This window comes from Bacillus sp. NPDC057893 (assembly GCF_042796455.1).
Taxonomy (GTDB): domain Bacteria; phylum Bacillota; class Bacilli; order Bacillales; family Bacillaceae_G; genus Bacillus_A.
Map to the genome: position 1 here is coordinate 262,229 of NZ_JBHVNG010000001.1, position 46,521 is coordinate 308,749.

Genomic DNA, 46,521 nt, shown 5'->3' on the forward strand with positions numbered 1-46,521 from the left:
ATATTAGATGAAAGTACTTTTGGCTCCATGATTTGTCTTTGGACAATCACGACGATGTATAGGATGAGAAGACCGATGGCGAATGCAGTATCGCCTGTGAAAAATACGTATATAACCCAAGGAACGAAGACGGCTCCAGTTCCTAAATACGGGAGTAAATCTACAACTCCTGTAATAATCGCGATAGTAATTGCGTATGGCACGCGTAATATTAAAAGGCCGATTAGTACAATGATAGTTGTCATAGATACGAGTGTAAGTTGCGCTTTAACAAAACCAAACAAAGCTTTTCTTAAATCGACAAAAATAGTTTTTCCGTATCCGTGTACACGATTAGGTAGAAGTTTTCTTACTTTATGAGCAAGACGGTGCCAATCGTAACTAATGAAGAAGGTGGCTAATAAGACGAATACAAGGACAGTTAAAGTTGTTGGTAATGCACTAATGAAATTTGTTAATCCGCTTATAATGGCGGTTAAAAGTTCTTTCATTTGTGTCGTTGCTTCGGTGCCTAAGTTTTGAATGTTTTGTGTAATAGTGTATCGCTGTGGTTCTCCAAGATGATTAAATTTAGAAATTAAATCATCATAGAGAGGCATAATATGATTAAGTGCAAATTCTTGGGCGAATGCAACGATATCTGGAAACTTCACTGTGACAATTTGTAGTAAGTATGTTGTGGCAGATATTGCTTCAGTTACAAGGTATGTAACAAGTCCGACGATAGCTCCGAATACGAGAATTAAGCTAACGAGTACCGCTAATGCGCGAGGGAATTGTAGTTTTTGATTAAGGAAATTGACGACAGGATTAATCAAATAAGCGAATGCAAAAGCGATAATAAAAGGGTAGATAAGGCCTGATATGTGCAGCAATGCATAGAACCCAACTACCGTTGCTACAATGACAAATATGAGTCGTAATATCATATATAGTAAGTTTCGGTTCAAAGGTGTATACCTCCCATTCCAATTTGGATTATCCTAATTCGTTCAACTTATAACTAGTGAGATTCACTAATCAAAGTTTCACTTTATGTTATAGTGGAATGATGGATTTAGCCTGCTTTTGCAGCGGATTAATGACTACAGAAGCTTGTTGGTGACGCTTCTACTATATGGTAAAAACTTCATTTTCTCTCTTTTTTATTTTACCTGTTTCTTATTATAAAAGAAAGGAGAGACATCCGCTTTTAAATGTATATGCATGTTTTATTTTTTTCTGGTTAAAGTCTTGTTTGTAATTTTGAAATGTATATGAAAATCAATTCGTTTCTTTATTATAATTGTTAAATATGCATCGGTATAGCATGTATAACGATAGGTTTAAGGGTATTTTTGTTTGGAAACAAGTTCATTATTTTCAGAAAGGAAGTGCAATCATGATTAGTCAGTCAACGTTATTTTTATTCATACTACTTATTATAGGACTTATTGCTAAAAACCAATCGCTTACTGTAGCTGTTGGAGTGTTATTTTTATTGAAGTTTACGTTTTTAGGCGATAAAGTCTTTCCTTATTTACAAACGAAAGGAATTAACCTCGGTGTGACGGTTATTACAATTGCGGTGCTTGTACCAATTGCGACGGGGGAAATAGGGTTTAAACAGCTTGGAGAAGCGGCGAAATCATACTATGCATGGATTGCTTTAGCTTCAGGAGTAGCGGTTGCTTTATTGGCGAAAGGTGGGGTGCAATTATTAACGACTGATCCTCATATTACAACCGCACTTGTTTTTGGGACAATTATAGCTGTTGCTTTATTTAATGGAGTTGCTGTGGGTCCGTTAATTGGGGCTGGAATTGCCTATGCAGTTATGAGTATTATACAAATGTTTAAATAAGGAATTTTATAGTAATATAAAATTTTTGAATTCTTTCTGTTCACAAAAGTCAGATAATTGTTTATAATAGGATTAGAAACTTTGAAAAGTTACATAACAGCAGAGACTTTACACCAGATAAAATAAAAACAACATAAAACAATTTTATAATGATATTGTTTTATGTTGTTTTTATCATAAAACTCTTCGGAATTTATTTTCCTCACTAACTTGTTGTTCTGAGCGTGAGGATTCGGGGAGATATTCACGCTCATGCTTTCCATGTAAGTAATGGACAATTAGAGGGGAACATCGCAATAAATTTGCATGAACGTGCATTTTGCTTGCCTAAAGAGTGAACGAGCGTTCATAATTTATAAGGGGAGCAAATAGATATAAGGAGCAAGGTTGGGAGAATTTTCAGGAAAAGGAGAGAATGTCATGACTGTTATTCGAGGTTTAGAAGGGGTAGTAGCAACAACATCATCTGTGAGCTCTATTATTGATGATACATTAACTTATGTTGGGTATAATATTGATGATTTAGCTGAGAATGCTACGTTTGAAGAAGTAGTGTACTTATTATGGCACCGCAAGCTTCCTAACGAACAAGAACTAGCGGAATTTAAAGAGACTGTATCAGAATACTATAAAGTTCCAGGTGAGATTTTAACATATTTGAAACAAGTAGATTTAAAAATCGCGCACCCGATGTCGGTTTTACGAACTGCGATTTCCATGCTATCATTATATGATGAGAGCGCTGAAATAATGGATGGAAAGTCTAATTATTTGAAAGCGGTTAAATTACAGGCTCAAGTCGGAACTTTAATTGCGGCTTATGCAAGAATTCGCAAAGGTTTAGATGTTGTTGAGCCAAGAAAAGATCTATCATTAGCTGCAAACTTCTTGTACATGTTAAATGATCGTGAGCCAAATGAAGTTGAAATTGAGGCTTTTGATAAGGCACTTGTACTTCATGCAGATCATGAGTTAAACGCTTCTACATTTACTGCACGTGTTTGCGTAGCTACACTTTCAGATGTGTATTCTGGTATTACAGCAGCAATCGGTGCATTAAAAGGTCCTCTTCACGGCGGGGCAAATGAAAATGTAATGAAGATGTTAACTGAAATTGGCGAAGAAGAAAATGTAGAATCATATATTCATAATGCTCTTCAAAATAAAGTAAAAATTATGGGATTTGGTCATCGCGTATATGAGCATGGTGATCCACGCGCGAAACACTTACGCGAAATGTCTAAGAGATTATGCGTGCTTTTAGGAGAAGACAAATGGTATAATATGTCTATCAAAATTGAAGACATTGTAACAAAAGAAAAAGGTCTTCCACCAAATGTTGATTTCTATTCAGCTTCTGTATACCATTGTTTAGGAGTTGACCATGACCTATTTACACCTATCTTTGCGATTAGCCGTATGTCAGGCTGGTTAGCTCATATTCTAGAGCAATATGAAAATAACCGTTTAATCCGTCCGCGTGCTGATTATGATGGACCTACGCATCAAGTGTATGTTCCAATTGCGCAACGATAAGTGAAAAACACTATTTTGATAGTGAAAATACGCTTTCAAAAGTCTGATTTTTTCGGAAAGATATAATGATTAGAATATTTTAATTTGACTAACGGTTTGAACTGAGGGGTTATTCCCTCAGTTTCATACATATGAAATTTCAAACATGGGGGTTATCACATTGACGACAGGTGAAAAAATTACTGTAACTAATGGTGTTATGAATGTACCAAACAATCCGATTATTCCATTTATCGAAGGAGATGGAATTGGTCCTGATATTTGGGCTGCAGCATCTCGCGTACTAGAAGCAGCAGTTGAGAAAGCATATGATGGTGAGAAGAAAATTGTTTGGAAAGAAGTGCTTGCAGGGGAAAAGGCATTTAACCAAACAGGCGAGTGGTTACCAGAAGAGACTTTAAATTTAATTCGTGAATATTTAATCGCAATTAAAGGTCCACTTACAACTCCAGTTGGCGGTGGTATTCGTTCTCTAAACGTTGCGCTTCGTCAAGAATTAGATTTATATGTATGTCTACGTCCAGTTCGTTACTTTGAAGGTGTTCCTTCACCTGTAAAACGTCCGGAAGATACTGATATGGTTATTTTCCGTGAAAATACAGAAGATATTTACGCTGGTATTGAATATGCACAAGGTTCTCCAGAAGCGGAAAAAGTTCTTGCATTCTTAAAAGAAGCAATGGGCGTTAATAAAATTCGTTTCCCAGAAACATCAGGGATTGGTATTAAACCAATTTCAGAGGAAGGGACAAAGCGTCTTGTTCGTGCTGCGATTCAATATGCAATTAACGAAAAACGCTCTTCTGTTACATTAGTTCATAAAGGAAACATTATGAAATTTACAGAAGGTGCTTTCAAAAACTGGGGTTACGAAGTAGCTGAACAAGAATTTGGCGACAAAGTATTTACTTGGGCTGAATATGATCGTATCGTTGAAAAAGATGGTAAAGATGCAGCGAATAAAGCGATGGCAGAAGCAGAATCTGCTGGAAAAATCATCGTAAAAGATTCTATTGCAGACATCTTCTTACAACAAATTTTAACTCGTCCACGTGAGTTCGATGTTGTTGCAACAATGAACTTAAACGGAGACTACATCTCGGATGCACTTGCTGCACAAGTAGGTGGAATTGGTATTGCACCTGGTGCAAACATTAACTATGTGACTGGACATGCTATCTTTGAAGCTACACATGGTACAGCTCCAAAATATGCAGGTTTAGATAAAGTAAATCCATCTTCTGTTCTTCTTTCTGGTGTATTATTATTAGAGCACTTAGGATGGAATGAAGCTGCGAATTTAGTAACTGATTCAGTTGAGAAAACAATTGAATCAAAAGTAGTAACTTATGATTTCGCACGCTTAATGGAAGGTGCAACAGAAGTGAAATGTTCTGAGTTCGCTAATGAACTTATTAAAAACATGGATGTAGCGATAATCAAAAACGCATAATTAAAGCGGGGGGTAAATTATGACAATCAAACGCAAGAAAGTTTCAGTCATCGGTGCAGGATTTACAGGAGCAACAACAGCATTCTTATTAGCACAAAAAGAGCTTGCAGATGTTGTATTAGTGGACATTCCACAGCTGGAAAATCCAACAAAAGGGAAAGCGTTAGATATGTTAGAAGCGAGCCCAGTACAAGGTTTTGATGCTAACATTATTGGTACATCTGATTACGCAGATACTGCTGATTCTGACGTTGTCGTTATTACAGCAGGTATTGCGCGTAAGCCTGGTATGAGCCGTGATGATTTAGTAGCAACAAACTCTAAAATTATGAAAAGTATTACGCGCGACATTGCAAAACATTCACCAAATGCGATTATTGTTGTATTAACAAATCCAGTTGATGCAATGACATATTCTGTATTTAAAGAAGCAGGATTCCCGAAAGAGCGTGTTATCGGTCAATCGGGCGTATTAGATACAGCTCGTTTCCGTACATTCATTTCACAAGAATTAAATCTTTCTGTGAAAGACATTACAGGATTTGTTCTTGGTGGACATGGTGACGATATGGTACCTCTTGTACGCTATTCCTATGCAGGTGGCATTCCGTTAGAAACATTAATTCCAAAAGAGCGTTTAGAAGCAATCGTAGAACGTACACGTAAAGGTGGCGGTGAGATTGTAGGCTTATTAGGAAACGGTAGTGCATATTATGCGCCAGCAGCTTCTTTAGTTGAAATGACAGAAGCAATCTTGAAAGATCAACGCCGTGTATTACCTGCTATTGCATACCTTGAAGGTGAGTATGGTTATAGTGACATTTACTTAGGGGTACCAGTAATTCTAGGTGGTAACGGAATTGAAAAAATTATTGAATTAGAACTTCTTGCAGATGAAAAAGAAGCGTTAGATCGCTCTGTAGAATCTGTACGTAACGTTATGAAAGTTCTTGTTTAATAATTAAATATAAGCGGAAAAAGATTCGGGGCCCCGAATCTTTTTCTACTATTTACTAAATTGTTTTTTTGAAATAATATGAAAACGCTATCATTCGGTGTATCCTATAATGAAACTATAGACTTATACTATACATTGCCCTCGTCATAGTAATTCTCGGATAAGGTATCACTTTTAATAGGATAATAAGGTGAAAAAATCGGAGGGGGTTGTAACATGTTAAAGAAAAAAGTTCAAATTGGTCGTAGAATGGATGAAATTACAGTAGGAGAGAAATTATCTATCACTGAAAAAATTGAGGATAAAGATTTGTTATTGTATTTAGGGTTAACGAATGATGCCAATCCATTATATATTCAGCATGATTACGCATCCCAAACTCCGTATGAAAAGCCGATTGTCCCAAGCATTATGCTAACGGGGCTGATTACAACGGCGGTTACGAAATATTTACCAGGTCCAGGTAGTCATATTACTAGGAAGGACCTTACGTTCGTGAAACATGTTCACCATTATGAAACGTTACAAATCCACTTTGAAGTTGTGGCTGTTTCAGAGGAGGAACATACAATTGATATGCTTGTATTTGCTCATGATGAAAAAGGAGAAACTGTTGTAAAAGGTTCATTAACAGTAACGCCACCTTTTAAATCTGTTTCCATTATGGAAAAGGCATTAGATAATTTTTAAAAAATGAAAGTTAGAATGATATAAAAGTAGCGCTAGTCATATTCTTATTAAGGGTATGCTAGCGCTACTTTTTGTTTGGAAAGGGTGATATAACTGTGAAATGGGAAAGGGAAGACATTATTTTTGAAACGATAAGAGAAGCTGAAGTGTGGGCCGATTCAATTGCGAATGAAATGTACGGGAAAGTATTTGATGGATATGAAACACCAGATTATAAAATAGCGTATGCTCTTTCGTTTTTCCTAGCGCAAAATCGAGATTGTATAGTTCATACGGAAGTGAGTTTTAAAAAAGAGAGAGCGATCTATAAAGTTTGGGAAAATCCTGTGTAGCTGAAGGTGAGTCGTAATTACTTCTATTTTCTCAATTTTACACAAACGAGCTCCATGAATAGACAATTATATTGAGGGAGACCTTGTTTTCTAGTATGATGAGAATAACGGGGAAAATACTAGGATGAAGAAGGTTTCAAGTCTATAACTTGGAGGAAAAGAATGAACAATCGTATTTTAGTAGTTGATGATGAGGAATTTATCTTAACTTTAATTGAATTTAATTTACAACAAGCTGGGTTTGAAGTTATAACAGCGATGGATGGAGAAATGGCGCTTCAAAAAGCGACAACAGAACGCCCAGATTTAATTATATTAGATTTAATGCTTCCAAAAATGGATGGTATGGAAGTTTGTAAAGAATTACGATTGCAGCGTGTTATGACGCCGATTTTAATGCTAACAGCAAAAGATGATGAATTTGATAAGGTGCTAGGTCTTGAGCTTGGGGCTGATGATTATATGACGAAGCCGTTTAGCCCAAGGGAAGTTGTTGCTCGTGTGAAAGCGATTTTGCGCCGCACGAAATTACAGCAAGAAGAAAAAGTTTCGGAAACGCCAGATGAAGATAGTATCATAATTGCAGAGCTTAAAATTTTACCGGAGTTTTATGAAGCGTACTTCCAAGGCAGGAAACTGGAACTAACACCGAAAGAATTTGAGTTACTTGTTTATCTTGCAAAAAATAAAAGTCGTGTATTAACTCGTGACCAATTATTGAGTGCTGTATGGAATTATGATTTTGCCGGTGATACAAGAATTGTTGATGTCCATATTAGCCATTTGCGCGATAAAATTGAACAAAATACGAAAAAACCGACGTACATTAAAACGATACGTGGTTTAGGTTATAAATTAGAGGAGCCAAAAGGGGATGAATAAATTTCGTTCCAGGCTTCTTTTTACATTTGTTTCTCTTATCGTTTTTATCTTAGTTGGACTAGGTGTATTATTAGAAACCGTATTTGAAAATTACTATATAGATCATGCTAAAGAAAGAATGGTAAAAGAGACAAGGTATGTTGCTGTATTAGCAGAGGAGCAAGGGTTTGATTCTGTTTTAAAAAAGCCGTATGTATTTGAAAAGTTAGAAGAACAAATACCAGCTTCTATTATATTTGTGGATGAAAAAAAGAAAGTTCAATATAGCGGAGGGAAACAATCTGCATTTAATCAAGAGATGATTAAAGAACTTTCTTCTGAAGCAGGAAAACAAAAAAATAAAGTCATTACGAAAGAAACAGATCAAAAAAATGAATTTTATCATGCTGTGTTCGTCCAGGATGTAGAAGGGAAACAAGGATATATTTTGGTGAAAAGTACAATTGATACTTTGAGGGACGTTCACCAAAAAACGTGGGGATTATTAATTATCGGATTTGTCATTGCTTGTCTCGTAGTTGTATTCCTAGGTGTCAAAATTACAGGACAATATATTAGGCCGATCGAATCAGTTACGAAAGTTGCGATTGAATTAGCGAAGGGTAATTATAAAGCGCGTGCATATGAAAGTCATTCGGATGAAACAGGAATGCTGAGTAAAGCAATTAATATTTTAGCTCGTAATTTACAAGAGATGACACTCGAACAAGAAATGCAACAAGATCGTTTGCACACATTAATTGAAAATATGGGAAGCGGAATGATTTTAATTGATAGCCGTGGTTATATAAACCTTGTAAACCGTTCTTATAAGGAGACTTTCCACGTAACAGATGAAGAATATTTAGACCGTTTATATTATGAATCGTTTCACCATACGGAAATTATTGAGCTTGTGGAAGAAATTTTTATGACAGAAGTGAAAGTGCGTAAACAAATGCTATTGCCGCTAGGTATTGAGCGCAAGCATTTCGAAGTATACGGAGCGCCAATTATTGGGACAAACCATGAGTGGAAAGGGATTGTTCTCGTATTCCATGACATTACAGAGTTAAAGAAATTAGAACAAATGAGAAAAGACTTTTTAGCGAATGTTTCTCATGAATTGAAGACACCGATTACTTCTATTAAAGGTTTTTCAGAAACACTCTTGGACGGAGCGATGGATAATAAAAAATTCTGCGAACATTTCTTGCATATCATTTTAAAAGAAAGTGAGCGTATGCAAGGATTAATTGAAGATTTATTAGATTTGTCAAAAATCGAGCAGCAAGGGTTTAGATTAAATATGGGCACGGTTGATATGAAGGGGCTTCTTGAAGACATTCACATGGTGCTTGATAATAAAGCGGGTGAAAAAGAAATCTCTTTACAAGTGAATGTATTGAAACGAGTTTCCGTTATTGGAGATCCGAGCCGCTTAAAACAAATCTTTATTAATTTAATTAATAATGCAATCGTATATACGCCGGCTGGAGGCGTTGTTTCAGTTGAATTATTAGAGGATAAATATAATGCGTATATAAAGGTGTCGGATACTGGAATTGGTATTAGTAAAGAAGAAATCCCTCGTATATTTGAACGTTTTTATCGAGTTGATAAAGCGAGAAGTAGAAATACGGGTGGAACGGGTCTTGGTTTATCAATTGTAAAGCATTTAGTTGAAGCACATCAAGGTACGATTACAGTGGATAGTGAGGTTGGAGAAGGTACAACATTTACAGTTGTTTTACCAAAATCAGCTACTGAAAAATAGGATGAAGGATATTTACAATATATTAACAATGGCTTAATTAAATATTAATAAAGCTCTGTTAATATAATATATGAAAACCCCTTCATCCAAGGAGTAATTTTGGACGAGAGTAGTTATGCTATTCTCGTCACTTCCCTTTTATGCCAATGTAAGTCTGTTTATATATGATAGAAAAAAACCGTTATTTTTCTTCTCTCTATTAGTCATGTTAATATAGAGAGAGGATAGGAACGGTTTTTTTTCTGTGGAAAAATCGTTTCAAATTTGTATGGGGAGGTTTGTAGTTTGGAAAAAAAAGTCGTATTAGTAGATGGTAATAATATCGCGTATCGTGCTTTCTTTGCACTACCGCTTTTAAATAACGACAAAGGTATACATACGAACGCAATTTATGGTTTTACGATGATGTTAATGAGAATATTAGAGGAAGAAAAACCGACGCACATGCTTGTGGCGTTTGATGCGGGGAAAACAACGTTCCGTCATAAAACGTATAGTGATTATAAGGGAGGACGTCAAAAGACTCCACCCGAACTATCAGAGCAATTCCCGTTTATTCGCGAAGTACTTGATGCATTTAATGTTCCGCGCTATGAATTAGAAAACTATGAAGCGGATGACATTATGGGGACTTTAGCGAAAGAAGCGAGTGAGCAAGGGTTTCATGTGAAAGTTATTTCAGGAGATAAAGACTTACTGCAACTTGTTTCAGATAATACACTCGTATGTATTCCTCGCAAAGGGATTACAGAAGTAGATGAATATACGAAAGAAGCTTTATTTGAGAAATATAGCTTATCACCAAAGCAAATTATCGACATGAAAGGTTTAATGGGAGACCAATCAGATAACATTCCAGGTGTACCGGGTGTTGGTGAGAAGACAGCCATTAAATTATTAACGCAATTTGAAACGGTAGAAGCGGTGTATGAAAATTTAGATCAAGTGAGTGGGAAGAAATTAAAAGAAAAGTTAGAAGCGAATAAAGAACAAGCTCTTATGAGTAAAGAGCTTGCGACTATTATTACAGACGCGCCAATTACTGTGCATGTAGATGATATGGCATATAAAGGGTATGAACCAAGCGATGTTATTCCGATGTTTGAGAATTTAGGATTTACATCTCTTTTAAATAAGTTAGGTGTTACACCAGAAGAAACAGCTCCTGCTGAATTAGATGATATTACATTTGATATCGCTGAGGCAGTTACAGAAGAAATACTTCAGCAAGATAGTGCGCTTATTGTAGAAGTGCAAGAAGATAATTACCATAAAGCTGATATTCAAGGTTTTGGTATTCAAAATGAAAATGGTTGTTACTTCATTCCAGCCGATGTTGCTCTTAAATCAGATGCTTTTAAAGAGTGGCTTGCAAATGGAGAAATGAGAAAACATACATTTGATGCGAAGCGTGCTATCGTTGCCCTAAAGTGGAAAGGTGTAGATATTCAAGGGATTGACTTTGATTTATTAATTGCCGCTTATTTACTTGATCCAGCTGATACCGATAAAGATTTCCGTGCTGTTGCGAAAATGAAAGAAACACATGCGGTAAAATCTGACGAAGAAGTTTACGGGAAAGGTGCGAAGCGTGCTGTTCCTGAGCAAGAGGTAGTAGCTGAGCATGTCGCTCGTAAAGTGCATGTATTATTCGATGTGAAGCAAACATTCGTAGAAGAGTTAGAAAAGAATGAGCAATATGAACTATTTACAGAGTTAGAATTACCGCTTGCTCGTGTATTAGCTGACATGGAAGTGAAAGGTGTTACAGTTGATACGGAGCGTCTTCGTAATATGGGAGAAGAGCTTGCGGGTAGATTAAAGGAAATGGAACAAGAGATTTATGAGCTTGCAGGAACGGAATTTAATATTAATTCACCGAAGCAGCTTGGGGTTATTCTGTTTGAAAACTTAAATTTACCTGTTATTAAAAAGACGAAAACAGGTTATTCTACGTCTGCTGATGTACTAGACAAGCTTATGGATCATCATGCAATCATTCCGAAGATTTTACACTACCGTCAATTAGGGAAACTAAACTCTACATATATTGAAGGGTTATTAAAAGTTGTACATGACGATTCATCTAAAATTCATACTCGCTTTAACCAAGTGTTAACGCAGACGGGACGACTAAGTTCAACGGAACCAAACTTGCAAAATATCCCGATTCGCTTAGAAGAGGGAAGGAAGATTCGTCAGGCGTTTATTCCTTCAGAAGAAGGATGGATTATGTACGCAGCCGATTATTCACAAATTGAACTTCGTGTGCTTGCTCACATTGCAAAAGATGAAGGTTTAGTTGAAGCGTTCCAACATGACATGGATATTCATACGAAAACAGCTATGGATGTATTCGGTGTTGGAAAAGATGAAGTGACATCTAATATGAGACGACAAGCAAAAGCTGTAAACTTCGGCATTGTATACGGTATTAGTGATTACGGTCTTTCGCAAAACTTAGGAATCACGAGAAAAGCGGCAGGGGAATTTATTGAAAGGTATTTAGAAAGCTTCCCTGGAGTACAAGAATATATGGCTGACATTGTAAAAGATGCGAAGCAAAAAGGATATGTTTCAACGTTATTAAATCGCCGTCGTTACATTCCAGAAATTACGAGCCGTAACTTTAATTTACGTAGCTTTGCAGAGCGTACAGCAATGAATACACCAATTCAAGGTAGTGCGGCGGATATTATTAAAAAGGCTATGATTATTATGGCGGATCGCTTAGAAGAAGAAGGCCTACAAGCTCGCCTACTTCTGCAAGTACACGATGAATTGATCTTTGAAGCGCCAAAAGAAGAAGTGGAAAAATTAGAGAAGCTTGTACCTGAAGTAATGGAGCATGCAATTGAACTAGCAGTTCCATTAAAAGTTGATTATTCTTACGGTCCAACTTGGTACGACGCGAAATAAGGAAGTGATAAAATGCCAGAATTACCAGAGGTTGAAAATGTTAGACGGACACTTGAAAATCTTGTAACGGGAAAAGTGATTGAAGATGTAATTGTCACCTATCCAAAAATAGTGAAACGACCAGACGATGCAGAAATCTTTAAAGACATGCTAAGAGGCGAGATGATCGAGAATATAAAGCGAAGAGGTAAGTTTTTGCTTTTGTATGTAACGAACTATGTAATTGTTTCACATTTGCGTATGGAAGGTAAGTTTTTACTTCATCAAGAGGATGAGCCAATTGATAAACATACACACGTACGTTTCTTATTTACAGATGGAACTGAATTACATTATAAAGATGTGAGAAAGTTTGGTACGATGCATCTCTTTAAGAAAGGTGAAGAGTTTGCTCAAATGCCTCTTGCTGATTTAGGACCAGAGCCATTTGATGCTGAATTGACACCGCAGTACTTACAAGAAAGATTGCAAAAGACAAATCGCAAAATAAAAGTCGTATTATTAGATCAGCGTCTTTTAGTAGGGCTTGGAAATATATATGTAGATGAAGTATTATTCCGTTCGCAAATTCATCCAGAACGAGAAGCTGCATCTTTAACAGAAGAAGAAGTAGAAAGAATTTATGAGGCGATTGTTACAACGCTAGGCGAAGCTGTTAAGCGAGGCGGAAGTACAATTAGAACGTATATTAATTCGCAAGGACAAATTGGTTCGTTCCAGGAACTTCTAAATGTATATGGGAAAAAAGGAGAACCGTGTGTGACTTGCGGTACGCTATTAGAAAAAACAGTTGTTGGCGGAAGGGGAACACATTACTGCCCAATTTGCCAACCTAGAATATAGAAAAGGGATAACATCGGATAGGCATTTGTCATATACATAGAGCAGAGCTATGTATAAGGGAGGAGCTTACCGATGTACCTTTATTTATCTCTTATTTTATTAGCTTTTACATTAAGCTTAGATAGCTGTAGTGTGGGGCTAACATATGGGTTAAGGAGCGTAAGAATTCCACTAAGATCAATTATAATTATCGGGATCTGTTCAGCAGCTGTCATGCTCGTTTCCATGGGAATTGGACATATGATCGCGAAAATATTTTCACCTGTTATCGCAACGCGTATCGGTGGGCTTGTTCTTATTGGAATAGGTATTTGGGTATTATATCAATTTTTTCGAAGTGATAAAAAAGAAGAACCGAAGCAAGAGGAGAAGGTTTGGAAATTAGAAATTGCTTCACTAGGGTTAGTGATTCAAATTTTGCGGAAGCCGACTGTTGCGGATTTTGATAAATCAGGAACCATCTCTGCAGGAGAAGCACTACTTCTCGGTATCGCTCTTTCTATAGATTCGTTTGGTGCTGGAATTGGTGCATCTTTATTAGGTTATGCACCTGCTATGATGGCGCTGTTAGTTGCGGTTATGAGTTCTTTGTTTTTATTTATTGGAATGAAACTTGGAACGGTTTTATCCAATATGAAATGGTTACAAAAATTTACATTCCTGCCTGGGGTTTTACTCATTATTATTGGAATTTGGAAAATGTAAGTATGGGCGTGGAACATTAGTTTCGCGCCTTTTATTATGAGGAGGATTGTTATGACGGTAGTAATTGGATTAACGGGAGGCATTGCAAGCGGAAAAAGTACAGTGTCTCAAATGTTTCATGAACTTGGTATACCGGTTATTGATGCAGATATTATTGCGAGAGAAGTTGTAGAACGAGGAAAACCAGCATATAACAAAATTGTAGAAGTCTTTGGAACGGAAGTACTACAAAAAGATGGAGAACTTGATCGTCCGAAGCTTGGAAGTGTTGTTTTCTATAATGAAGAAAAGCGATTGCACTTAAACAAAATTGTTCATCCTGCGGTACGAGAAGAAATGAATGCACAAAAAGAGTTATACATAAAAGAAGGTATGCAATCGGTTGTGTTAGATATCCCTCTTTTGTTTGAAAGTAAATTAACAAATCTCGTTGATCGAGTATTAGTTGTAGCGGTTACGCCGAATACGCAATTAGAACGTTTAATGAAACGGAATAGTTTTTCAGAAGAAGAAGCAACGGCGCGTATTCAATCTCAAATGCCACTAGAAGAAAAAATAAAGATGGCGGATGAAGTGATTTATAATGATGGCACAATTATGGGAACGAAAACACAATTAGCTGCTATTTTGAAGGAATGGAACATTATTGATTAAAAAATTGTGAAATTAATGAAAATGCTTAGTGACATATCTCCTTTTTGTGTTATACTATTATTGGGATTGGAGATAAATAGTATAACGCATTCAAGGGGGATAACATATTATGACTCGTGTGGCAATCAATGGATTTGGACGTATTGGGAGAATGGTGTTTCGTCAAGCAATAAAAGAAAGCGCATTCGAAATTGTAGCAATCAATGCAAGCTATCCATCAGAAACGTTAGCACATTTAATTAAATATGATACAGTTCATGGAAAGTTTGACGGAACAGTGGAAGCATTTGAAGATCACTTACTAGTAGATGGGAAAATGATTCGCCTTTTAAACAACCGCGATCCAAAGGAATTGCCTTGGAAAGAATTAGGTGTTGAAGTTGTAATTGAAGCAACTGGTAAATTTAACTCGAAAGAAAAAGCAATTCTTCATGTTGAAGCTGGAGCGAAAAAAGTCATTTTAACAGCACCTGGTAAAAATGAAGATGTAACGATCGTAGTTGGTGTGAACGAAGAACAATTAGATATTACAAAACATACCGTTATTTCAAATGCATCTTGTACAACAAACTGTTTAGCGCCTGTTGTAAAGGTGTTAGATGCGCAGTTCGGAATTGAAAACGGTTTAATGACAACTGTTCACGCTTATACAAATGACCAAAAAAATATTGATAACCCACATAAAGATTTAAGAAGAGCGCGTGCTTGCGGACAGTCTATCATTCCGACAACGACGGGTGCTGCGAAAGCGCTTGCAAAAGTTCTTCCACATTTAAATGGAAAACTTCATGGTATGGCACTTCGTGTACCAACACCAAACGTGTCTCTTGTTGATTTAGTAGTAGACGTAAAACGTGATGTAACAGTTGAAGATATTAATGAAGCATTCAAAACTGTTGCAAACGGTGCGTTAAAAGGAATTGTAGAATTCAGCGAAGAGCCTTTAGTGTCTATCGACTTTAATACAAATACACACTCAGCTATTATTGATGGTTTATCTACAATGGTAATGGGTGAGCGTAAAGTGAAAGTACTTGCTTGGTATGATAACGAGTGGGGCTACTCTCGTCGTGTTGTAGATCTTGTAACGTTAGTTGTAGATGAATTAGCAAAACAAGAAAATGTACAACATATTTAAGTGGAATAGAGGGAGGGCAAGTGAATATTTGCCCTCTTTTTTTATTTTTTTCTGAAAAGGGAAAAAATTATATGAATATATTTTCAAATAGTGGACATACCAAAAACCATTGGGATTACTGTATTTGTGAATCGATTAATTTTTTTAGGGAAAAGTAAAGAGGAAATTATGACAGAAAATCGAAAAAACTGTGGTTGCAAAATGAAAATAAACAAAGTATACTAACACTCGTAAACTTAAGAGCTGAGGTACGTAGTCACTACTTAAAGGGTTAGGACCTCTCTGGACTAACTTTCCCCCGTGGTAGTGGAGCAAGCCAAATTGCAAATTAGTTTTCAATTCGAACAGTTAGAATAAATTTACAAGGGGGAACTGTAGAATGGATACTATGGATACGATGGGTCGTCACGTGATTGCTGAACTTTGGGATTGCGATTTCGACAAGCTTAATGACATGCCGTATATTGAACAATTATTTGTGGATGCAGCACTAAGAGCTGGTGCTGAAGTACGTGAGGTTGCTTTTCATAAATTTGCACCACAAGGTGTAAGTGGAGTAGTAATTATCTCGGAATCACATTTAACAATTCATAGCTTTCCGGAGCACGGTTACGCAAGTATTGATGTTTATACTTGTGGGGATCGTATTGATCCAAATGTTGCTGCAGAATATATTGCAGAAGGTTTAAACGCGAAAACGCGTGAGAGCATCGAGCTTCCTCGAGGCACTGGTAGCTTCGAAATTAAGCAGAGAGAAACAAAAGCTCTTTAAAAAAGAACATAATTGATTTAAAATGTAAAGAGGTGTATAATGCGCCTCTTTTTTAGTTTATATAAAATAGGATCACGATATGTAATAACTTAGAGTGGTCATTATAGAAGAATGAGTTATATAATATTGTATATATATTTTCACATGTAGGTGAGTAGCGAAAGAATAAAGATTATAGTGTAAAGGAGTGAATGAATTGCGTTGTCCATCCTGTTTTCATAATGGAACAAGAGTGTTAGATTCGCGTCCGGTAGACGAGGGGCGCTCTATTCGAAGAAGAAGAGAGTGTGAAAGTTGTTTAAGTCGCTTTACGACATTTGAAAGAGTAGAAGAATCACCTCTTATCGTTGTTAAAAAAGAAGGAACACGAGAAGAGTTTAATAAAGAGAAAATTTTGCGCGGTTTAATTAAAGCGTGTGAAAAAAGACCTGTATCTTTAAGGCAGTTAGAGGAAGTAACACAAAGTGTGGAGCGTGAACTTCGTAACTTAGGTATATCAGAAGTGAAAAGTGATATGATTGGTGAAATTGTTATGGAAGAACTTCGTGATATTGATGATGTTGCTTACGTACGTTTTGCTTCTGTGTATCGTCAATTTAAAGATTTAAATGTATTTATTGAAGAATTAAAAGATATACTGCAAAAAGAGAGAGAGTAGAAGGAATCTCTTTATATACTGTAAGTAAACGAGATAAGAGAGCTAGAAGCGGAAGCTAATAGCTCTTTTTCGCTAATAAATTATATAATAAAGATAGAACGAGTGAAATGTAGGTTAGATTGGATGAGAGAAAGGAAAAGCAAGAATGGAAAAACAGTCATGGATGGAGCTATTGCCGATTGATCGTTATAAAGTAAGTGCGAAAGGGTTGTTACATAATTACGACCGGAAAGTATTAACGATGTTGTATCAGCCGTTAATAGGTAGTAGAGCTTTTAGCTTATACATGACACTATGGGGAGAGTTAGAGCAAGATCGTGTGTTTGGAAAAGAGAATACACATCACTCCCTTATGGTGACTATGCAAATGCAACTTCCTGAAATATATGGGGAACGAGTAAAGTTAGAAGCGATTGGTCTTTTAAATGTATATATTAAGAAAGAAAAAGATATTCGAATGTTTATATATGAATTGCAACCACCTTTATCTCCGAAGCAGTTTTTTGATGATATTGTTTTAAGTATCTTTTTATATAATCGCTTGAGTCGGACAAAATACAACCAAGTAAAGCAATATTTCTTAGAAGAAGAATTCGATTTTGCTTCTTATGAAAATGTTACGCGCTCCTTCAACGATATATTTGATTCGTTTAACCCAGGTCAGTTTGAATATGCGCAAGAAGAACTGCGTATCCCGAAAGCGACAATTATGCCAAGTAACGAGAATGGGGATGCTCCGAAAGTTTGGAACGATTTCTTTGATTTCTCTTTATTTGTAGACGGACTATCAGCGCTTGTTCCTAAAAAGGCGATTACAGATCAAGTGAGAGAATGTGTTATTACACTCGCTTATGTGTACGGTGTGGATGTGTTATCGATGCAAAATATCGTTCTTGGCGCAGTGACAGAGATACAAACAATTGATATCGAAAGGCTTCGGAAGGGAGCACGCGATTGGTATCAATTCGAAAATGGTCAAGCGTTACCTGTATTAAGTGAAAGAGTGCAACCTCATGCTGCTCGTACAATGAAAGAGAAAGAGCCATCTACGCAAGAAGAGATGCTAATGAAGCAGTTAGAGGAAATCTCGCCAAAACAACTATTGAAAGAGATTTCAGGCGGTGCAGAGGCGACGAAAGCGGACTTGCAAATCGTTGAGGATGTAATGATAAACCAAAAGTTAACGCCAGGGGTTGTGAATGTACTTATTTATTACGTTATGCTACGCTCAGATATGAAGCTTGCTAAAACGTATGTCGAGAAGATTGCTGGACATTGGGCGCGAAAAAAGGTCGGTACAGTAGGCGAGGCGATGGCGCTAGCGAAAGAAGAGAATCGTCAATATCAAGAGTGGGCTGAGACGAAGAAAAAAGGTCGTACAGCGAAGAAAACAGTGCGAAAAGAAATGGTACCAGATTGGCTTAAAGAAGAGTCGAAAGAAGAAGAGAAAGAACCTGTAAAAAATGACGTAAGTGCGAAAAAAGATGCAAGTACGTTAGAAGACGAACGGAAACGATTAGAAGAAGTGTTGAAAAAATATAAGCGTGATTAATAAAAGAAAATGAACGCTCTTTGAGGTGAGAAAATGGAGCATATTCAAAATTCATTTACGAAATTAATGGAAAATAAAAACTTTAAAAATAGATATGAAGTCTTAAAGGCAGAAGTGATGGCGCACCCTCGTGTGAAAGAATTTATAGACGAACATAAAGGTGAAGTAACGACTTCTATGATTGAACGAAGTCTTGTGAAGTTATATGAATATATTGGACAAAGTGTAGGGTGTGCGGATTGTCCAAATTTAGGGTCATGTAAAAATATGCTACAAGGATATGAGCCGAAGCTCGTCATCCAAGGTAAGATGATTGATATTCAATATGATCGTTGTATTAGAAAAGTAGCATATGATGAGAGAAAAAAATATGAAAAACTTGTTCAAAGTGTATATATGCCAGTTGACATTTTGCAGGCAACTATGGAAAATTTAGACCCTTCAGATTTAGATGCACGTATTGATGCAATAGGTGCAACGAATGAATTTTTAAACACATACGAACCAGGTAAAAAAGCACAAGGTTTATATTTGTACGGTAAATTTGGTGTAGGGAAAACGTATCTTTTAGGGGCAATTGCAAATGAGCTTGCGCGAAAGAAAATTAGTTCGATGCTCGTATACTTCCCTGAATTTTTACGTGAAATCAAAAGTTCGATTCAAGATAATTCGATTAGCGGAAAGATTGATGCTGTCAAACGTGTACAAGTATTAATGTTAGATGATATCGGAGCAGAAGCGATGTCAAGTTTTGTACGTGATGATGTACTCGGTGCAATCTTGCAATTCCGTATGTTGGAAAACTTACCGACGTTCTTTACATCTAACTTTGATTTCAAACAGTTGGAACATCATTTAACGTATACACAGCGCGGTGAAGCAGAAGAGATGAAAGCGGCCCGTATTATGGAACGAATTAAATATTTAGCGAAGCCAATCCCAATTGGCGGGAAGAACCGTCGTAATAAGTAAAGAGCGAGCTGAGAAGCTTGCTCTTTTTTATTTTAAACATTTTTTCAGAGTAGCTTGTATCATTTTTTTCTCCCTCCCTTAATATATATAAAATTAGCAAGCCATATCGAGTGGATGTTCTAACAATGGGAGATAGGTTTCTACTAAGAGTGAACTTCCATAGATCGGACTCTTATAGGATTTGTAACGTATAGATGCAATCCTTTAGAGCGGGGATAAAAGGGGGGACAAAAGTGATTGAAATTTGCTTCGAAGAAAAAAATGATGCTGTGCACGTATACAGACAACTAACGAAAAGAACGGAATCCTTATATAAGGAAACAAGTGTATATTTAAACGAACAAAAGGTTGTTATTCATATACCATTATGTGAATCGAATTATATGGAAAAGATTTTATTGCCAGTATTACTATATTTCATTATGAATGTGAAACAAAATGAATGGATTCATACCATTTTAAAGGAAAAGTTTTTTTATGAAGAACAAGAAGAGTGTCATCAAATATTGCATATGGCACATGAGATTTTAAAGGAAAGAAGAAAAGGAGTAGCTCGTGATTTAACACGTCAAAAATTCGAATCTTATATTGCGTCGTCTTTGAATGATTGGCTTTGTGATCCGCTCTCATTCTCGTTTTCATCATACGTTCGTTTTCGTCTTCGTACATATAGGGAAATGGTAGCTGAGCTTGCTGAAGTTGCAATTGATGAGTATAAGATGGAGCAGGAATATCAAATGTTCATTGAGACACTTCGCCAACAAGTAAGTAGCCGGAAATCACGTTTGTCCTGTGTACATCTTATTTTTGATGAAAGTTTTATTTTCTATGATGATAAAGGTAGACGTTTAAAACAGGATAAATTGGTTCAATATATAGATGAAGAATTATTAAAGAAACAGGACGTATATATTGATACGAAAGTAATTGCACCACTTCTTTCTATTTCGCCGAAAAAGATTTATTTATATACGAAAGAACAAGATCATAATATGATTATTACTTTGCGAAATGTATTTCAGGAACGAGTGCAACTACATGGATTACATGAATTTGAGCGCAACGTGAAAAATTTAAAAAATAAAGGTAACGCCCTTGATTTTCTAAGTTTTTGAGCATATAATTACCTACATAAATGAAATATATCGAAATGTTATGATGAGGACATGGGTAGTTTTCTACGATTTTCAGAGAGGGAAGCCTTAGGGTGCGAGCTTCCTATTACGGGCTTATTACTTACCACCTCTAAACTTTAGCAGTGAACGTTTTTCTAGTAATTGCTAACGGACAACACCGTTATGTTGAACTTGAGCAATTAACAATAAGGTTAATTGGAACAAGGGTGGAACCACGAATTCAACACTCGTCCCTTTTTACGGGATGAGTGTTTTTTATTTTGAAAAAAAAGAGGAGTGACCAGTGATGGCAGATGTAGTTAAAATTACTTTCCCTGATGGAGCTGTGAAGGAGTTTCCAAAAGGAGTAACAACTGAAGAAATCGCAGCTTCTATTAGCCCAGGCTTAAAGAAAAAAGCTGTGGCTGGAAAATTAAACGATGAGATGATCGATCTTGTTACACCAATCGAAGAAGATGGTGCAGTTTCTATTATTACATTAGATTCTGAAGATGGCTTATATATTTTACGCCACTCAACAGCTCACCTTTTAGCACAAGCGTTAAAACGTTTATATAAAGATGTTAAGCTTGAGCTTGGCATTGGTCCAGTAATCGAAAATGGCTTCTACTACGATATTGATATGGAAGAAGCAATTACAGTTGAAGACTTCAAGAAAATCGAAAAAGAAATGCAAAAAATCGTGAACGAAAACTTAGAAATCGTTCGTCATGAAGTACCACGTGCAGAAGCACTTCGTCGCTTTGAAGAAATCGGCGATGAGTTAAAATTAGATTTAATTAACGATCTTCCAGAAGATGCAGTTATTTCGATCTATGAGCAAGGCGAATTCTTCGACCTTTGCCGTGGTGTTCACCTTCCGTCTACAGGGAAGATTAAAGTGTTTAAATTATTAAGCGTGGCAGGTGCTTACTGGCGCGGCGATAGCAATAATAAAATGTTACAACGTATTTACGGTACTGGATTCGTTAAGAAAGCAGAATTAGATGAGCACTTACGTATGCTTGAAGAAGCGAAAGAGCGCGATCACCGTAAATTAGGTAAAGAGTTAAAACTATTTACTAATAGCCAAAAAGTAGGACAAGGTTTACCACTTTGGTTACCAAAAGGTGCAACAATTCGCCGTATTATCGAGCGTTACATCGTTGATAAAGAAGCAAGCTTAGGCTATGATCACGTATACACTCCAGTATTAGGAAGTAGAGAGCTTTATGAAACTTCTGGTCACTGGAACCATTACCGTGATGGCATGTTCCCATCAATGGAAATGGATAATGAAGAGTTAGTTCTTCGTCCAATGAACTGCCCTCACCATATGATGGTTTATAAAAACGATATTCACAGCTACCGTGAATTACCAATCCGTATTGCGGAACTTGGAACAATGCACCGCTATGAAATGTCTGGAGCATTATCTGGATTACAACGTGTACGCGGAATGACTTTAAATGATGCGCACATTTTCGTTCGTCCAGATCAAATTAAAGAAGAATTAAAACGTGTTGTAAACTTAACGTTAGAAGTGTACAAAGATTTCGGTTTAGAAAACTATTCATTCCGTCTATCTTATCGTGACCCAGCAGATACTAAAAAGTATTATGCTGATGATGAGATGTGGGAAAAAGCACAAGGTATGTTAAAAGAAGCTATGGATGAAATGGGTCTTGATTACTATGAAGCTGAAGGTGAAGCGGCATTCTATGGTCCGAAACTTGATGTTCAAGTTCGTACTGCTCTTGGAAAAGACGAAACACTTTCAACTGTACAATTAGACTTCTTACTTCCAGAACGCTTTGAATTAACTTACGTTGGTGAAGACGGTAAACAACATCGTCCAGTTGTAATTCACCGTGGTGTTGTATCAACTATGGAACGTTTTGTAGCCTTCTTAATTGAAGAATACAAAGGCGCATTCCCAACTTGGTTAGCTCCAGTTCAGGCGCAAGTAATTCCAGTTTCTCCGCAAGTACATTTAGATTATGCGAAGAAAGTACAAGATGAATTACGACGTGCTGGTATCCGTGTTGAATTAGACACTCGTGAAGAGAAAATTGGTTACAAAATCCGTGAAGCACAAATGCAAAAGATTCCGTACATGCTTGTAGTAGGTGACAATGAAGTTACTGAAAATGGCGTTAACGTACGTAAATATGGTGAACAAAAATCAGAAACAATCGCATTAGATGCGTTTGTTGACATGATTAAAGTAGAAGGAAAACGATAAGAAAGAGCCGCGGTATACCGCGGCTTTTTTATGTATTATAAAAAAGAAAATCTAGAAAAAATAACCAAACAATACTTATCATAAAAAAGTATTGCAAGTATGCTGGTTGTTTGTTACAATATTTCTTGTTGTTAGTAAAACACATCGCGTCTTCTTGACAGACGTCATGTCCTATGATAAACTCATCAAGGATAATAGAATATGGTTTTGACAAGTAGAAGCACCCGCTTCTCACCTGATGGACGCATTCGCAGTTAGCAGGTAAATGTATTTCTTACTAAAGATATTACAAGTGTGGGTGCCGTGTGCCCGCACTTTTTTTGTTCGGGTTCTACAATTGCAAAACGTATTCTAAGAAAACCTTGGAGGTGGCTTACTATTAGCAAGGATATGATGATTAACGAGCAAATTCGTGCACGTGAAGTACGCTTAGTTGGCGCAAACGGCGATCAACTTGGAATCAAGTCTCGTAATGACGCTTTAGACTTAGCTGCAGGTCTTAATCTTGATTTAGTATTGGTTGCTCCAAATGCGAAACCGCCAGTATGCCGCATTATGGACTACGGTAAATTCCGCTTTGAGCAACAGAAGAAAGAAAAAGAACAGCGCAAAAATCAAAAAGTAATTAGCATGAAAGAAGTTCGTTTAAGTCCAACAATTGATGAACATGACTTTAACACAAAACTTCGTAATGCTGTCAAGTTTTTAGAGAAAGGCGACAAGGTTAAAGCGTCAATTCGCTTTAAAGGACGTGCCATTACTCATAAAGAAATCGGTCAACGTGTTTTAGATCGCTTCTCAGAAGCTTGTGCTGAAGTTAGTACAATTGAATCTAAGCCTAAAATGGAAGGACGCAGTATGTTCTTAGTTTTAGCACCGAAAAACGATAAGTAATAGATAGAGGAGGAAATACCTATGCCTAAACAAAAAACTCATCGCGGCGCTGCAAAGCGTTTCAAAAAGACTGGATCTGGTAAACTGAAGCGTTCTCACGCTTACACAAGCCATTTATTCGCTAACAAATCTACAAAAGCTAAACGTAAACTACGTAAAGCTGGTGTAGTTAGCGCTGGTGACTTCAAACGCATTCGTCAAATGCTTGACAACTTAAAATAAGTTCGGCTGATATATAGAACAAACTAGGAGGTAATATTATGCCAAGAGTAAAAGGTGGTACAGTTACTCGTCAACGTCGTAAAAAAGTTATAAAATTAGCAAAAGGTTACTACGGTTCTAAGAGTACATTATTTAAGGTTGCTAACCAACAGGTTATGAAATCTCTAATGTATGCATTCCGTGACCGTCGTCAAAAGAAACGTGACTTCCGTAAATTATGGATTACACGTATCAACGCAGCAGCTCGTATGAATGGTCTTTCTTACAGCCGCTTAATGCACGGTTTAAAAAATGCTGGCATCGAAGTTAACCGCAAGATGCTTGCTGACTTAGCTGTTCATGACGAAAAAGCTTTCGCTGAATTAGCAACAGTTGCAAAAAACAACATTAACTAATTGTTTAAAACCTTAGAAGATCTTTCTTCTAAGGTTTTTTTATTTGTATTCATCATAACCATTCAATAACTTGTAAAATTTCCCGCTTCGTGTCGTCACAATTAAATGAGTTAATTCTCTCTAGTATATTAAGATGTGCTTGTAAGAACTTTTGTAACGATAACGAGGAGGCTTTTACATGAAAGTAGGAAAGATTAACGGACGTGTCGTTATCGATATGACAAAATCAATATAAAAGCTATAGCGATATAAAAGAATATATATATAAAGTCAGGAGAATCCTCCTGACTTTTTTTATTTGAACTCATTCGTGAGGAAGTGTATCTTTCCTAGCAGAAACGACACTGCTATAATGGAAAGATGATATGGAACTTTCATCAAGTGAATAATCTATGAGTGATGATTGAAACGTATTTGCAAATTAAGGACAAGCTATCTTTATAAAGATGTAGGTAGCTGACTTGTTAATAAGAAACGAAAAATAATAATGAACTTTGAGATGAAACAACATTGTTGCGGAAAATGCGATGTTGGAGGAGGACAATAGAATGGACTTACTACAACTATTTAAATTACAAAAAGAGTTAGATGACCGTATTGTGAAAGAGCATGACTTACAACCGAAGAAATTGTTAAAAGAAAAAATGTTAGCTCTTCTTGTAGAAATTGGAGAACTTGCAAATGAAACACGTTGTTTTAAATATTGGAGCAATAAACCAGCGTCAGAACGTGAAGTAATATTAGAAGAATACGTAGATGGTTTGCATTTTATTTTATCAATCGGAATCGATTTAGGAATTGATAAAAACTTCTTATTCTATAAATGTGCGCAAACGAATAAAACACAAGTGGAAATTTTCTTAGACACATATGCGAAAGTAATTCGTTTTACAGATCAACCTTCTATCACGAACTATATTGAACTATTTACAAGCTATCTTCGCCTTGGACAAGCACTTGAATTTGAACAAGAAGAAATTGAAAAAGCATATTTAGATAAAAATGAAGTAAATCATCAGCGTCAAACACAAGGATACTAATTTAATTTTTGAATATTTCAATTTCCTTTTGTATAATAAAGTGACTGAAGAAAAAGGAGGGTGTTGGCAATGACAAAATTAGACGAGACATTGACAATGCTAAAAGAATTAACAGACGCACGCGGTATTGCGGGTAACGAGCGTGAACCACGTGAAGTAATGAAGAAATATATTGAGCCGTTTGCAGATGAACTTTCTACTGATAATTTAGGAAGTTTAGTTGCGAAAAAAGTTGGGGAAGAAAACGGCCCGAAAATTATGGTTGCAGGTCATTTAGATGAAGTTGGCTTTATGATTACGCAAATTGATGACAAAGGCTTCCTTCGTTTCCAAACGGTTGGTGGTTGGTGGTCGCAAGTTATGCTTGCACAGCGCGTGACAATTGTAACGCGTAAAGGAGATGTAACAGGTGTAATTGGTTCAAAACCACCGCATATCTTGCCTCCAGAAGCTCGTAAAAAGCCAGTTGATATTAAAGATATGTTCATCGATATTGGTGCTTCTAGCCAAGAAGAAGCAATGGAGTGGGGCGTAAGACCAGGAGATCAAGTTGTACCGTACTTTGAATTCCAAGTGATGAAGAATGAAAAAATGTTACTTGCAAAAGCATGGGATAACCGAATTGGTTGTGCAATTGCAATTGACGTATTAAAACAATTAAAAGATGAAAAGCATCCAAACGTTGTATACGGCGTTGGGACTGTACAAGAAGAAGTTGGTCTTCGTGGTGCAAAAACATCTGCAAACTACATTAAGCCAGATATCGCATTTGCAGTAGATGTAGGTATTGCTGGTGATACACCGGGTGTAACAGCCAAAGAAGCGCAAAGTAAAATGGGCGATGGACCGCAGATCATTTTATATGATGCTTCTGTTATTGGTCATACAGGTTTACGTGATTTCGTTGTTGATGTTGCTGATGAATTACAAATTCCATATCAGTATGATTCTGTAGCGGGCGGGGGAACGGATGCAGGAGCAATTCATATTTCTGTAAATGGTATTCCGTCTATGGCAATTACGATTGCGACACGCTACATTCATTCTCATGCAGCGATGTTACATCGTGATGATTATGAAAATGCAGTGAAGTTAATTGTAGAAGTTATTAAACGTCTTGATAAAGAGGCTGTACATAACATTACATTTAATTAATAGAAAAAAGCGAAGGATAATTTCCTTCGCTTTTTCCATTTTTAAAACGGTCTTTCCAATCCTGCTGCAGTATGGGCTCCTAAAATAATTAAGCGAGTTAATTGCATTGCCATGAAATGCGGGGTATAAATCATGCCTCTTTTTAACCATGACATAATCATTCCGATATGAGCCCCTGTAACATAACTAATAAGAATGTCACGAGGAACCATGAGTCCTTCATCATCAGGTTGTGAAATAGATAAGCTTAATGTTAAATGTGTTTGGACTGTTTTCATCATTTTATAAGAGTAGTTTCCAGCGGCTTTATCACCGAGCATAACGTTATAGAAGTTCACATTTTCTGCTATATGTTCAAACAAAGCTAAAAAGGTTGGATGTGGTGAGTCAAATGTGAGCTGAAAATCTTCTTTATTTTGTTTTTGTGGTTTAATGACTTCAGCTAGTTTTTCTAACATTTCTTCTATGCTTTTTTCTAATAAATCATATTTATCATGGTAATGGCTATAAAATGTAGCACGATTTACAGGAGCACGTTCCGCGATATGTTGCACAGTTACATTTTCAAAGCCCTTTTCGCCTACTAAAGCGACAAAAGCATCCTGTATGAGTTGTCTCGTTCGTTTTACACGTGGATCATTTGTATTTTTAATAGACATTTTTACTTCACCTCGTTTAATTTTTTTAACTTAAACAACACACGTATAGTGTAATGTTGTTTAAACAACATATAGGTTTAAATTGTTGGTTGTAGATTCGGGATAATTATTTATAATTATAAACGATAGTCCTTTAGAAATCAGCACCGCTAGGATGCAGACAAAGCATAGTTTGTGTCGTAAAAGGTGTGCTTTTTTTGTTTAAAGGTTAATATAATTAACAATTAAACAATATAAACAATAAGGATGTAAATAGTTTAGAAAAAAATTATATGCGATATAAGGAGAGGAATGCAATGAATCAGTTTCGAAGAATGGTAATTATCAACATTATCACATTAATTGTATTAGTTGGCGGCGGTATTGGCGGTTATTACTATTACAATCAAACAGAAAATTATTTAAAAACAGAAAATGCAAAGATTGACGGGAAAGTAATCCCAATTGCATCACCAGCAGCAGGTAAATTAACAGACTGGAAAGCTGAAGTCGGAAAAAACTACAATGAGAACGATAAATTAGGTGCGGTTACTGTAGCAGGAGCAAATGGTGAGCAAACAGTAGATGTAACAATTCCGCAAAATGCAACAGTTGTACAATCAAACGCAACAACAAATGCGTTCGTTGGAGCAGGAAGTCCAATTGCTTACGCATTTGATATGAACAATTTATGGGTAACAGCAAATATTGAAGAAACAAATATTGATGATGTTCAAAAAGGCCAAACAGTAGATGTGTATGTAGATGCATATCCAGATACAACATTGACAGGAAAAGTAGAACAAGTTGGATTAACAACAGCGAATACATTCTCGATGTTACCATCAAGTAACGCAACAGCGAACTATACGAAAGTAAAGCAAGTTGTACCAGTTAAAATTTCTTTAGATCATAGTAAATCAGTAAATATTGTTCCTGGAATGAATGTGTCAGTTCGTATTCATAAGTAAGGGGGAGATGAGATGTCCTCAATTGCAATTGTAGGATATGCACTATTTTGTATAATCGTCTTCTTCCTTATAAATCGTCTTTTACGAAAGAAAAAAACGAATGTGGGAGAAGAACAAGTCCCAGCCGTAAGTAAGATAGAAGTAAGTCAAGCAGAAACAGTAGAGAAAGAACTTGAACAAAAACAAGAAACAGAAGCTTCTAACGTAGTGGAATTAGAAACAGGGAAGCAAGAGCAAGTAAAACAGGAAAAAGAAATGCTGAAGAGACAATTGCCGGTAGAGAATGTGAATGTAAAAGCAGTTGTAGCTGTATTAATTCTTGGTATGTTCGTTTCTATTTTAAACCAAACGATCATTAATGTTGCACTGCCTCCATTAATGAACGAATTTAACGTATCAACTTCAACAGCACAATGGTTAATTACAGGCTTCATGCTTGTAAACGGAATTTTAGTACCGATTAGTGCATTTTTAGTTTCACGGTTTACGTATCGTAAATTATTCATAGCAGCAATGTTATTCTTCACTGTAGGATCTATCATTTGTGCTACATCAGGAAACTTCACAATGATGATGACGGGCCGTGTTATTCAAGCGGTTGGTGCAGGTATTTTAATGCCAGTTGGTATGAATATCTTCATGACATTATTCCCTCCTAATAAGCGCGGAGCAGCTATGGGACTACTTGGGGTAGCGATGATTTTAGCACCAGCTATCGGACCAACTGTAACAGGTTGGGTAATTGAAAACTATAGCTGGAACTTAATGTTTTACGGGATGTTTGTTGTTGGTTTAATTATTACGTTCTTATCTTTAAAATTCTTTACACTAGCTCAGCCAGTGTCTAAAACAAAGTTAGATGTATTCGGTGTTATTAGTTCAAGTATTGGACTAGGTAGCTTACTGTACGGATTTAGTGAAGCTGGAAATAATGGCTGGACTAGTGCAGAAGTTGTTATAACACTTATCATCGGTGTCATTGGTTTAGCTGTATTTATTTGGAGAGAGTTAACAACGGACAATAAAATGCTTGATTTACAAGTGTTTAAATATCCAACGTTCACTTTCACATTAGTAATTAACGCAATCGTAACGATGGCATTATTCGGAGGTATGTTATTACTTCCAGTATATCTGCAAAATATTCGCGGCTTTACGCCGATGGAATCAGGTTTATTACTCCTTCCGGGATCATTAATTATGGGGATTATGGGACCAGTTGCAGGAAAACTATTTGATAAGTATGGTATTCGTCCGTTAGCAATTGTCGGATTAGCCATTACAACATTTGCGACATATAAATTTACAACGTTATCGATGGATACACCGTATAGCGTTATTATGACGGATTATATTATACGCTCAATTGGTATGTCATTCATTATGATGCCAATTATGACAGCTGGTATGAATGCACTGCCGATGAAATTAATTTCTCACGGTACAGCAACGCAAAATACGTCAAGACAAGTAGCTGGTTCAATTGGAACAGCGATATTAATCACGCTTATGACGCAACAAACTACTGCTCACGTAGCGGATTACGGCAATATGTTAACGACGTCAAACCCAATTTTAGTTGATAAAGTACACGGTATGGGCCAAAGCTTAGCGGCATTAGCCGGATCAGCTCAAGCAGGAGATGCGATGAGCACGCAACTATTATTCGGACAAATTTCAAAGCTATCTGCAATTAATGGTATTAATGATGCCTTCTTAATTGCAACAATACTCGCAGGTATTGCTTGGGTGTTATCGTTCTTCTTACCATCAGGCAATAAACGAAATAGAAAAGCAGGGAATTAATTTCCCTGCTTTTTTGTCTTTTAAAGAGTGAGATATAAAAGATGATAACCACTCACAGAGCATAATCCTGTTATAAACAAAATCGTGCCCATAGAACGAATACTTGATATTTGTCTTCCGCTTATAATAGCTAATAGTCCAGCTAAAGAGAAGAGACACCAATATAAGGTTCCAGAAATTAGGATCATCTGCTCTATGTCTATTCCATAACCTATACAAATGATAGGAACAACGATAAGCAATATGCTAATCAATCCTGCTATGAATGTAAAAAAAATTCGATATTTAATTCCGGCAGCAATTAAAAAAATGCCCACGATGAATTCGCATAACAATAAAATAGGGGCTAAGATAAGCCAAATAAATAATCCGGTAGATTCCATGTGTAATAACTCCTTAACGAATGAAAAATGAATTAGGCATAGACATGAGCTGCCAACAGTCCTATCGAAAAAATAATGAGTCCCATGTTGCGTATACTATTAATTTTTGAACGTGCCCCATTGATTCCTGCTAATAAACCAGCTAGAGAGAAAAGAGAGGTATCGGGATGATACCTCTCTTTATACTAAAAAGGCGAACATATTATTCATAATATGAAATAGCATAGCTGGAATAATAGAATTTGTTTTCTTACATAGAATAGCCATTAAAAGTCCCATGAAGAATGTGATTACCATTACTCCAAGTGAGTATGTGTGTGCGATACCGAAGAAGAAACTCGTTAAGACTGCTGCAATCCAAAATGGAAAACGCTCTGATAAGAAGCGAAGTATGAAGCCACGGAAAATGAGTTCTTCAAAAATTGGTGTGAGTATTGCAAAGCCAATAAGTAGTAATGTTTGATATTGATTAAAAACTTCTAAGTTTAGTGCAGAAGATTGTTGTTTCGTTGCGTCTTGGAATACATAATTTAACATGATGAAATTAAGAAGAATATTTAACGCGAAAAAAAGGAGCAAGTATATGTATGTACGCCATTCTTTGAGTGCCCTAAAGTTAAATGCCTCTAGTAATAGTCTTTTTGCAGGTTCGTATTTAAAAATGAAGAACAATAAAATCCCTAGTTGCAATGCGATACTTGTAGTATTTGCAATAGAATCATATAAGGCTATTTGCTTTTTATTTGTGAGACCAGCTGTATAAATCATTAAAGGTAATGCTAGAAATAAAGTGATAAGTCCGGTTCCAAAAAAAGCAAATAAGACAGAACTAATAAATTGCCCCCATGACATGGAGTGTTTCTGTTCATATGGAAGTTGTGTAGTGGATTGCATGTATAAAATCACCTCTTTTATATTCTTATATATAATTATAAGGTATTTTTATTTATAATGTTATGCTCAAATATTACATACAAAGTTAGAATTTTTACAATTGCACTTCTTGTTACATGATTAGTAAAAATAATAAAAGAGGTATCACTCTGTAGTGATGCCTCTTTCTCATTGGTAACTATGTTCTGTTTTGTTATTCGATTTCGATTGCTCTATTTGCAATTCACGCTCTACCAATCGATCTAACTGCTGCATTGCTTTTAGTGCTTTTTCATAAGAAATCGTTCTATAATGGTGTGCTCCGCCTGGCTCTTCATCGGCTTCATCTGCCCGCTTAATAACGGTTTGTAGAGGTGTTCTTTCAAGCGTTTGTTCTAGTAGGAAAGAATCAGTGTGCAGAAGAATTGCAACAGAAATTTCTTTTGCTAGTTTAGGGTGTTCCCCTAATCTAATAAGCAATTTATGAGCTCTTTCCGCTCCTTTAATCGCATGTATATCATTCTTTTTATACAAGTCATAGTCCCATTCTCCCTCACTGTACCATGTGTGATGTCCGATATCATGAAGGAATCCAGCCTTTGTCGCAGCATCGACTGAGGCGTGATGCTTTTTAGCTAAGTGAAACGCATGGTAAGCGACAGCAATGGCATGGACCATCCCAGAACGGTTTACGTATTTTTGTGTAATATGATGTTGAAAAATTTGTTCAAGCGTAATACGACGCATAAAACATTCACTCCTTTTATCTATTGATGTATTTAAAGAAAAACGATAGGTTTAAATGTATTTTGAACATTGTACTCCATCAATCAGCGTTAGTAAAGTAGAAATGTTTAGGAAAAGAAAAATTTTATAGACATAAAAAAATCACCTTAGTTTTTTCTAAGGTGACCTTTTATTGCTTATTTTTTTAAACCTTGCTCCAGTGTTCCTAACATTTCGTGTTTTTCATTTTCATCAGCATTTTTCCAAATGACTTCGAATAAAACGCCAAGACCTGGAAGCATTTTTTCTTCACCGCTTTGAATTGCATCGACAATCGTTTCTTGTAATTGGTCTTGCGAATTTCCAGATACATTCGCTAATACAGCGCCGCGTAAATTAAAACTCATTATCTTCACCTCTTCTTCAGAATTGAAACTGACGTTAGTTTTTGTTCTTTTTTATGTAAATATGTATGAAAAATAGGCTATAATGATAAGACAAGAAGAGAGGGAAATACATATTATGAAAAACATTGATTCAGTACAAAACCCGCGTGTGAAGCAGTGGAAAAAGCTGCAGACGAAAAAAGAGCGCGATAACAAAGGTTTATTTTTTGTAGAAGGATTCCATTTAGTAGAGGAAGCGTTAAAGGCAGGAGTTGTAACAGAACTTATCGTTTCAGATCAGACAGATCTTCCGAAAGATTGGACAGTTAATGATGTTGAAATGTATATTGTGCCTGAAGCAATTGTAAAAGTACTTCGCGAAACAGAAACAACGCAAGGTGTATTTGCTGTTTGTGAGAAACATGAGAAAGAAGTAGCTCTTACTGATGGGAAATTTCTTTTATTAGACGGCCTTCAAGACCCAGGTAATTTGGGAACGATTATTCGTACAGCTGATGCAGCTGGTATTCATGCCGTTGTGCTTGGAGAAGGGTGCGTTGATGTTTATAATAGTAAAGTGCTACGCTCTACACAAGGTTCTATTTTCCACTTACCGGTTGTAAAAGGGAACTTAGAAGAATGGGTAGACAAGTTAAAAGAAAATAACGTGCCTGTATATGGAACAGCTCTTGAAAATGGAGTTCCGCACGTTGAAGTAACACCGGCCGGAAGTTTTGCATTAATTGTAGGAAATGAAGGAAGCGGCGTACGCCAAGAAATTCTTGCAAAAACTGATCAAAACTTGTATATTCCGATTTACGGAGGGGCAGAATCATTAAATGTTGCGGTTGCAGCAGGGATTTTAACGTATTATTTACAAAGCCCAGTTGCGAACAAATAAAAAACTTCTTATAATAAGTTGAAGTATACGTTCGTAATGAACATACAATAAAAGTTAAATAACGAAAAACGTTGATAGAGAAGAGTAGCTTACAAAATCGCCATATAGGGAGAGAGTGCCGTAGACTGAAAGCATTCTTATGGTAGATGGAAGTGAATTCACCTCTGGAGTTGGCGCCAGGACCATTTATATGTAAAGGCGTTCCGGTCAGAATTGATCGTTATAACTAATGAGTGGGCAGACTTGTTCTGTCAATTTAGGGTGGTACCGCGAATTTACCTCGTCCCTTTTTGGGAGCGGGGTTTTTTTATTTTTAAAATTAGGAGGGTTCCAAATGGAAGCACGTTTAAAAGAGCTAAAGCAAAAAGCGTTAGAGCTTATTGAAGAAGCGAAAGAGCTAAAGGGCTTAAACGACGTACGCGTAGCGTATTTAGGAAAAAAAGGTCCAATTACAGAAGTATTACGCGGCATGGGAAAATTATCAGCAGAAGAGCGTCCACGTATGGGAGCATTAGTAAATGAAGTACGTGAAGCGATTCAAACGCGTCTAGAAGACAAAATTGGCAACTTAGAAAAAGCAGTAATTGAGGCGAAATTAGCTACTGAAACAATTGATGTTACACTGCCAGGTCGTCCTGTTGAAACAGGTTGTCACCATCCGTTAACAGCAGTTGTTGAGCAAATTGAAGATGTATTTATCGGTATGGGTTATGAAGTAGCTGAAGGAACAGAAGTAGAAAAAGACTACTACAACTTCGAAGCATTAAACTTACCGAAAGATCACCCAGCGCGTGATATGCAAGATACATTCTACATTACAGAAGAAACGTTATTACGTACACATACATCTTCTGTGCAAGCACGTACGATGGAAAATAACAAAGAAAAAGGACCAATTAAAATTATTTGTCCTGGTAAAGTGTATCGACGCGATGATGATGATGCGACGCATTCACACCAGTTCATGCAAATTGAAGGTCTTGTAATTGATAAAAACATTCGCATGAGTGATTTAAAAGGTACATTACAAGTATTCGTGAAAAAGATGTTCGGTGAAGATCGTGAAATCCGTCTTCGTCCAAGTTTCTTCCCATTCACAGAGCCATCTGTCGAGATGGATATTTCTTGTATGATGTGTCACGGTAAAGGTTGTGGCACTTGTAAAGGAACTGGTTGGATCGAAATTTTAGGCGCAGGTATGGTTCACCCGAACGTACTTGAAATGGCTGGTTATGATTCAAAAGAATATCAAGGTTTCGCATTCGGTATGGGCGCAGAGCGTATCGCAATGTTGAAATACGGCGTTGATGACATTCGTCATTTCTATACAAATGATGTACGTTTCTTACAACAATTCAAACGAGCGTAAGGGAAGGAGAGGATAAATATGTTCGTATCATATCGTTGGTTACAAGAGTATGTAGATATTAAAGATGTAACGGCACAAGAACTAGCAGACAAAATCACGAAAAGTGGTATTGAAGTAGAAGGCGTTGAAGTATTAAATAAAGGTGTAAAAGGTGTTGTAGTTGGTCACGTATTAGAATGTGAAAAACACCCAGAAGCTGATAAGTTAAGCAAATGCTTAATCGATATCGGTGAAGAAGAGCCAGTTCAAATTATTTGTGGTGCTACTAATATTGCAAAAGGTTTAAAAGTACCGGTTGCAAAAGTTGGCGCTGTACTTCCTGGTAACTTCAAAATTAAAAAAGCAAAACTACGCGGTGAAGCTTCTCATGGTATGGTTTGTGCCCTTCAAGAGCTTGGCATTAATGGGAAACTAGTTGCGAAAGATTACGCAGATGGAATCTTCATCTTCCCAAGTGACGCTGAAGTTGGTGCAGATGCACTTGAAATTTTAAACTTACATGATGAAGTACTTGAGCTTGGTTTAACACCAAACCGTGCAGATTGCTTAAACATGTTAGGTGTTGCATATGAAGTAGCTGCTATTTACGGCCGTGAAGTAAAACTTCCAGCTATCAACTTACAAGAAACAGAAGAAAAAACTTCTGATTACATTTCTATAAGTGTAGAAGCGAAAGAAGAAAATCCGTTATACATTGCGAAAATGGTGAAGAACGTAAAGATTGGTCCATCACCAATGTGGATGCAAACTCGCCTTATGGCAGCTGGTATTCGTCCAATTAGCAATGTAGTTGATATTACAAACTATATTTTAATGGAATACGGTCAACCGTTACATGCATTCGATTACGATAAATTAGGTTCAAAAGAAATCGTTGTTCGTCTTGCAAAAGAAGGCGAAAAAATTGAAACATTAGATGATCAAGAACGTACGTTACAAGAGCATCATCTTGTAATTACAAACGGTACAAAAGCTTTAGCTGTTGCTGGGGTAATGGGCGGAGCTGATTCTGAAGTTACAAATGAGACGGTAAACGTTTTAATCGAGTCTGCATACTTTGCAGGTCAAACAGTACGCCGTACATCAAAAGACTTAGGTCTTCGTAGTGAATCAAGTGCACGTTTCGAAAAAGGAATTGATCCAACACGTACATTTGAAGCGATTCAACATGCGGCTGCTTTAATGGCGAAATATGCTGGTGGTGAAGCACTTGAAGGTGTAGTAGAAGCTGATAACTTACAAGTACAAGAACGTACAGTATCTGTTACTGCTGAAAAAGTAAACCGTGTATTAGGTACAGATATTTCTGCAAGTGAAATGGGTACAATGTTCACAAACTTGAAATTCCCATTCACAGAAGTAGAAGGAACATTCCATGTAAATGTACCAGCACGTCGTCCTGATATTACAATTTCAGAAGACTTAGTAGAAGAAGTGGGTCGTCTGTATGGGTATGATCACATTCCAGTTACATTACCTTCTGGAACGATGACACGTGGTAAATTAACAGCAGCACAAACGAAACGTCGTAAAGTACGTCGCTTCTTAGAAGGTGCTGGTTTATATGAAGCAATCACATATTCATTAACAAGCGCTGACAAAGCAAAACAATATATGGTAGAGCCGAACGAAAAAGCTCCTGTAAATCTTGCGCTTCCAATGAGTGAAGAGCGTAGTCAACTTCGTTTAAGCTTAGTGCCACAATTGTTAGAAGCAGTTTCATACAATAATGCTCGTAAAAACGATAGTGTTGCTTTATACGAAGTAGGTTCTATCTTCTTACCGACAGAAGCAGGAGAACTTCCGAAAGAAGAACAACATCTTGCGGGTGTTATGACAGGTCTTGCTCTTCACCATGCATGGCAAGGTGAGAAGAAAGTAGTAGACTTCTTCGTTATGAAAGGTGTGCTAGAAGGATTATTCGACGTACTTGGCGTTGTAAACCAAATCGCATATGCACCAGCAAAACGTGAAGGTATGCACCCAGGCCGTACAGCTGACATCGTATTAGATGGCGAAGTAATTGGATTCATCGGTCAATTGCACCCAGAATCGCAAAAACAATTAGATGTGAAAGATACATTCGTATTCGAATTATCTCTTGCAAAAGTATTCGGTGCAGACGTGGAAGAAACTTACTACTCAGCAATTCCACGTTTCCCATCTATGACACGTGATATGGCTGTTGTAGTAACAACAGAAACAAAAGCTGGTGAAATGAAGCAAGTCATTGCTGAAGCTGGCGGAGAACTTCTGAAAGACGTAACACTATTTGATTTATACGAAGGTGAAAAAATGGAAGAAGGCAAGAAATCACTTGCATTCTCTATGAACTACTTCGATGCAGAACGTACATTAACAGACGAAGAAGTAACAGAAGCACATAGCCGTGTATTAACAGCGGTAGAAGAGAAATTTGGTGCGGAGTTACGTAAGTAATAAAAGATTGCCGGATTAATTCCGGCAATTTTTTTATGATGCGATTGTCGAAAAGTGTCGGTAAGTCGATATATTATAAAAATCGCTGATATATTTTCTGGTATCTTGCATCTTTCTCTCGAATGTAGTACATTAATTTTAGTTTAACAAAACGAAAGACGATGATAAGGAAAAGTAGTATATACTATAATCCAAAGCGAGTCAGGGGCGGTGAGAGCCTGATGAGGCGGTATATGTGAAGAACACCTTGGAGTTGCTAACCGAAATTGAAACTTGTATTCAAGAGTAGACTTAGACGGGAATCCGGCCTGTTACAAACCGGGAAGTATGTATTACATACGAGTTAAAGTTGGTCTTTATGACAAATTGGGTGGTACCGCGAAGTTTAACCTTTCGTCCCTTTATGGATGAAAGGTTTTTTTGTATTTAAATATATCAGCAAAGGAGAATTTCACTATGGAAAACACATTAGTAAAAAGTCTGTATAGAGATACAGAAAAGTATGCAGATCAAACAGTACAAGTATCAGGGTGGATTCGTAACTTACGTGATTCAAAAGCATTTGGTTTCATCGAATTAAACGACGGTAGCTTCTTCAAAGGCGTTCAAATCGTTTTCGATACAGAATTAGAGAACTTCAAAGAAATTGCAAAACTTCCACTTAGCTCTTCAGTTAAAGTAGAAGGTAAAGTAATTGCAACGCCTGGAGCGAAGCAACCATTTGAAATTAAAGCAGAAAAAATTGATATCGAGGGCTTATCAGATTCTGATTATCCACTTCAAAAGAAGCGTCATACGTTTGAATACTTACGTACAATCGCTCACTTACGTCCAAGAACAAATGCATTCTCAGCAACATTCCGCGTGCGTTCTATCGCAGCATTTGCGATTCACCAATTCTTCCAAGAGCGTGGATTCGTACATGTTCACACACCAATCATCACTGGTAGTGATACAGAAGGTGCTGGCGAAATGTTCCGCGTAACAACGCAAGATTTAAACAACGTACCAAAAGGTGAAGAAGGACAAGTTGATGAATCAAAAGACTTCTTCGGTAAAGAAACAAACTTAACAGTAAGTGGACAGCTGAATGCTGAAGCTTATGCATTAGCGTTCCGTGATGTGTACACATTCGGACCTACATTCCGTGCAGAAAACTCAAACACAACTCGCCACGCAGCGGAGTTCTGGATGGTTGAGCCTGAGATTGCATTCGCTGAATTAGGCGATGTAATGGATCTTACAGAAGATATGCTGAAATATGCAATGAAATATGTATTAGAACATGCACCAGAAGAAATGGACTTCTTCAACAGCTTTGTTGATAAAACAGTTCTAGAGCGCATGAACAACGTAATTAACTCTGACTTCGGTCGCATCACTTATACAGAAGCAATTAAAGTACTTCAAGAATCAGGTGCTGAATTCAAATACCCAGTAGAATGGGGTATTGACTTACAAACAGAGCACGAAAGATACTTATCAGAAGAAATCTTCAAACGCCCTGTATTCGTAACTGACTATCCGAAAGACATTAAAGCATTCTACATGCGTATGAACGAAGATGGTAAAACAGTAGCAGCTACTGACCTTCTAGTTCCTGGCATCGGCGAATTAATCGGCGGTAGCCAACGTGAAGAAAGAATAGACGTTTTAGTAGACAGAATTAAAGAATTAGGTATGAACGAAGAGGACTACTGGTGGTACTTAGAACTTAGAAAATACGGCGGTACAAAACACGCTGGATTCGGTCTAGGTTTTGAGCGCTTCCTAATGTACATCACTGGTATGGCTAACATCCGTGACGTAATTCCATTCCCAAGAACTCCAGGTTCTTCGGAGTTTTAAGATAAAAAAAGCGAGAGCAACTGCTCTCGCTTTTTTTGTTTGGAAAATGTTGTTCATAGGTTCGTTCATCTCTCACATATAGTAAAACGAATGAAATATTTATGGGCAAGGGAAGGGGTTTTTGTACAATGGGGGAAATTCCAAGTCAGACAAAGTGGACATTGCGTGACAAGTATATAGTAATCACTGGTGCAACAAGTGGTATTGGATTAGCGGCAGCTAAGGCATTTGCGGAGCGTGGTGCCAAGCTAGGAATTATTGCACGCAACGAGGCAAAAGCGAATGATGCTATGACTCAAATTAAGGATGTAACGAATGGGAATGTGGTGGTAGATTTATTTCTGGCTGATATGGCTTCCCAACAATCTATACGCCGGGTAGCTACTGATATTTTAGAAAGGTGTCCGAGAATAGATATATTAGTGAATAATGCTGGTGCTTTATTTCAAACAAGGAAGCTTACGGAGGACGGTTTGGAGATGACCTGGGCAGTAAACCATTTAGGTCCATTCTTACTCACTAATTTGTTGTTGGAGCGTTTAAAAGAAAGTGCTCCTGCTCGTGTCATTACCACCGCATCTCACGGTCACAAAATGGCTAAAAAGGGAATTGATTTCGGTGATCTAGATGCAGAACAACTGTATCGCGGTGTTAAGAAGTTCATGGGCGGTCCTACAATGCGTTATGCGCAAACAAAACTAGCTAACATTTTATTCACCTTTGAATTGGCACAGCGGTTGGAGGGAACGGGTGTTAGTGCTTATAGCTTTGACCCGGGGCTAGTGAATACGAATTTTAACCAGGACAATGGTCTGGTTGCTCGCTTAACTATGGCAGCAATGAAACCTTTCTCTCGTACACCCGAGGAAGGTGCGGAAACTTTAATATGGCTAGCAGAATCAAATGGATTCATTGACCATAGTGGCTGTTACTATGCCGACAAGCAAGTGGGGAAAACATCTGAAGCCGCTTTGGATAAGGATGTCGCAAAACGTCTATGGGACATTAGTGAAAAACAGACAGGAGGATAAAAGAGTAGCCAGTATATGTTCAGATGGTTATGTTGAATAGTTTTTTACCCTTAAGTAAAAAGTAATCTTGGGGGTGATTGTAATGAGTAAGAAAGTGAAAACAGATCATTCTAGATCAAGCCTAGGTTCTCCAGAGGTGGAAGGACAAGGAACAACTACGCATGAAACGGGTTCTCATAAAGTATCTTCATCAAATAAGAAGCAGAAGCGAAGTTAACACAAAAAGGAGAGTCTTGGCGGCTCTCCTTTTTTATATGTATTACATCTTGTTGTTATGAATCTCTTGTGTAATCTTATCCACGTCTTTGTCTAATCGACCTAAATAGAAAAACCACAGTAAGCTTATAAACACGTAATAGATGGCCATCACACAAAGATTATCAGATATATTTTCGAATGTAGATTTGGAAGTGAAAAAAGCTCCCCAAATGGTAGAGATAATGAGGTAAGAAAGCGGGCCTACGAGGTGTACGAAAACATATAATAACTTTTTAACCTTTTCAGAGTTCATATGAATTCTCTCCTTATTTAAACAATCCTCTTCTTTTAATCATAAATTCAAGTTCCTCACAGAAGTATTGTAGCTTGACTGGATTTCGAATTAACAAGTGGGCATCGTGTTTCCCGATAAATTTTCGAATCCGAAAGTTTAATAAAAAAGATCGACCATAGCGCTCTATTAAGTTGTTGAATTCTCGTTGTTCACTTAGTAGCTGAATGTTTTCTCTAATTTTGAATTGGCGTTCATGTGGATCCCCTAGTAAAATATTTAGAATCATTTGTAGAAGTAGCAATAGGAACCTCTCCTTGGGTTACTTATATTCTGTATATTTAGATTATAACAAAAATAAGAGGTTTTTACTATTGATTATAACAAAAATGGGATTTTTTACATTTTTGAGTGCTATGATGAAATAAAGGGTAATTTCTAGGTTGTTATATCATCCATAAAAGGCGAAAAGAACGCAATTCTTTTCGCCTTGTTTAGTTCATCCATATCCTGTCGATACTAAAAAGTAGTTATTTTTTCAGTAAGCGAAACGCCTTCTCTGTATTAGCAAAATGCACTTTCACAAACTCAGGTAGTCTTTCTTTACCGACTTTTTGAATTAATTTAGCAGCGGCAATATCAACTTGTTTACCAGCACCTTTTGGAAGTGGCATACCAGCTTTTTTGCTTAGTTCATCAAATTGTTTTACGAATGAGTAACGAGCTAAAATGGAAGCAGCAGCTACTGCTAAATGGACACTTTCTCCTTTTGTAGCGAAGTAAACATCTTCACGTTGTACCTGTTTTTGTTTCACTAAATATTTATAGTATGTATCAGGCTGTGTAAATTGGTCGATTAAGATGCCTTCTGGTTTGGTAGGTGCTATTTTCGCTAGTAAGTTTGTAATTGCTTTGTTATGTAGTAAAGCTTTTAGTTTACCTTGGTTGTTTCCTTTATCAAATAGCTCATTATATTTTTCATTATGAAGAACGAGAGAGCTGTAAGGAACAACGTGAAGGAGTTGTTTTGCAATCTCAGCAATTTGAGCATCATTTAAGTTTTTGGAGTCTTTTACACCAAGTTCTTTTAAAAGTGGAATTTGCTTTGCATCCACATATACAGCAACTACTGTCATCGGTCCGAAGTAATCACCAGTACCTACTTCGTCTGATCCTAGAATAGACATTGTACCGATGGAAGCGGGCGGCGCATAACGATGTGAATTGACCGATTTTTTTACAGCTGATTTTGGTGTTTGAGAGACAGTTTGCCAACGAGAAGCTTCTGCTTCAGCACGTCCACCTTGAAACATCACTTTTCCTGATTTATAAGCTGTAATTGTGCAAGATGGAACTTTTGCCATAAAGATACCGCCTTGCGGAATTTTGGGGCTAAGTGCTTGTTTGTATTGTTGTTTCATGTCTTCAATTACTGTAGAACTTGTTTGTATTACGATAGAATTTGACAAAATGGTCGCTCCTTTTTTATGTTGTTATTTTTATCATATCGGATTGTTCTTTCTGTTTCCATATTATGATGGTTCATGGTATGATAAACTTTAGGATTCTGTACGTGATTGGAGGCCGGTGAGTTGTCACAACAAAAGGGAAATAAAAGTCGAATTAATGTAGAAATATATGGTCAACAATATTCAGTTGTTGGCGATGAAAGTACAAGTCATATCCGCATGGTAGCAGCGATTGTGGATGATAAAATGCGCGAACTCAATGCCAAGAATCCTTCGCTTGATACGAGTAGACTAGCGGTATTGACGGCGGTAAACGTCATACACGATTACATAAAATTAAAAGAAGAACATGAGAAATTGAAAGAAAGTATGACACAAAAAGGAATTGAATAAACATGATTGATATTATTATCATTTTATTGCTTGTTATGGGATTCTTCCTCGGTTTACGCAGAGGATTTATTTTGCAACTTGTAAAGTTAACAAGCTTTATTATCGCATACCTCGTTGCATACTGGTATTGTAAAGATTTAGCGCCAGCACTTGCGAAAATTATTCCGTATCCATTTGATAAGAATGTTTCTGTTCCAGAATGGATAGATGCGAATAATATTGAGGGTGTCTTCTATCAAGCAATTGCGTTTATCGTATTATTTATTATTACAAAAATCGCACTTTCACTACTTGGTAATTTACTGAATATGTTTGCAGAAATCCCAGTTTTAAAGCAAGTCAATGCGGTTGCTGGGGCACTTCTTGGCTTTTTAGAAGTGTATATCATTCTGTTTGTCTTAATTATTGTTGGATCAATTCTTCCAATTGAACAAATACAAACACCATTACAAAAATCATCAATTAGCAAAATAATTGTAGACGATACACCGATTCTTTCTGAAAAGGTGAAGGAACTATGGCAGACAGGTAGCAGAGTGTAACTTCTCTTTTTTCGGAAAGAGAAGTTTTTTTCTATGAAAGAAAGGCGGGGCAATTATGAAAGTGAATAAAAAACAAGTTATCAAATTACTAGAGACAATCGGCCTGTTTATGGAACTAAAGGGCGCGAATCCATTTAAAATATCTGCATTCCGTAAAGCGGCGGCAGCACTGGAAAGTGATGACCGTAGTCTTTCTGAAATTGAAGATTTCACAAAGATTCCAGGTATCGGAAAAGGAACGGCAGCAGTTATTCAAGAATATATAGAATCGGGAACATCTGAAGTACTACAAGAACTTGAAAAAGAAGTACCAAGCAGTTTATTACCACTATTAAAACTACCAGGACTTGGTGGTAAGAAGGTGGCCAAGTTATACAAAGAACTTGGTGTTGTTGATATGGAAACGTTAAAAGCAGTTTGTGAAGAAAATAAAGTGCAAGCTTTAGCTGGATTCGGTAAGAAAACAGAAGAGAAAATATTAGAAGCAATTGATCAAGTAGGCTCTCGTCCAGAGCGTTTACCAATTGCGATGGTATTGCCTATTGCCGGGGAAATAGAGGAGAAATTGTCGAATGTTGCTGAAATAATTCGTTTCTCACGCGCTGGTAGTTTACGCCGTGTTCGTGAGACAGTGAAGGACTTAGATTTCATCATTGCAACGACAGAGCCAGCAGTAGTACGTGAACATTTACTACAATTTGATAATATGATTGAAGTGATTGCAAGTGGAGATACGAAAGTATCTGTTCGCCTTCAATATGAATATGATATTTCAATTGACTTCCGCTTAGTAAAACCAGAAGAATTTATTACAACTCTTCACCATTTCACAGGATCAAAAGACCATAACGTAAAAATGCGCCAAATCGCGAAAGATAGAGGCGAGAAAATTAGTGAATACGGTGTAGAAAACTTAGAAACAGGTGAAGTAAAAACATTTGAAACGGAAGAGGAGTTCTTTGCTCATTTCGGTCTGCCATTCATCCCACCAGAAGTGCGTGAAGATGGAAAAGAAATTGAATTAATTAAAGAGTATCCGAACTTAATTCAGTTTTCTCATATACAAGGTGATTTACATATGCATACAACATGGAGTGACGGTGCCTTTTCAATTGAGGAAATGGTACAAGCGTGCCGCGCTCGTGGATATAAATTTATGGCAATTACTGATCACTCGCAATACTTGAAAGTAGCGAACGGTTTAACGAAAGAGCGCCTTCGTGAACAAGCGAAAGAAATTGAACGTATGAATGAAAAGTATCCAGACATTACAATTTTGCGCGGGATCGAAATGGACATTTTACCAAATGCAACACTTGATTTTGATGATGAAGTATTAGCAGAATTGGATTATGTAATCGGTGCAATTCATTCTAGCTTCTCACAAGACCGTGAAACGATTATGAAACGTCTTCGCACTGCACTTGAGAATAAGCATGTCACAATGATTGCCCATCCGACAGGACGTCTTCTTGGGCGCCGTGAGGGTTACGATGTAGATACAGATTTATTAATCCAACTCGCAAAAGAAACAAATACAGTTTTAGAATTAAATGCAAATCCAAACCGTCTAGATTTAAGTGCGAAATTATTAAAACAAGCACAAGATGCTGGTGTAAAAGTAGCGATTAATACGGATGCCCATACACTTGAAATGTTAGAAGATATGGAAACAGGTGTAGCAGCAGCGCGTAAAGGTTGGATTCAAAAAGATAACGTGATTAACACATGGGATATTGAACGTTTATTAGACTATATTAAACGTAATAAGTAACACAAGGGGGACCTGCAACATGTTAGAAAGAACGTTGCGTGTATTAGAATACAATAAAGTAAAAGAACAATTACTTGAACATACAGCATCTTCACTTGGTCGTGACAAGGTGAAGAATTTAGTGCCAAGCACAGATTTTGAAGAAATTGTGGAACTGCAAGAAACAACGGATGAGGCAGCGAAAGTTATCCGTTTAAAAGGACATGTACCACTTGGAGGGATTTCTGATATTCGCTCAAATGTTAAGCGTGCGAAAATTGGGAGTATGTTAAGTCCGCATGAGTTAATCGAAATCGCAAGTACGATGTATGGTAGCCGCCAGATGAAACGATTTATTGAAGACATGGCTGAGAATGGCGTAGAGCTTCCAATTCTAGAAGGACATGTTGCGCAAATTATATCTTTATATGATTTAGAAAAGAAAATTACAAATTGTATCGGTGACGGCGGTGAAGTAGTCGATAGCGCAAGTGACAAATTGCGTGGTATTCGTAACCAAATTCGTACTGCGGAAAGCCGTATTCGTGAAAAATTAGAAAACATGACGCGTTCTTCAAACGCACAAAAAATGTTATCAGATGCAATCGTGACAATACGTAACGACCGTTACGTAATTCCAGTAAAACAAGAATATCGCGGCGTATATGGCGGTATTGTTCATGACCAATCGGCTTCTGGACAAACATTATTTATCGAGCCGCAAGTAATTGTGGAACTAAATAACGCACTGCAAGAAGCACGTGTGAAAGAAAAACAAGAAGTAGAACGCATTTTAATGATGTTAACGGAAGAAGTAGCAGTGGAAGCTGATATCGTTCTATCAAACGTAGAAGTAGTTGCAAATCTTGATTTTATTTTTGCAAAAGCTCTTTATGCGAAGCGAATTAAAGCGACGAAGCCAATCGTAAATAATGAACGCTACATGGATTTAAAACAAGCACGCCATCCGCTTATTGATCCGGAAATTATCGTGCCAAATAACATTATGCTTGGTAAAGACTTTACAACAATCGTTATTACAGGACCGAATACAGGTGGTAAAACAGTTACACTTAAAACAGTCGGTATTTGTGTCTTAATGGCGCAATCGGGTCTTCATATTCCGGTAATGGATGAATCAGAGATATGTGTATTTAAAAACATCTTTGCTGATATCGGTGATGAGCAATCGATTGAACAAAATTTAAGTACATTCTCTTCTCATATGGTAAACATTGTAGATATTTTAGAAAAAGCTGATTTTGAAAGTTTAGTCTTATTTGATGAATTAGGTGCTGGGACAGATCCGCAAGAAGGGGCTGCACTTGCAATTTCAATTTTGGATGAAGTATGTAACCGTGGTGCTCGCGTTGTTGCAACGACGCATTACCCAGAATTAAAAGCATATGGATACAATCGTGAGCAAGTTATTAATGCGAGCGTTGAGTTCGATGTGAATACATTAAGCCCAACGTACAAATTATTAATCGGTGTACCAGGACGTAGTAACGCCTTTGAAATTTCGAAGCGTCTTGGTTTGTCTGATCGCGTTATTGATCGCGCTCGTAATCATATTAGTACAGATACGAACAAAATCGAAAATATGATTGCAAAGCTAGAAGAAAGCCAAAAAAGTGCAGAGCACGAACGAAAAGAAGCGGAAGAACATCGTAAGCAATCTGAAAAACTTCATCGCGAATTACAACGTCAAATTATTGAATTTAACGATGAGCGCGATGAAAAATTATTAAAAGCGCAAAAAGAAGGGGAAGAA

The 46,521-nt window shown here is 36.9% G+C and carries 45 protein-coding genes, 1 pseudogene and 4 other annotated features (1 of these 50 running past the window's edge); of the genes and pseudogenes, 36 read left to right on the forward strand and 10 right to left on the reverse strand.

The window, feature by feature from the left end; translation table 11 throughout:
- Positions 1-950 carry the 5' portion of a sporulation integral membrane protein YtvI gene (ytvI, locus tag ACFVQC_RS01555; RefSeq protein WP_002145428.1) on the reverse strand. The gene continues 169 nt to the left of window position 1, outside the view, so only the first 950 of its 1,119 coding nucleotides appear in the window; the start codon lies at positions 948-950; its stop codon lies off the left edge, out of view.
- A gap of 431 nt (positions 951-1,381) precedes the next feature.
- On the opposite strand from ytvI, the gene ACFVQC_RS01560 reads away from it, so the two are divergent.
- From ACFVQC_RS01560 to ACFVQC_RS01675, 24 genes are all read left to right on the forward strand, one after another.
- Positions 1,382-1,843 carry a DUF441 domain-containing protein gene (locus tag ACFVQC_RS01560; RefSeq protein ID WP_002112200.1) on the forward strand — a complete coding sequence of 154 codons (462 nt, stop codon included), beginning with the start codon at positions 1,382-1,384 and terminating at the stop codon, positions 1,841-1,843.
- A 387-nt stretch (positions 1,844-2,230) separates the two neighbouring features.
- Positions 2,231-3,379, forward strand: coding sequence for a citrate synthase (gene citZ, locus ACFVQC_RS01565; protein WP_078179662.1), 1,149 nt, complete (start codon positions 2,231-2,233; stop codon positions 3,377-3,379).
- 160 nt (positions 3,380-3,539) lie between these two features.
- A complete protein-coding gene (icd, locus tag ACFVQC_RS01570; protein ID WP_002112198.1) occupies positions 3,540-4,832 on the forward strand; it encodes an NADP-dependent isocitrate dehydrogenase in 1,293 nt (430 codons plus the stop codon).
- Between the two features lie 19 nt (positions 4,833-4,851).
- Positions 4,852-5,790 (forward strand): malate dehydrogenase, encoded by a 939-nt coding sequence (mdh, locus tag ACFVQC_RS01575; protein WP_002160261.1) that lies wholly within the window; start codon positions 4,852-4,854, stop codon positions 5,788-5,790.
- A gap of 216 nt (positions 5,791-6,006) precedes the next feature.
- The gene (locus ACFVQC_RS01580) at positions 6,007-6,480 is read left to right on the forward strand and encodes a MaoC/PaaZ C-terminal domain-containing protein (RefSeq protein ID WP_002015489.1); all 474 of its coding nucleotides are present in this window, start codon (positions 6,007-6,009) and stop codon (positions 6,478-6,480) included.
- Between the two features lie 95 nt (positions 6,481-6,575).
- Positions 6,576-6,812 carry a hypothetical protein gene (locus ACFVQC_RS01585; RefSeq protein WP_078179661.1) on the forward strand — a complete coding sequence of 79 codons (237 nt, stop codon included), beginning with the start codon at positions 6,576-6,578 and terminating at the stop codon, positions 6,810-6,812.
- A gap of 162 nt (positions 6,813-6,974) precedes the next feature.
- On the forward strand, positions 6,975-7,694 hold the full coding sequence (gene phoP, locus ACFVQC_RS01590) for a two-component system response regulator PhoP (protein ID WP_002112195.1): 720 nt from the start codon (positions 6,975-6,977) through the stop codon (positions 7,692-7,694).
- Entirely contained in the window at positions 7,687-9,450 is a 1,764-nt protein-coding gene (gene phoR / locus ACFVQC_RS01595) for a sensory box histidine kinase PhoR (protein ID WP_377891878.1), read from the forward strand. Before phoP ends, phoR begins: the two co-directional genes overlap by 8 nt.
- A 285-nt stretch (positions 9,451-9,735) precedes the next feature.
- Positions 9,736-12,369 carry a DNA polymerase I gene (polA, locus tag ACFVQC_RS01600; protein ID WP_377897282.1) on the forward strand — a complete coding sequence of 878 codons (2,634 nt, stop codon included), beginning with the start codon at positions 9,736-9,738 and terminating at the stop codon, positions 12,367-12,369.
- A 12-nt stretch (positions 12,370-12,381) separates the two neighbouring features.
- Positions 12,382-13,212, forward strand: coding sequence for a DNA-formamidopyrimidine glycosylase (gene mutM / locus ACFVQC_RS01605; RefSeq protein ID WP_377891883.1), 831 nt, complete (start codon positions 12,382-12,384; stop codon positions 13,210-13,212).
- Positions 13,213-13,284: 72 nt separating this feature from the next.
- On the forward strand, positions 13,285-13,917 hold the full coding sequence (gene ytaF, locus ACFVQC_RS01610; protein ID WP_002145437.1) for a sporulation membrane protein YtaF: 633 nt from the start codon (positions 13,285-13,287) through the stop codon (positions 13,915-13,917).
- Positions 13,918-13,968: 51 nt separating this feature from the next.
- Entirely contained in the window at positions 13,969-14,571 is a 603-nt protein-coding gene (gene coaE / locus ACFVQC_RS01615; RefSeq protein WP_377891887.1) for a dephospho-CoA kinase, read from the forward strand.
- A 109-nt stretch (positions 14,572-14,680) separates the two neighbouring features.
- Positions 14,681-15,709 carry a glyceraldehyde-3-phosphate dehydrogenase gene (locus tag ACFVQC_RS01620; protein WP_377891889.1) on the forward strand — a complete coding sequence of 343 codons (1,029 nt, stop codon included), beginning with the start codon at positions 14,681-14,683 and terminating at the stop codon, positions 15,707-15,709.
- Between the two features lie 388 nt (positions 15,710-16,097).
- Positions 16,098-16,481, forward strand: a complete 384-nt coding sequence (gene speD / locus ACFVQC_RS01625; protein WP_002003660.1) for an adenosylmethionine decarboxylase — start codon at positions 16,098-16,100, stop codon at positions 16,479-16,481.
- Positions 16,482-16,677: 196 nt separating this feature from the next.
- Entirely contained in the window at positions 16,678-17,139 is a 462-nt protein-coding gene (gene nrdR, locus ACFVQC_RS01630) for a transcriptional regulator NrdR (RefSeq protein ID WP_001203686.1), read from the forward strand.
- A 145-nt stretch (positions 17,140-17,284) separates the two neighbouring features.
- Positions 17,285-18,691, forward strand: coding sequence for a replication initiation and membrane attachment family protein (locus tag ACFVQC_RS01635; RefSeq protein WP_377897283.1), 1,407 nt, complete (start codon positions 17,285-17,287; stop codon positions 18,689-18,691).
- A 33-nt stretch (positions 18,692-18,724) separates the two neighbouring features.
- Positions 18,725-19,663: a primosomal protein DnaI gene (dnaI, locus tag ACFVQC_RS01640; protein ID WP_377897284.1), complete on the forward strand. Its 939-nt coding sequence runs from the start codon at positions 18,725-18,727 to the stop codon at positions 19,661-19,663.
- Positions 19,664-19,896: 233 nt separating this feature from the next.
- Complete coding sequence (ytxC, locus tag ACFVQC_RS01645) at positions 19,897-20,778, forward strand: putative sporulation protein YtxC (protein ID WP_377897285.1); 882 nt, start codon at positions 19,897-19,899, stop codon at positions 20,776-20,778.
- A 31-nt stretch (positions 20,779-20,809) separates the two neighbouring features.
- Positions 20,810-21,037, forward strand: a binding site (T-box leader).
- Between the two features lie 48 nt (positions 21,038-21,085).
- Positions 21,086-23,023 carry a threonine--tRNA ligase gene (gene thrS / locus ACFVQC_RS01650; protein WP_002034275.1) on the forward strand — a complete coding sequence of 646 codons (1,938 nt, stop codon included), beginning with the start codon at positions 21,086-21,088 and terminating at the stop codon, positions 23,021-23,023.
- 206 nt (positions 23,024-23,229) lie between these two features.
- Positions 23,230-23,350, forward strand: a sequence feature (ribosomal protein L20 leader region).
- Positions 23,351-23,413: 63 nt separating this feature from the next.
- Positions 23,414-23,917 carry a translation initiation factor IF-3 gene (gene infC, locus ACFVQC_RS01655; RefSeq protein WP_002015470.1) on the forward strand — a complete coding sequence of 168 codons (504 nt, stop codon included), beginning with the start codon at positions 23,414-23,416 and terminating at the stop codon, positions 23,915-23,917.
- Positions 23,918-23,938: 21 nt separating this feature from the next.
- Positions 23,939-24,139, forward strand: coding sequence for a 50S ribosomal protein L35 (gene rpmI / locus ACFVQC_RS01660; protein ID WP_001125945.1), 201 nt, complete (start codon positions 23,939-23,941; stop codon positions 24,137-24,139).
- A gap of 38 nt (positions 24,140-24,177) precedes the next feature.
- The gene (rplT, locus tag ACFVQC_RS01665) at positions 24,178-24,534 is read left to right on the forward strand and encodes a 50S ribosomal protein L20 (RefSeq protein WP_001138364.1); all 357 of its coding nucleotides are present in this window, start codon (positions 24,178-24,180) and stop codon (positions 24,532-24,534) included.
- Between the two features lie 548 nt (positions 24,535-25,082).
- Positions 25,083-25,574 carry a dUTP diphosphatase gene (locus ACFVQC_RS01670; protein ID WP_000365057.1) on the forward strand — a complete coding sequence of 164 codons (492 nt, stop codon included), beginning with the start codon at positions 25,083-25,085 and terminating at the stop codon, positions 25,572-25,574.
- A 69-nt stretch (positions 25,575-25,643) separates the two neighbouring features.
- Complete coding sequence (locus tag ACFVQC_RS01675; protein WP_002122951.1) at positions 25,644-26,729, forward strand: M42 family metallopeptidase; 1,086 nt, start codon at positions 25,644-25,646, stop codon at positions 26,727-26,729.
- A gap of 41 nt (positions 26,730-26,770) precedes the next feature.
- Here the strand turns inward: ACFVQC_RS01675 and ACFVQC_RS01680 are convergent, their stop codons facing one another.
- A complete protein-coding gene (locus ACFVQC_RS01680; RefSeq protein ID WP_377891898.1) occupies positions 26,771-27,388 on the reverse strand; it encodes a TetR/AcrR family transcriptional regulator in 618 nt (205 codons plus the stop codon).
- Positions 27,389-27,684: 296 nt separating this feature from the next.
- On the opposite strand from ACFVQC_RS01680, the gene ACFVQC_RS01685 reads away from it, so the two are divergent.
- Together ACFVQC_RS01685 and ACFVQC_RS01690 are read left to right on the forward strand one after the other, a co-directional pair.
- On the forward strand, positions 27,685-28,338 hold the full coding sequence (locus ACFVQC_RS01685) for an HlyD family secretion protein (protein WP_002145447.1): 654 nt from the start codon (positions 27,685-27,687) through the stop codon (positions 28,336-28,338).
- A 12-nt stretch (positions 28,339-28,350) separates the two neighbouring features.
- Positions 28,351-30,144, forward strand: coding sequence for a DHA2 family efflux MFS transporter permease subunit (locus ACFVQC_RS01690; protein ID WP_377891901.1), 1,794 nt, complete (start codon positions 28,351-28,353; stop codon positions 30,142-30,144).
- A gap of 20 nt (positions 30,145-30,164) precedes the next feature.
- Here ACFVQC_RS01690 and ACFVQC_RS01695 read toward each other — a convergent pair whose 3' ends face one another.
- The 5 genes and pseudogenes from ACFVQC_RS01695 to sspI all read right to left on the reverse strand — a co-directional run bounded on the left by ACFVQC_RS01695 (position 30,165) and on the right by sspI (position 32,533).
- Complete coding sequence (locus ACFVQC_RS01695) at positions 30,165-30,527, reverse strand: ammonia permease (protein ID WP_377897286.1); 363 nt, start codon at positions 30,525-30,527, stop codon at positions 30,165-30,167.
- Positions 30,528-30,540: 13 nt separating this feature from the next.
- A pseudogene (locus ACFVQC_RS01700) lies at positions 30,541-30,682 on the reverse strand (ammonia permease); the annotation flags it as partial.
- Between the two features lie 25 nt (positions 30,683-30,707).
- A complete protein-coding gene (locus ACFVQC_RS01705; protein WP_002145450.1) occupies positions 30,708-31,421 on the reverse strand; it encodes a CPBP family intramembrane glutamic endopeptidase in 714 nt (237 codons plus the stop codon).
- 168 nt (positions 31,422-31,589) lie between these two features.
- Positions 31,590-32,147, reverse strand: a complete 558-nt coding sequence (locus tag ACFVQC_RS01710; RefSeq protein ID WP_377897287.1) for an HD domain-containing protein — start codon at positions 32,145-32,147, stop codon at positions 31,590-31,592.
- Between the two features lie 176 nt (positions 32,148-32,323).
- Complete coding sequence (sspI, locus tag ACFVQC_RS01715) at positions 32,324-32,533, reverse strand: small acid-soluble spore protein SspI (RefSeq protein ID WP_000009511.1); 210 nt, start codon at positions 32,531-32,533, stop codon at positions 32,324-32,326.
- An 82-nt stretch (positions 32,534-32,615) separates the two neighbouring features.
- Between sspI and ACFVQC_RS01720 the strand changes: the two genes are divergently transcribed.
- The 6 genes from ACFVQC_RS01720 to ACFVQC_RS01745 all read left to right on the forward strand — a co-directional run bounded on the left by ACFVQC_RS01720 (position 32,616) and on the right by ACFVQC_RS01745 (position 40,317).
- Positions 32,616-33,413 carry a TrmH family RNA methyltransferase gene (locus tag ACFVQC_RS01720; RefSeq protein ID WP_377891910.1) on the forward strand — a complete coding sequence of 266 codons (798 nt, stop codon included), beginning with the start codon at positions 32,616-32,618 and terminating at the stop codon, positions 33,411-33,413.
- A 62-nt stretch (positions 33,414-33,475) separates the two neighbouring features.
- Positions 33,476-33,704, forward strand: a binding site (T-box leader).
- Between the two features lie 43 nt (positions 33,705-33,747).
- The gene (gene pheS / locus ACFVQC_RS01725) at positions 33,748-34,782 is read left to right on the forward strand and encodes a phenylalanine--tRNA ligase subunit alpha (protein ID WP_000388220.1); all 1,035 of its coding nucleotides are present in this window, start codon (positions 33,748-33,750) and stop codon (positions 34,780-34,782) included.
- 18 nt (positions 34,783-34,800) lie between these two features.
- Complete coding sequence (gene pheT / locus ACFVQC_RS01730) at positions 34,801-37,221, forward strand: phenylalanine--tRNA ligase subunit beta (RefSeq protein WP_377897288.1); 2,421 nt, start codon at positions 34,801-34,803, stop codon at positions 37,219-37,221.
- A 152-nt stretch (positions 37,222-37,373) separates the two neighbouring features.
- Positions 37,374-37,625 (forward strand) — a binding site (T-box leader).
- A 52-nt stretch (positions 37,626-37,677) separates the two neighbouring features.
- Complete coding sequence (gene asnS, locus ACFVQC_RS01735; RefSeq protein ID WP_377897290.1) at positions 37,678-39,069, forward strand: asparagine--tRNA ligase; 1,392 nt, start codon at positions 37,678-37,680, stop codon at positions 39,067-39,069.
- A 128-nt stretch (positions 39,070-39,197) separates the two neighbouring features.
- On the forward strand, positions 39,198-40,100 hold the full coding sequence (locus ACFVQC_RS01740) for an SDR family oxidoreductase (RefSeq protein ID WP_377891919.1): 903 nt from the start codon (positions 39,198-39,200) through the stop codon (positions 40,098-40,100).
- Positions 40,101-40,182: 82 nt separating this feature from the next.
- Entirely contained in the window at positions 40,183-40,317 is a 135-nt protein-coding gene (locus ACFVQC_RS01745; protein ID WP_078179650.1) for a YuzL family protein, read from the forward strand.
- A 42-nt stretch (positions 40,318-40,359) separates the two neighbouring features.
- Here ACFVQC_RS01745 and ACFVQC_RS01750 read toward each other — a convergent pair whose 3' ends face one another.
- From ACFVQC_RS01750 to rnhC, 3 genes are all read right to left on the reverse strand, one after another.
- On the reverse strand, positions 40,360-40,611 hold the full coding sequence (locus tag ACFVQC_RS01750) for a hypothetical protein (protein ID WP_016096029.1): 252 nt from the start codon (positions 40,609-40,611) through the stop codon (positions 40,360-40,362).
- A 13-nt stretch (positions 40,612-40,624) separates the two neighbouring features.
- Positions 40,625-40,894 (reverse strand): hypothetical protein, encoded by a 270-nt coding sequence (locus ACFVQC_RS01755; protein ID WP_078179649.1) that lies wholly within the window; start codon positions 40,892-40,894, stop codon positions 40,625-40,627.
- A 226-nt stretch (positions 40,895-41,120) separates the two neighbouring features.
- Positions 41,121-42,059 carry a ribonuclease HIII gene (gene rnhC / locus ACFVQC_RS01760; protein ID WP_377897291.1) on the reverse strand — a complete coding sequence of 313 codons (939 nt, stop codon included), beginning with the start codon at positions 42,057-42,059 and terminating at the stop codon, positions 41,121-41,123.
- A 123-nt stretch (positions 42,060-42,182) separates the two neighbouring features.
- On the opposite strand from rnhC, the gene zapA reads away from it, so the two are divergent.
- The 4 genes from zapA to ACFVQC_RS01780 all read left to right on the forward strand — a co-directional run.
- Positions 42,183-42,452 carry a cell division protein ZapA gene (gene zapA / locus ACFVQC_RS01765; protein WP_002112165.1) on the forward strand — a complete coding sequence of 90 codons (270 nt, stop codon included), beginning with the start codon at positions 42,183-42,185 and terminating at the stop codon, positions 42,450-42,452.
- A gap of 2 nt (positions 42,453-42,454) precedes the next feature.
- Positions 42,455-42,994 carry a CvpA family protein gene (locus ACFVQC_RS01770; RefSeq protein WP_002015450.1) on the forward strand — a complete coding sequence of 180 codons (540 nt, stop codon included), beginning with the start codon at positions 42,455-42,457 and terminating at the stop codon, positions 42,992-42,994.
- A gap of 55 nt (positions 42,995-43,049) precedes the next feature.
- Positions 43,050-44,768: a DNA polymerase/3'-5' exonuclease PolX gene (polX, locus tag ACFVQC_RS01775; protein ID WP_377897292.1), complete on the forward strand. Its 1,719-nt coding sequence runs from the start codon at positions 43,050-43,052 to the stop codon at positions 44,766-44,768.
- A gap of 19 nt (positions 44,769-44,787) precedes the next feature.
- A partial coding sequence (locus ACFVQC_RS01780) for an endonuclease MutS2 (protein ID WP_377897294.1) occupies positions 44,788-46,521 on the forward strand: 1,734 nt, incomplete at its 3' end.

What these genes read in the sequence shown, in the direction of transcription:
- ACFVQC_RS01705 (WP_002145450.1), bottom strand. Translation starts at nt 31,421, where the DNA reads ATGCAATCCACTACACAACTTCCATATGAACAGAAACACTCCATGTCA.
- pheS (WP_000388220.1), top strand. Translation starts at nt 33,748, where the DNA reads ATGGAAGCACGTTTAAAAGAGCTAAAGCAAAAAGCGTTAGAGCTTATT.
- ytaF (WP_002145437.1), top strand. Translation starts at nt 13,285, where the DNA reads ATGTACCTTTATTTATCTCTTATTTTATTAGCTTTTACATTAAGCTTA.
- mutM (WP_377891883.1), top strand. Translation starts at nt 12,382, where the DNA reads ATGCCAGAATTACCAGAGGTTGAAAATGTTAGACGGACACTTGAAAAT.
- ACFVQC_RS01670 (WP_000365057.1), top strand. Translation starts at nt 25,083, where the DNA reads ATGGACTTACTACAACTATTTAAATTACAAAAAGAGTTAGATGACCGT.
- polX (WP_377897292.1), top strand. Translation starts at nt 43,050, where the DNA reads ATGAAAGTGAATAAAAAACAAGTTATCAAATTACTAGAGACAATCGGC.
- infC (WP_002015470.1), top strand. Translation starts at nt 23,414, where the DNA reads ATGATGATTAACGAGCAAATTCGTGCACGTGAAGTACGCTTAGTTGGC.
- phoP (WP_002112195.1), top strand. Translation starts at nt 6,975, where the DNA reads ATGAACAATCGTATTTTAGTAGTTGATGATGAGGAATTTATCTTAACT.
- asnS (WP_377897290.1), top strand. Translation starts at nt 37,678, where the DNA reads ATGGAAAACACATTAGTAAAAAGTCTGTATAGAGATACAGAAAAGTAT.
- ACFVQC_RS01750 (WP_016096029.1), bottom strand. Translation starts at nt 40,611, where the DNA reads ATGAACTCTGAAAAGGTTAAAAAGTTATTATATGTTTTCGTACACCTC.
- rpmI (WP_001125945.1), top strand. Translation starts at nt 23,939, where the DNA reads ATGCCTAAACAAAAAACTCATCGCGGCGCTGCAAAGCGTTTCAAAAAG.
- ACFVQC_RS01680 (WP_377891898.1), bottom strand. Translation starts at nt 27,388, where the DNA reads ATGTCTATTAAAAATACAAATGATCCACGTGTAAAACGAACGAGACAA.
- ACFVQC_RS01685 (WP_002145447.1), top strand. Translation starts at nt 27,685, where the DNA reads ATGAATCAGTTTCGAAGAATGGTAATTATCAACATTATCACATTAATT.
- ACFVQC_RS01770 (WP_002015450.1), top strand. Translation starts at nt 42,455, where the DNA reads ATGATTGATATTATTATCATTTTATTGCTTGTTATGGGATTCTTCCTC.
- ACFVQC_RS01690 (WP_377891901.1), top strand. Translation starts at nt 28,351, where the DNA reads ATGTCCTCAATTGCAATTGTAGGATATGCACTATTTTGTATAATCGTC.
- ACFVQC_RS01720 (WP_377891910.1), top strand. Translation starts at nt 32,616, where the DNA reads ATGATAAGACAAGAAGAGAGGGAAATACATATTATGAAAAACATTGAT.
- ACFVQC_RS01695 (WP_377897286.1), bottom strand. Translation starts at nt 30,527, where the DNA reads ATGGAATCTACCGGATTATTTATTTGGCTTATCTTAGCCCCTATTTTA.
- ACFVQC_RS01740 (WP_377891919.1), top strand. Translation starts at nt 39,198, where the DNA reads ATGGGGGAAATTCCAAGTCAGACAAAGTGGACATTGCGTGACAAGTAT.
- ACFVQC_RS01745 (WP_078179650.1), top strand. Translation starts at nt 40,183, where the DNA reads ATGAGTAAGAAAGTGAAAACAGATCATTCTAGATCAAGCCTAGGTTCT.
- ACFVQC_RS01710 (WP_377897287.1), bottom strand. Translation starts at nt 32,147, where the DNA reads ATGCGTCGTATTACGCTTGAACAAATTTTTCAACATCATATTACACAA.
- phoR (WP_377891878.1), top strand. Translation starts at nt 7,687, where the DNA reads ATGAATAAATTTCGTTCCAGGCTTCTTTTTACATTTGTTTCTCTTATC.
- ACFVQC_RS01560 (WP_002112200.1), top strand. Translation starts at nt 1,382, where the DNA reads ATGATTAGTCAGTCAACGTTATTTTTATTCATACTACTTATTATAGGA.
- thrS (WP_002034275.1), top strand. Translation starts at nt 21,086, where the DNA reads ATGGCAGATGTAGTTAAAATTACTTTCCCTGATGGAGCTGTGAAGGAG.
- speD (WP_002003660.1), top strand. Translation starts at nt 16,098, where the DNA reads ATGGATACGATGGGTCGTCACGTGATTGCTGAACTTTGGGATTGCGAT.
- dnaI (WP_377897284.1), top strand. Translation starts at nt 18,725, where the DNA reads ATGGAGCATATTCAAAATTCATTTACGAAATTAATGGAAAATAAAAAC.
- ACFVQC_RS01635 (WP_377897283.1), top strand. Translation starts at nt 17,285, where the DNA reads ATGGAAAAACAGTCATGGATGGAGCTATTGCCGATTGATCGTTATAAA.
- coaE (WP_377891887.1), top strand. Translation starts at nt 13,969, where the DNA reads ATGACGGTAGTAATTGGATTAACGGGAGGCATTGCAAGCGGAAAAAGT.
- ACFVQC_RS01675 (WP_002122951.1), top strand. Translation starts at nt 25,644, where the DNA reads ATGACAAAATTAGACGAGACATTGACAATGCTAAAAGAATTAACAGAC.
- mdh (WP_002160261.1), top strand. Translation starts at nt 4,852, where the DNA reads ATGACAATCAAACGCAAGAAAGTTTCAGTCATCGGTGCAGGATTTACA.
- sspI (WP_000009511.1), bottom strand. Translation starts at nt 32,533, where the DNA reads ATGAGTTTTAATTTACGCGGCGCTGTATTAGCGAATGTATCTGGAAAT.
- pheT (WP_377897288.1), top strand. Translation starts at nt 34,801, where the DNA reads ATGTTCGTATCATATCGTTGGTTACAAGAGTATGTAGATATTAAAGAT.
- rplT (WP_001138364.1), top strand. Translation starts at nt 24,178, where the DNA reads ATGCCAAGAGTAAAAGGTGGTACAGTTACTCGTCAACGTCGTAAAAAA.
- ACFVQC_RS01580 (WP_002015489.1), top strand. Translation starts at nt 6,007, where the DNA reads ATGTTAAAGAAAAAAGTTCAAATTGGTCGTAGAATGGATGAAATTACA.
- ACFVQC_RS01620 (WP_377891889.1), top strand. Translation starts at nt 14,681, where the DNA reads ATGACTCGTGTGGCAATCAATGGATTTGGACGTATTGGGAGAATGGTG.